The organism is Chengkuizengella marina (assembly GCF_009910845.1).
Lineage (GTDB): Bacteria > Bacillota > Bacilli > Paenibacillales > KCTC-33759 > Chengkuizengella > Chengkuizengella marina.
This window is the reverse complement of record NZ_SIJB01000023.1, coordinates 57,672-115,342: the sequence shown is the minus strand read 5'-3', so window position 1 is coordinate 115,342 and position 57,671 is coordinate 57,672. Positions and strand designations below refer to the sequence as shown.

General features: G+C 33.0%; 47 protein-coding genes and 1 riboswitch (2 of these 48 cut by a window edge). Of the genes, 19 read left to right on the top strand and 28 right to left on the bottom strand.

The window, feature by feature from the left end; all coding sequences use genetic code 11:
- Together ERL59_RS10050 and ERL59_RS10045 are read right to left on the bottom strand one after the other, a co-directional pair.
- Positions 1-120, bottom strand: partial view of a hypothetical protein gene (locus ERL59_RS10050; protein ID WP_160646076.1) — the beginning only. The gene continues 405 nt to the left of window position 1, outside the view; the window shows 120 of its 525 coding nt (coding positions 1-120); its start codon is at positions 118-120; the stop codon falls past the left edge of the window.
- Between the two features lie 181 nt (positions 121-301).
- A riboswitch (cobalamin riboswitch) is annotated at positions 302-502 on the bottom strand.
- 93 nt (positions 503-595) lie between these two features.
- A complete protein-coding gene (locus ERL59_RS10045) occupies positions 596-1,180 on the bottom strand; it encodes an NAD(P)H-dependent oxidoreductase (protein WP_160646075.1) in 585 nt (194 codons plus the stop codon).
- 123 nt (positions 1,181-1,303) lie between these two features.
- Between ERL59_RS10045 and ERL59_RS10040 the strand changes: the two genes are divergently transcribed.
- The 5 genes from ERL59_RS10040 to ERL59_RS10020 all read left to right on the top strand — a co-directional run bounded on the left by ERL59_RS10040 (position 1,304) and on the right by ERL59_RS10020 (position 7,787).
- Positions 1,304-1,735 carry a MarR family winged helix-turn-helix transcriptional regulator gene (locus tag ERL59_RS10040; protein ID WP_160646074.1) on the top strand — a complete coding sequence of 144 codons (432 nt, stop codon included), beginning with the start codon at positions 1,304-1,306 and terminating at the stop codon, positions 1,733-1,735.
- A gap of 132 nt (positions 1,736-1,867) precedes the next feature.
- Positions 1,868-2,260, top strand: coding sequence for a nucleotidyltransferase substrate binding protein (locus tag ERL59_RS10035; protein ID WP_160646073.1), 393 nt, complete (start codon positions 1,868-1,870; stop codon positions 2,258-2,260).
- Complete coding sequence (locus ERL59_RS10030; protein WP_160646072.1) at positions 2,257-2,562, top strand: nucleotidyltransferase domain-containing protein; 306 nt, start codon at positions 2,257-2,259, stop codon at positions 2,560-2,562. The genes ERL59_RS10035 and ERL59_RS10030 overlap by 4 nt, the downstream gene beginning before the upstream one ends.
- Positions 2,563-2,688: 126 nt before the next feature.
- On the top strand, positions 2,689-3,831 hold the full coding sequence (locus ERL59_RS10025; protein WP_160646071.1) for an MFS transporter: 1,143 nt from the start codon (positions 2,689-2,691) through the stop codon (positions 3,829-3,831).
- Positions 3,832-3,914: 83 nt separating this feature from the next.
- Positions 3,915-7,787, top strand: coding sequence for an amino acid adenylation domain-containing protein (locus ERL59_RS10020; RefSeq protein ID WP_328699931.1), 3,873 nt, complete (start codon positions 3,915-3,917; stop codon positions 7,785-7,787).
- A gap of 110 nt (positions 7,788-7,897) precedes the next feature.
- Here the strand turns inward: ERL59_RS10020 and ERL59_RS10015 are convergent, their stop codons facing one another.
- The gene (locus tag ERL59_RS10015) at positions 7,898-8,500 is read right to left on the bottom strand and encodes a hypothetical protein (RefSeq protein ID WP_160646069.1); all 603 of its coding nucleotides are present in this window, start codon (positions 8,498-8,500) and stop codon (positions 7,898-7,900) included.
- 25 nt (positions 8,501-8,525) lie between these two features.
- Positions 8,526-9,029, bottom strand: coding sequence for a matrixin family metalloprotease (locus ERL59_RS10010; RefSeq protein WP_160646068.1), 504 nt, complete (start codon positions 9,027-9,029; stop codon positions 8,526-8,528).
- 496 nt (positions 9,030-9,525) lie between these two features.
- Here ERL59_RS10010 and hutU point away from each other — a divergent pair, with 496 nt between their 5' ends.
- The 5 genes from hutU to hutH all read left to right on the top strand — a co-directional run bounded on the left by hutU (position 9,526) and on the right by hutH (position 15,810).
- Entirely contained in the window at positions 9,526-11,193 is a 1,668-nt protein-coding gene (gene hutU / locus ERL59_RS10005) for a urocanate hydratase (RefSeq protein ID WP_160646067.1), read from the top strand.
- A gap of 57 nt (positions 11,194-11,250) precedes the next feature.
- On the top strand, positions 11,251-12,468 hold the full coding sequence (gene hutI, locus ERL59_RS10000; RefSeq protein ID WP_235929855.1) for an imidazolonepropionase: 1,218 nt from the start codon (positions 11,251-11,253) through the stop codon (positions 12,466-12,468).
- Entirely contained in the window at positions 12,461-13,444 is a 984-nt protein-coding gene (gene hutG, locus ERL59_RS09995) for a formimidoylglutamase (RefSeq protein WP_328699930.1), read from the top strand. The genes hutI and hutG overlap by 8 nt, the downstream gene beginning before the upstream one ends.
- Before the next feature lie 130 nt (positions 13,445-13,574).
- The gene (gene hutP, locus ERL59_RS09990) at positions 13,575-14,003 is read left to right on the top strand and encodes a hut operon transcriptional regulator HutP (RefSeq protein WP_160646064.1); all 429 of its coding nucleotides are present in this window, start codon (positions 13,575-13,577) and stop codon (positions 14,001-14,003) included.
- A gap of 256 nt (positions 14,004-14,259) precedes the next feature.
- Positions 14,260-15,810: a histidine ammonia-lyase gene (gene hutH / locus ERL59_RS09985; protein WP_160646063.1), complete on the top strand. Its 1,551-nt coding sequence runs from the start codon at positions 14,260-14,262 to the stop codon at positions 15,808-15,810.
- Between the two features lie 467 nt (positions 15,811-16,277).
- Here the strand turns inward: hutH and ERL59_RS09980 are convergent, their stop codons facing one another.
- The 6 genes from ERL59_RS09980 to ERL59_RS09955 all read right to left on the bottom strand — a co-directional run bounded on the left by ERL59_RS09980 (position 16,278) and on the right by ERL59_RS09955 (position 23,317).
- Positions 16,278-17,024 carry a CAP domain-containing protein gene (locus tag ERL59_RS09980; RefSeq protein WP_160646062.1) on the bottom strand — a complete coding sequence of 249 codons (747 nt, stop codon included), beginning with the start codon at positions 17,022-17,024 and terminating at the stop codon, positions 16,278-16,280.
- Between the two features lie 427 nt (positions 17,025-17,451).
- Positions 17,452-18,261, bottom strand: a complete 810-nt coding sequence (locus ERL59_RS09975; RefSeq protein WP_160646061.1) for a hypothetical protein — start codon at positions 18,259-18,261, stop codon at positions 17,452-17,454.
- A gap of 471 nt (positions 18,262-18,732) precedes the next feature.
- Positions 18,733-19,749 carry a hypothetical protein gene (locus ERL59_RS09970; protein ID WP_160646060.1) on the bottom strand — a complete coding sequence of 339 codons (1,017 nt, stop codon included), beginning with the start codon at positions 19,747-19,749 and terminating at the stop codon, positions 18,733-18,735.
- Positions 19,750-20,143: 394 nt separating this feature from the next.
- Positions 20,144-21,310: an anti-sigma factor family protein gene (locus ERL59_RS09965; RefSeq protein ID WP_160646059.1), complete on the bottom strand. Its 1,167-nt coding sequence runs from the start codon at positions 21,308-21,310 to the stop codon at positions 20,144-20,146.
- Positions 21,307-21,813: a sigma-70 family RNA polymerase sigma factor gene (locus ERL59_RS09960; RefSeq protein ID WP_328699929.1), complete on the bottom strand. Its 507-nt coding sequence runs from the start codon at positions 21,811-21,813 to the stop codon at positions 21,307-21,309. The genes ERL59_RS09965 and ERL59_RS09960 overlap by 4 nt, the downstream gene beginning before the upstream one ends.
- A 448-nt stretch (positions 21,814-22,261) precedes the next feature.
- On the bottom strand, positions 22,262-23,317 hold the full coding sequence (locus ERL59_RS09955) for a M14 family metallopeptidase (protein ID WP_160646057.1): 1,056 nt from the start codon (positions 23,315-23,317) through the stop codon (positions 22,262-22,264).
- Positions 23,318-23,543: 226 nt separating this feature from the next.
- Between ERL59_RS09955 and ERL59_RS09950 the strand changes: the two genes are divergently transcribed.
- On the top strand, positions 23,544-24,305 hold the full coding sequence (locus ERL59_RS09950) for a cysteine hydrolase (protein ID WP_235929849.1): 762 nt from the start codon (positions 23,544-23,546) through the stop codon (positions 24,303-24,305).
- 12 nt (positions 24,306-24,317) lie between these two features.
- On the opposite strand, the gene ERL59_RS09945 is transcribed toward ERL59_RS09950, so the two are convergent.
- The 3 genes from ERL59_RS09945 to ERL59_RS09935 form a co-directional block, all read right to left on the bottom strand.
- A complete protein-coding gene (locus ERL59_RS09945; RefSeq protein WP_160646056.1) occupies positions 24,318-24,878 on the bottom strand; it encodes a hypothetical protein in 561 nt (186 codons plus the stop codon).
- A gap of 333 nt (positions 24,879-25,211) precedes the next feature.
- The gene (locus ERL59_RS09940) at positions 25,212-26,678 is read right to left on the bottom strand and encodes a protein adenylyltransferase SelO (RefSeq protein ID WP_160646055.1); all 1,467 of its coding nucleotides are present in this window, start codon (positions 26,676-26,678) and stop codon (positions 25,212-25,214) included.
- A gap of 125 nt (positions 26,679-26,803) precedes the next feature.
- Positions 26,804-28,705 carry an ABC-F family ATP-binding cassette domain-containing protein gene (locus ERL59_RS09935; RefSeq protein ID WP_160646054.1) on the bottom strand — a complete coding sequence of 634 codons (1,902 nt, stop codon included), beginning with the start codon at positions 28,703-28,705 and terminating at the stop codon, positions 26,804-26,806.
- A gap of 208 nt (positions 28,706-28,913) precedes the next feature.
- Here ERL59_RS09935 and ERL59_RS09930 point away from each other — a divergent pair, with 208 nt between their 5' ends.
- Complete coding sequence (locus ERL59_RS09930; protein ID WP_160646053.1) at positions 28,914-29,849, top strand: alpha/beta hydrolase; 936 nt, start codon at positions 28,914-28,916, stop codon at positions 29,847-29,849.
- Between the two features lie 57 nt (positions 29,850-29,906).
- On the opposite strand, the gene ERL59_RS09925 is transcribed toward ERL59_RS09930, so the two are convergent.
- Entirely contained in the window at positions 29,907-31,178 is a 1,272-nt protein-coding gene (locus ERL59_RS09925; RefSeq protein WP_160646052.1) for an MDR family MFS transporter, read from the bottom strand.
- Between the two features lie 127 nt (positions 31,179-31,305).
- Here ERL59_RS09925 and ERL59_RS09920 point away from each other — a divergent pair, with 127 nt between their 5' ends.
- Complete coding sequence (locus ERL59_RS09920; protein WP_160646051.1) at positions 31,306-33,036, top strand: ABC transporter substrate-binding protein; 1,731 nt, start codon at positions 31,306-31,308, stop codon at positions 33,034-33,036.
- A 5-nt stretch (positions 33,037-33,041) separates the two neighbouring features.
- Here ERL59_RS09920 and ERL59_RS09915 read toward each other — a convergent pair whose 3' ends face one another.
- From ERL59_RS09915 to pdxR, 4 genes are all read right to left on the bottom strand, one after another.
- The gene (locus ERL59_RS09915) at positions 33,042-33,410 is read right to left on the bottom strand and encodes a VOC family protein (protein ID WP_160646050.1); all 369 of its coding nucleotides are present in this window, start codon (positions 33,408-33,410) and stop codon (positions 33,042-33,044) included.
- A gap of 191 nt (positions 33,411-33,601) precedes the next feature.
- Positions 33,602-34,465, bottom strand: coding sequence for a DegV family protein (locus ERL59_RS09910; RefSeq protein ID WP_160646049.1), 864 nt, complete (start codon positions 34,463-34,465; stop codon positions 33,602-33,604).
- A 114-nt stretch (positions 34,466-34,579) separates the two neighbouring features.
- A complete protein-coding gene (locus ERL59_RS09905) occupies positions 34,580-35,443 on the bottom strand; it encodes a DegV family protein (protein WP_160646048.1) in 864 nt (287 codons plus the stop codon).
- A gap of 239 nt (positions 35,444-35,682) precedes the next feature.
- Entirely contained in the window at positions 35,683-37,158 is a 1,476-nt protein-coding gene (pdxR, locus tag ERL59_RS09900) for a MocR-like pyridoxine biosynthesis transcription factor PdxR (protein ID WP_160646047.1), read from the bottom strand.
- A 125-nt stretch (positions 37,159-37,283) separates the two neighbouring features.
- Between pdxR and ERL59_RS09895 the strand changes: the two genes are divergently transcribed.
- The 3 genes from ERL59_RS09895 (at position 37,284) to ERL59_RS09885 (ending at position 40,247) form a co-directional block, all read left to right on the top strand.
- Positions 37,284-38,222, top strand: a complete 939-nt coding sequence (locus ERL59_RS09895; RefSeq protein WP_160646046.1) for a DMT family transporter — start codon at positions 37,284-37,286, stop codon at positions 38,220-38,222.
- A 149-nt stretch (positions 38,223-38,371) separates the two neighbouring features.
- Positions 38,372-39,235, top strand: a complete 864-nt coding sequence (locus ERL59_RS09890; RefSeq protein ID WP_160646045.1) for a DMT family transporter — start codon at positions 38,372-38,374, stop codon at positions 39,233-39,235.
- Positions 39,236-39,302: 67 nt separating this feature from the next.
- Positions 39,303-40,247, top strand: a complete 945-nt coding sequence (locus ERL59_RS09885) for a DMT family transporter (protein WP_160646044.1) — start codon at positions 39,303-39,305, stop codon at positions 40,245-40,247.
- A 119-nt stretch (positions 40,248-40,366) separates the two neighbouring features.
- On the opposite strand, the gene ERL59_RS09880 is transcribed toward ERL59_RS09885, so the two are convergent.
- Positions 40,367-40,768 carry a VOC family protein gene (locus tag ERL59_RS09880; RefSeq protein ID WP_160646043.1) on the bottom strand — a complete coding sequence of 134 codons (402 nt, stop codon included), beginning with the start codon at positions 40,766-40,768 and terminating at the stop codon, positions 40,367-40,369.
- A gap of 475 nt (positions 40,769-41,243) precedes the next feature.
- Positions 41,244-42,491 carry a tetratricopeptide repeat protein gene (locus ERL59_RS09875; protein WP_160646042.1) on the bottom strand — a complete coding sequence of 416 codons (1,248 nt, stop codon included), beginning with the start codon at positions 42,489-42,491 and terminating at the stop codon, positions 41,244-41,246.
- A 188-nt stretch (positions 42,492-42,679) separates the two neighbouring features.
- Between ERL59_RS09875 and ERL59_RS09870 the strand changes: the two genes are divergently transcribed.
- A complete protein-coding gene (locus ERL59_RS09870) occupies positions 42,680-44,029 on the top strand; it encodes a helix-turn-helix transcriptional regulator (RefSeq protein ID WP_160646041.1) in 1,350 nt (449 codons plus the stop codon).
- Positions 44,030-44,054: 25 nt separating this feature from the next.
- Here ERL59_RS09870 and ERL59_RS21070 read toward each other — a convergent pair whose 3' ends face one another.
- Positions 44,055-45,053 carry a 3-oxoacyl-ACP synthase III family protein gene (locus tag ERL59_RS21070; protein ID WP_160646040.1) on the bottom strand — a complete coding sequence of 333 codons (999 nt, stop codon included), beginning with the start codon at positions 45,051-45,053 and terminating at the stop codon, positions 44,055-44,057.
- A gap of 179 nt (positions 45,054-45,232) precedes the next feature.
- A complete protein-coding gene (locus tag ERL59_RS09860) occupies positions 45,233-45,880 on the bottom strand; it encodes an oxidoreductase (RefSeq protein ID WP_160646150.1) in 648 nt (215 codons plus the stop codon).
- A 213-nt stretch (positions 45,881-46,093) separates the two neighbouring features.
- On the opposite strand from ERL59_RS09860, the gene ERL59_RS09855 reads away from it, so the two are divergent.
- A complete protein-coding gene (locus tag ERL59_RS09855; protein WP_160646039.1) occupies positions 46,094-47,185 on the top strand; it encodes an acyltransferase family protein in 1,092 nt (363 codons plus the stop codon).
- Between the two features lie 384 nt (positions 47,186-47,569).
- On the opposite strand, the gene ERL59_RS09850 is transcribed toward ERL59_RS09855, so the two are convergent.
- Positions 47,570-49,693, bottom strand: a complete 2,124-nt coding sequence (locus ERL59_RS09850) for a glycoside hydrolase family 64 protein (RefSeq protein WP_160646038.1) — start codon at positions 49,691-49,693, stop codon at positions 47,570-47,572.
- Between the two features lie 1,008 nt (positions 49,694-50,701).
- Between ERL59_RS09850 and ERL59_RS09845 the strand changes: the two genes are divergently transcribed.
- On the top strand, positions 50,702-52,378 hold the full coding sequence (locus ERL59_RS09845) for a glutamine--tRNA ligase/YqeY domain fusion protein (protein ID WP_160646149.1): 1,677 nt from the start codon (positions 50,702-50,704) through the stop codon (positions 52,376-52,378).
- A gap of 78 nt (positions 52,379-52,456) precedes the next feature.
- Here ERL59_RS09845 and ERL59_RS09840 read toward each other — a convergent pair whose 3' ends face one another.
- The 5 genes from ERL59_RS09840 to glaH all read right to left on the bottom strand — a co-directional run.
- Positions 52,457-54,412, bottom strand: a complete 1,956-nt coding sequence (locus ERL59_RS09840; protein WP_328699928.1) for an SLC13 family permease — start codon at positions 54,410-54,412, stop codon at positions 52,457-52,459.
- A gap of 117 nt (positions 54,413-54,529) precedes the next feature.
- Complete coding sequence (locus tag ERL59_RS21315; RefSeq protein ID WP_268894510.1) at positions 54,530-54,664, bottom strand: hypothetical protein; 135 nt, start codon at positions 54,662-54,664, stop codon at positions 54,530-54,532.
- 190 nt (positions 54,665-54,854) lie between these two features.
- Positions 54,855-55,511: a glycosyltransferase gene (locus ERL59_RS09830; protein WP_235929847.1), complete on the bottom strand. Its 657-nt coding sequence runs from the start codon at positions 55,509-55,511 to the stop codon at positions 54,855-54,857.
- A 196-nt stretch (positions 55,512-55,707) separates the two neighbouring features.
- Positions 55,708-56,925 carry an L-2-hydroxyglutarate oxidase gene (gene lhgO / locus ERL59_RS09825; RefSeq protein WP_160646037.1) on the bottom strand — a complete coding sequence of 406 codons (1,218 nt, stop codon included), beginning with the start codon at positions 56,923-56,925 and terminating at the stop codon, positions 55,708-55,710.
- Between the two features lie 17 nt (positions 56,926-56,942).
- Positions 56,943-57,671 carry the 3' portion of a glutarate dioxygenase GlaH gene (glaH, locus tag ERL59_RS09820; RefSeq protein ID WP_160646036.1) on the bottom strand. It continues 201 nt past the right edge of the window, so 729 of the gene's 930 nt are visible here — the last part of the coding sequence; its start codon lies off the right edge, out of view — the gene reads right to left on this strand; its stop codon occupies positions 56,943-56,945.

Below are 57,671 nucleotides of genomic sequence, written 5' to 3'. Positions count from 1 at the left end.
TCCACCTTTCTCATTGTTCACTTTGATCTTTACAGCTTCCTCACCCATGGTCAAGGTCGTTGGCATAAGCATTAGAAATGTTAGTAACACACCTATGCTAAGTAAAAACTTTTTTTGCATCTTGCTCCCTCCACTTAATATTTAGTTTTTTTGTTCCAGGGTCCCCGGAAAGTACTAGGTACTCACTCCTTTGATTCTTCATCACTTTTTGGGGTATAAAAAAAACACTTCCTACAGAAGTGCAGAAAAGTGCAAATAAACATCTTAAAATTTATTCACTTTCCCTATCCTCGTAGGTACACTTGTGATACAAAAAAAGGCAGGTCTCCTGACTCATGGATCAAACGTAATTCAACTGAAATTCAGTTTGTATAAACCTTCCCATTTAAAAACAGTGGTTTATACTATACTCCCCAATTACAGTGGCGGGACCGTGACGGATTCAAACCGTCTTCCCTTTTAAGAAACGTATTAACGTTTCACCTTTTTTTACAATATTCACTTGTTAAACAACCTATTATTGATTATAATCCAAGTTCTGGATTTGTTCCATTATTATTTATAAAAAATGTTAAAAGGACCATGCGCTAATTACTTAAACATGTACTTTCCGAAAATATCGATAGACTTTATTTAGCTTTACGGCTTGTTTCCCATTTGGACTTTCCATATTACCAAATTCAAAAAATTTCACTTTTTTGATCCCTACAAAATTCAGCAAAGCTTTTTTCATTAAAACTTTATGAGTATTATTTAAGAAAATCAACGGGTAATTAGCAGGTCCCTTCATCGTTGAAACACAGACCGCAGATTTTCCTTTCAATAGTCCTTGCGGAATAAAGCCACCATCTTTATAGGCAAAATTTGCTGCAAACAATTGATCTATATAACCTAAAAGCATAGCAGGAGGTCTTCCCCACCAGATTGGATATACAAAAACAATTTGATCTGCCCAAACAATTTGTTCTCTGTACTTTTTCAAGTTTGGATCAAGATGCATATCCCTTCTTCGTTTCTCTTCATTAAATACAAGCAATGGATTAAATCTTTCTTGGTATAAATCTAATACCTGAACTTCCTTAATATTTGAGTTTTCAACTATTCCCTCAAGCACTTTTTGTAAAAATGCATAGGATAAACTGTTGTGATTTGGATGTGTAAAAATGACTAATGTTTTCAAATTAAGCTCACCTCATTTAGTTGTCTTTTGATAATTAAAATATATATCAAAAAAATTTTGTTGTCAAATGATAATTGTATTTTGATATATATTTTGATATTGTAAATCCATGAGGTGAGAACGATGGACAATAAAACTCTTTTTAATAAACTGATCACATTTACAAGCTCTGTACTTCGAGTGACGAACGACCTCACTAAAGACGTTAGACCTGACATCATTACACAAGTCCAATATGAGATTCTAGATTTTATCGCTGTGGCAAAGCAGCCAATTACGCTTAGTGAAATTAGCGATTGTATACGCATTTCAATGCCAAATGCGAGTCGAGAGATCCGAAAGTTAGGTGAGCTTCATTTAGTTGAAAAAAAATCTGATGTTGAAGATCGAAGAAAACAGTTCATTTACCTTACTAAAGATGGGGAAACAATGATGAAAAAAGTTTATCAACAGATAGAGTTTAATTTTAAAAATCGAATGGAAAATGCTTCTGCAGAGGATTTAAAAGAGATTGAACGTGCTGTAGACATACTTCAAACCAAATTGTATTTTTGAGTAATTAAATTAAGAAATTATATTTAACTACTCTCTTTTTGAAAGGCAATTTCCAAATTGACCCCTAAATGGATCAATGCTTATAATAAATATAAGATTAAACTAAATGTGTTTATGAGGAGGCTCCTAAGGATGCAAGATATTCGTTGGAAGCAGCGCTTTGATAACTATCGAAAAGCAGTAATACAACTTACAGAATTTATTGATAAAGGAACATTGAACAAATTTGAAGTACAAGGACTAGTACAATGTTTCGAATATACTTTCGAACTTGGTTGGAAGACAATCAAAGATTATCTAGAACTTGAAGGGTTTGATGTAAAAACTCCTCGTAAAGCCATTCAAACTGCCTTCCAATCTCAGTTAATTACAGATGGTCATACTTGGATCGATATGTTGGATAAGAGGAATTTAATGGCCCACACATACAATGAAAAATATGCAGATGAAGCAGAACGATTAATTAAAGAAAAATACTACAACGCTTTAATAGAATTAGAAAAGAAACTTGAGGAAGAACTATGAAATATGGACTTGTCGAACTAGACTTAGAAACGATTGTAAATACAATTTCTACTTTTGAAGAAATTGAAAAAGCTATCCTATTTGGTTCTCGTGCAAAAGGAAACCATAAACCAGGTTCAGATATTGATATTGCTATCTATGGTAAAAAAATGGATATACACATCGTAACCAAACTTCATACTTTATTGGAAGAACAAAGTCATATGCCATATTTTTTTGATGTAATTGATGGTACTCATCTTAACCACAATGACCTTAAAGATCACATAAATAGAGTTGGTAAAGTAATATATTCAAAATGATTTAGGAGGTTTATAAAATGCATGATATATGACTAATATGAATCGTTTGAACTTATAGACAAAGAGCACCACCTTTAAATATGAGTATCTAATTAGATATTTATCATTTAAAGGAGTGTTAAATCGTTGGACAATCATAAGAATAAAAATCTATCTTATTTATTACTTTCTATTTTTATAGTTAGTATTTCAATTTCTTTTTTCCAAGTTACATATAAAAACTATATTGTTGAAGACTTCTTTGTTACAACCTTTCAATTTGCAATCATCGATGCAATAAAAGAAATCCCAGGATTAATCGCTATATCATTCATTTTAATCGCCATCAGATTTAGAGAACGAAATGTACTCATCTTCTCCATTTTTTTAATAGGATTAGGGTTACTATTATATTCTTTAGCCTCTGGTTTCTGGGGATTAATAATATACACATTCATTTTTAGTACGGGTACGCACCTGTTTTTTATTTATAGAGATTATCTGATCACAGATTTAACGACAGAAGTTAATCGATCCACAATCTTTGGATATGTTGCAAGTTTGGGTGCCGGCGCTGGTTTATTGGGAATGTTATTGGTTTGGATATTAAATCAAAAATTTGAGACAAATGTTATTCTCTTTATTGGACTTCCTATCGCTTTGATTTCTATTGTTTTTTTCAAAAAATTAAATATGAACAAAAATAAGAGAACAAGAAACAACAATCTGTATTTGAGAAAGGTATATTTTCCTTATTATCTTCTAACCACTTTATCAGCTACACGTGAGATGATATTTATTACTTTTGCTACTCTTTTGCTCATTATTAAATTTGAAACATCCCTTTCAACCATGGTACTGTTATATAGTTTACACGGTATCATAGCCGTATTCACTCGACCGTATATTGGAAAAGTGATAAAGAAGATAGGGATTGGTCATGCTCTATCTCTAAATTACATCATTGTAACCTTCATATTTCTAGGTTATGCTTACATTGAACATATTTGGTTTATATACATTTTGTTTGTATTAGATGATGTTTTTGTAGGTTTTGACGATATCGGTATTTCTACTTATGTTGGGAAATTAGTCCCTAGAGAAGAATTAAGTACGACTCTAGCAGTCGGAAGTACCTTATCACATGTGATCGCTGTAACGATTCCTATAGTAGGGTCCTTTATTTGGTTGGTACTAGGAAGTACTTTACCATTTTTATTAGGGTGTCTAGTCACTATGTTTGCTGCTATCGCTTCTTTTAGAATGAATACACTAAATAAAATCTATTAATTTTTAATAAAGAGGTATTGAAAATCATATTCACTTAATTATAGTATGAACAAATAACTAAAGATCATTTTGAAGTTCCTGTTATGATTATTCATAAAGAATCTGCAAAAGGCAACCTTACTTCTAAGGTTGTCTTTTTTCTGGGCGCTTTTTATAAATTAGTTTGCACCAGAACCTACAATAGCCTTCACAATCTACGTTTAGCAGTTTCTAATCTAATTCCTGATTGCGCTTACACATTCTTGTATAGTAAAATATGGCATAGATTTGAAAAGTTTAGAAAGGAGGATGGCATGGGCACAACTAGAGATTACTGGGAGCAGGAGTTAGCTGACATACCATCACATTTTGAATTAATCATAGATAGTAAAAAGAGCCTCAATAATTGGGTTTCAATCGTATCGTCTAAATCAAGAATTTTAGAGGAAAAAGAGAAATTAATATACAATTATTGTGATAAATTAGATTTAAACATTAATGAAGTCTTCTTGTCAGCTTATTATATACTATTATATCGAATGTCAGATGAAAAAGACATCGTAGTAGGAGTAAATGGGAAAAGCAATTTATTACCCGTAAGAATAAAGATCAATAGTAACCTTAATTTCCATCAATTTATAATCGGAGTAGCTAGTAAACTAAAACAAGTCAAAGATAGTGAGAGTATATACTCAGTTAAACACTTGCGGGATTTTAATATACACTCTTCATTTAATGTAGATGAGACTATGTTTTGCACCAAAATGGATTGGTCTGTTTCAATTGGTAAATATATTATGGTAAATATGAATTACAATGAAAGTTTTGTAAATAGTAGATCTATGTACAAACTAGTTAGGCATTATGAAAAATTATTAGTAGAATTGTTAAGTCATCCTACTACTGCAATTGGAGATATAGAAATCTTACTAGAAGAGGATAAGCAGACATACGAGGAAATGAATAATACGGAAACAGATATAGACAATTTCAAGACCATTATTGATATGTTTAATCATACTGTGAGAAATTATCCACTCGACATAGCCCTTTCTGCAGATGGTATCCAATACTCGTATAGAGAATTAGATATACAAATAAATAAAGTAGCTAATACTCTCATTAAGCGAAGTATTCGAAAGGGAGATTTTGTCTCTATTTTGATGGGAAGAAGTGTTGAGACCGTAATCAGTCTCATGGCAGTCATGAGGATCGGAGCGATTTATGTTCCTTTAGACCCAAAACATCCTAAAGACAGAAATCTATATATCATATCAGACTCTAACTCTAATTATGTGATTACAACTTATGAATACGCCACTTTAGTTAGGAATATGTTTAAGAACGGTACGCAACAGGTACTGTATTATGAAGACTGCGCCAACACTAATCCTACAGCCATTGAATACATAGGAAACCCGAATGATGTAGCCTATGTGATCTATACATCTGGTTCTACAGGTAAACCGAAAGGTACGTTGATTAGACACAAGGGATTAATGAACCTTTGTCCATCTATTAGAGATACTTTTGATATAACATCATCGGATATACTTTTACAATTTGCAAGTTTTAGCTTTGATGCTTCCATATATGAAATGTTTGGTGCATTCTACTGCGGAGCACATTTGCATTTAATAAACGATGAGGAACGTATATCTATTGAGGCATTTGCTAATATCGTAGATAGAATGAGTATTACCTGTATTCCTTTAATACCTACTATTTTCTTTAACCAACTAGCTACCCATCTATCTGATTCTGGTGTAGCCAAATTTAAATCAGTTCGCACTATTAGTACTGGGGGAGAAGCATTAACTAGCGAAATAGCGAAATCATTTATGAATAAATTCGGTCCAGATATAAGGATCGTAAATCTGTATGGACCAACAGAATGTACAGCAGTAACTTCCTCTTTTGAAGTTAGAAAGGATACTATTAGGGGGTTATCAATAGTTCCAATAGGTAGACCATATAAGAATTACGAGATGTATATTGTTAATGAACATAGTCAGCCCTGCCCATTATACGTTCCTGGGGAAATTTTAATTAAATCTGTGGGTGTGGCAAATGGTTACCTAAATCAACCTGAAAAAACAAAAGAGGCATTTATAATTGATCCTTTTGATCCCTTGTCCGATAAACGATTTTATAGAACCGGGGATATTGGCCGGTTGCTTCCTGGAGGTAATATCGAGTATATATCTAGGAAGGATTCACAAATCAAAATTAGAGGTTTTAGAGTAGAAATAGGAGAAATAGAAGATAGTATATCTAGACATGAAAAGGTACAAGATATAGCTGTGATCGCCAAGTCCAATGGGAACAAAGGAAAAATATTGGTAGCCTATTATACTACTACAAATAAAATACCTATATTGGTTTCCAAATTAAAGGAATTCTTGTCTAATTCAATTCCGCAGTATATGATTCCTCATCATATTTGTTATCTAGAAGAAATACCCATATCGCCAACTGGAAAAATAGATAGGAAGGTATTAAATTCGATCGATTTTCATGATTATTTAGAAGATAATAAAGATATGGTTGCTCCAACCACAAACATTGAAAAGAAGGTATGGGGTGCTTGGAGAAATATTCTCGATATTGAAGATATTAGTATCACGGATCATTTTTTCGAAATAGGTGGAGATTCACTTTCTATTATGCAGATCTTAGTCATATTGAAACCTGATTATCCTAACATCAAGATAAGTGACTTTTATCAATATCCTACTATACAAAAATTATCAAAAAGAATAGAAGAGACTAGAAACGGGGAAATTCAACTAGATCAATATGATAAGGAAATAAGGCATTTGAAACCCTATCCAGAAACATTACGAGGGGAAAATATATCTCTAGAGGGAGTAACAACTCAAGATATCTTACTCACAGGAGCCACTGGTTATTTAGGCTCACATATACTGTACAATTTCCTAAAAAATACTAGAGCTAGATTATACTGCTTGTTAAGGGATGGAGATAAGGGTCGTTTGATCTCAGTATTGAATTCATACTTCGATGATATAACTAATCATGATATACAGAGAATTCAAATCATAAAGGGAGACCTATCTAAGCCCCAATTAGCACTAAATGAAATAGAATATGCTGATTTGCAGAAGATAATAAATAACGTGGTACATTGTGGTGCAGAAGTAAAACATCATGGGGATCGTGAGCATTTCAATAAAGCAAATGTAATGAGCACTGTCATGCTGTTAGATTTAATACAATTATCACCAAATATTCAATTTCATTATATCTCTACTTTAGGTATTCCTGAAGATCTAGCTTTGAGTGGTAGATATAAACTATTCCCATATGATCCTGCAATAGCACTAGAGAATGTCTACACAAATAGCAAATTACAATCAGAGTTACAAGTGAATATGCGAAGCAATAACATACCAAGTGCGATTTACCGTATGGGCAATTTGGTGGGTAACTCAATAAATGGGAAATTCCAGTTGAATATCAATAATAATGCATTTTATAGGATGTTAAAGGCAATGATGTTATTAAGTAAAGCACCAAAAGCCAAATGGTATGTTGATCTCACGCCCATAGATTATGCCAGTAAATATATTGTTAAATCTATAGAGAAGGGCGTATCAATTAATAAACTGCTCCACGTCTGCAATCCTATACAAATCACTTATAATCAGATGGTAGAATACTTAGTAGATTACGGTTACAATATTCAATTATTGGATAGAGAAGAGTATTCTAGATGGTTATTTAATGGAGAAGAAAAAGATCAACAAGGGCTTCAACTTGCTATGGCTCAATTAGAAGGTGATGGAGCAAAAGATTCTAATTATAAATTTATTAGCAGTGAGAGTAATATCGATTGTCACGAGCCAAATAGGGAGTTTTTCTACAAATTGATCGATTATGCAGTGTCAATAGGTTATTTTCCTAAAGTAAAAAAGAGTAAAAATGATGATAGGGCGTTAAATTTGAACACGTAGTAATATTTAGATATGATAAAACACCATAATGAAAGCAGCCAAGCTTTCTTGAAAAAGTCCTTGGCTGCTTGGTTTTGCCCTCGCACTAATAAATTGGTTCAATCCATATTTTACATTTCGTGTGAAGATTTAAATCTCTTTCTTTCACTTTTCATTTCGTTTTTAAAAGCTTCTTTATACTCTTTATATTCTTTTGATGAAACGATTTTACTTTTGCCCATTTCAGTTAAAGCTGAGCTTGAGTTAGGGCCAGATACTAAAAGAGAACCGTCTGGTTGAGCATAAGCTGCCAAGATATAGTACTTGCCAACTTGTAATAATTCATCATTTTCATACAATACAATGGATTCTTTATCCTGACTTATGCCTCCTGCTTTTAAGATGTCAAATTTCTTATTATTCTTTAACTTACCTTTTATATTATCAACAACTTGAATAGCGTATTTAGTATATGGATCACTAACTTCCTTAGGCCCATTCTCTGTCTCAATAGTTACTGGATGTTTGTATAAAGTTTCAACTTCGTCCGTAACTTCAGCAACAAATACATAATCAGCATCACCTACAATTTGAGTTAAATCGTTAACGTCTATACTAAAAGAACCTGTTAATTTAGTTACTGGTAAATCATTTATACTGGCTTCATTTGAGCTATAACATGCGCTTAAAATTAACGTTGGTATAAGTAGTAAAACGAATAAAATCTTTCTCATAAATCATTACACTTCCTTTCATATTTTAATATGTTAAGTAAGCATCATCATATGATCTCTTATCAGTAGAAGACAATTTTGTAATAGAAACTTTTCCTTGTCTCATAATATCTCTTTTACCAAAAGTATGAGCTAGACCTAAAGCGTGACCAAACTCATGTGTAGTCGTTTTGAGTCTTTCACCATTCGACATGTCAGTGTAATGATAATCATTAAATCTAATAATGCCATTAGAGCTAGTACTTGCAATTGTAGAACTAACTTGATTATAATCAGTTAAAAATACATCTTCTCTTTCTGAAGCCGTGTCAGGTCTAATAATTCCAGATTTATAACTTTCCCATAAATTCATAGCATCATTTATACTTGAAATATATTTACTATCGCTATTCCAATCTAAGTGTTTATTGTTATCAACCAAATCCCATCCTAAAAGTGCAGCTTGACTAGAAGTAGTAAATGATAAAGATAATAGAAGTGCAATGACGATAATGCCTGTCGTTTTCATCAACCTTTTTAATCTTACCATAACAAAATTTCCCTTCCTTCTAATTTAGATTTTAATTCTAAAAACAAATCACTTTTGATTTGGTAATTTATCAACCCTCCCATCTCTATTAAAATTTTAAAAAATGAAAGTCTGTAATTACATATTTACTTATTATAAATTTTACCATAAATTACTTTATAATGGATATATGTATTTATTAACTTATGAATATAAATCAATAGTTTAGCGTAAACATACATTTATGAACAAGCTAAACTTCTTAATCCAATATGAATGATAAAGATTTTTTTGAAAATAGTTGTGAAATACTGATGTCTTCTCTTTTATTGAAATATAAAAATAATTAAGATATCTAAAAATAATCTAAAATAGTTTAATTTTCTGGACTATTTTTGTGATTTAACCGCAATTTCCCCACATCAATCTGTAGATTAATCCTTCCCAGTTTTTTGGTTATTCTGTACGATAAATGTATAATGAAAACGCCAATAAGAAAATGAAAGGATGATATTTTATGTCAAAAACACATCAATCCATACGTGCTCCAAGAGGCAATCAGTTAAATACTAAAGGTTGGATTCAAGAAGCTGCACTTCGAATGTTAATGAATAATCTAGATCCTGAAGTCGCTGAAAAACCTGAAGAACTTGTAGTATACGGGGGTATAGGTAAAGCAGCGAGAAATTGGGAAAGTTATCATAAAATTGTTGAAACTTTACAAAAACTCGAAAACGATGAAACACTATTAGTTCAATCAGGAAAACCAGTAGCGGTATTCAAATCACATGAAAATGCACCTCGTGTATTAATCGCAAATTCCAACCTTGTACCCGCTTGGGCAAACTGGGAACATTTTCGAGAGCTCGATCAAAAAGGATTAATGATGTACGGACAAATGACAGCGGGAAGCTGGATTTATATTGGGACTCAAGGCATTTTACAAGGGACGTATGAAACGTTTGCAGAGGCTGCTAAACAACACTTCCAAAATTCATTAAAAGGCACTATTACAGTAACAGCTGGTTTAGGAGGTATGGGGGGTGCGCAGCCATTAGCAGTAACTATGAATGATGGTGTTGTCATAGCGATTGAAGTAGACAAAACTAGAATCCAACGTCGTATAGAAACAAAATATTGCGATGTCATGGTAGAGTCGTTAGACGAAGCAGTTGAACTAGCATTAGATGCAAAACAAAAAAAGAAACCTTTATCCATTGGTCTATTAGGCAACGCATCTGAGATCTTACCAGAAATGTTAGAACAGGGGTTCATCCCTGATTTAGTGACTGATCAAACATCATCTCACGATCCTTTAAACGGGTACTTACCAGAAGGAATGTCGCTTGAACAAGGAGAGAAACTTCGTCAAGAAGATCCTAATCATTATATCAAACTAGCTAAGTCTAGTATTAAAAAACACGTAGAAGCGATGGTACAACTACAAGAAAAAGGTGCTATCGTATTTGATTATGGCAACAATATTCGTCAAGTTGCATATGACGAAGGATTCGAAAATGCTTTTGCCTTTCCAGGGTTTGTACCTGCATTTATTCGTCCACAGTTTTGTGAAGGTAAAGGTCCTTTCCGTTGGGCTGCATTATCTGGTGATCCAGAAGATATTTATAAGCTTGATGAAGTGATTTTAAAAGAATTTAAAGAAAACGAACATTTATGTAAATGGATCAAAATGGCTCGAGAAAAAGTCGCCTTCCAAGGACTTCCTTCTCGCATTTGCTGGTTTGGTTATGGGGAAAGAGCAAAATTTGGAAAAATTATAAATGACATGGTTGCATCTGGTGAATTATCTGCACCTATCGTGATCGGTAGAGATCATTTGGATTGCGGTTCTGTTGCTTCACCTAATCGTGAAACGGAAGACATGAAAGACGGAAGTGATGCTGTCGCAGATTGGCCCATTTTAAATGCAATGATTAATGGTGTAAATGGAGCCAGCTGGGTATCTGTTCATCATGGCGGTGGTGTAGGCATGGGTTATTCTATTCATGCAGGTATGGTTATTGTGGCGGACGGAACGAAAGAAGCTGAGGCGAGATTAGAACGTGTACTTACCTCAGATCCTGGAATGGGGATTGCTAGACATGCAGACGCTGGTTATGACTTAGCCATCAAAACAGCAAAGGAAAAAGATGTTCATCTACCTATGTTACAAAAAGAGGAGTGAAAACCATTGATCAACAATGCAGATTTATTGCTCACAAATATTGGGCAATTATTAACGATGGATGATGGATTGAATAGAGCAAAAAGAGGGGAGGAAATGAACAAACTCCCCCTCATTGAAAATGGGGCTATTGCCATTACAGATGGAGAAATCTCCTTTATTGGAAGTAGTGACGAAGCCAAATCTATTTTAGCTAAAGAAGTGATCAACTGTGATGGAAAGTTAGTCACTCCTGGTTTAGTGGATCCACATACTCATCTCGTATTTGGCGGTTCACGTGAACATGAAATTTCATTAAAACAACAAGGGGTTTCCTATTTAGATATTTTAAAGCAAGGTGGAGGGATATTATCTACGGTAAGAGAAACCCGTAATGCCTCTGAGCAATCCCTTATAGATAAAGGGCTATTTCACCTAGATAGATTATTTTCCTACGGGATTACAACATTAGAAGCAAAAAGTGGTTACGGCTTAGATAAAGAAACAGAGTTAAAACAATTAAAAGTAATCAAAGAACTGCATAAACAACATGATATGGACCTTGTCCCAACCTTTTTAGGTGCACATGCAATTCCAGAGGAATACAAACAAAATCCTGATGCATTCTTACTAGAAATGTTGAATTTATTGCCGTTAATCAAAGAACAGCAATTAGCTGAATTTGTTGATATTTTTTGTGAAACAGGCGTATTTACAGTAGAACAATCAAAACAATTTTTACTAAAAGCGAAGGATGCAGGCTTTCAAGTCAAAATCCATGCTGATGAAATAGATCCGCTTGGAGGTACGGAAATGGCCGTAGAAGTAGATGCCATCTCTGCTGAGCATTTAGTTGGAGCCTCTGATTATGGAATTGAAAAATTAGCTGCATCAAACACTATTGCTGTATTACTTCCAGGTACAACATTCTATTTAGGAAAAGAACAATTTGCACGCGCAAGGGATATGATTGATCAAGGAGGAGCTGTAACGATATCAACGGATTTCAATCCAGGTAGTTCTCCAACTGAAAACATTCAATTCATTATGAACCTTGCCATGTTAAAGCTAAAAATGACACCAGAAGAAATATGGAATGCAGTTACAACAAACGCCGCTTATGCGATTAACCGAGGAAACAAAGCAGGAAAACTTATAGTTGGACGTCAAGCAGATATTGTGCTTTGGGACGCAACAAATTATCATTATGTTCCATATCATTATGGTGTAAACCATGTCCAACGTGTATTTAAAAATGGAAAAATGGTATACGAAAGAAGGAATTTGTGTGACTGAACAATTTGAATATTTAAAAAAAGCAGGGAGCTCAAAATTTACGGATCGTCACATTAAAAAAGCAGCGGATTTATTAGAGCATTGGAATGGAAAACAAATTGAAGGGGCAGCACTCATTGGTGCTCCTCTTTCTAAACCGTCCATTAGTCATTCAGGTGCCTCTTTTACCCCCAATGTGATTCGCAATTTATTACAGTCTTACACAACCTATGCAATTGATGAAAATATTAATTTAAACAACACCATTGTGGATTGTGGGGATATTTATATGCATGTTACTGATCTTATCCAATCTCAAAACAGAATTAAAAAAACAATGGAAGAGTTGTGCACAACAAATCCACAAATGATACCGATTTTGCTAGGCGGAGATCATTCCGTTAGTTATCCAAGTATTGAAGGGTTTTCAAAAGTGAAAGGCAAAGTGGGAATCATTCAATTTGATGCACATCATGATTTAAGAAATCTTAAGGATGGTGGACCGTCGAATGGAACTCCATTTCGAAGTTTAATTGAATCAGGTGTAATCAAGGGAGACCAGTTAGTTCAAATAGGTATTCGTAATTTCTCTAATAGTCAGGTGTATCGTGAGTATGCAGAAAAACAAGGGGTCACCATATACACGATGAAGGATGTTCGAAACCAATCCATTCAAGCGATTATCAATGACAGTATTGAACAATTGAAAAATAAAGTAGATATCATATACATTTCTGTGGATATGGATGTATTAGATCAAACTTTTGCTCCAGGTTGTCCAGCCATTGGACCAGGAGGCATGGACAGCTATACCCTGCTAGAAGCCATTCAATTGCTTGGTGAAGAAAATCTTGTTCAAGGTATGGATATCGTTGAAATTGATCCTACTTTAGATTTTCGAGATATGACTAGTCGTGTTGCTGTACATGTCATTCTTTCTTTTTTACTAAGTAAATCCAACAAAAATAAAAAACACATAAATCAATTCACAAAGTAAACACTACTTAAAAGTAGTTAAAAACCTAACTTATAAAAATAAATTTGACACCATCATAATCAAACTCATACAATAATAATAGTGAATAGTCATTAGAGAAAAAAATCAATAAACTGAAAGTTGAGATAAGATGTCTTTACAATCAGACCATCGAATTGGTAAACATGCTATGCTACTGCTACTCTCAGAGGATGAATGCAACATGCCTGATTGTTGGAAAAGCTGCAAAGGAAAAGTAGGAACAATGGACTCACAAAAAATTATTGCAGCTATAGAAACTGCCGCGAAAAACAATGGCATCGTTGATGGTGATATTTATCGAGAAACACATGCTTTATATCATGCAATTATTGAAGCTTTACATGGGATCACTCGAGGTCAATTATCAATCGGATCAGTGCTCAGAACTGTAGGATTACGGTTTTCCATCGTTAGAGGAAACCCTTATGAAAAACAACAAGAGGGAGAATGGATTGCTGTAGCATTATATGGTACTATAGGGGCTCCGATTAAGGGACTCGAGCATGAAACAATGGGATTAGGAATTAATCATATCTAATTTACCCACAAAAGTGAAGTAAAACTTCGAAAGATAATTCCTAATACTTTTGCGGGGCCCGGAACATAATAAAACCCCAAAAAGTGAAGCATGTATAAAAATACAATCGTTTGCCCATAGATGTGTACAGTGATTAGGGGGCTATATTTTTGAAATCAGATTGATTTCATGATATAGCCCTTTTTTCATTCTCCTTTACTTGAGTAAAGCGAAATGAAAAAAACCTGAGATCTAAAATAGTGAGGAGGAGATCGTTTTGATTACACTAACAGGAAATTCATTAACAATCAAAGAAATGAAAAAAGTTTTATATACAAATGATAAAGTAATGGCTTCAGATAAAAGTATGGAAAAGGTAAAAGAAAGTCGTAAAGCAGTAGAAAAGATCGTGAAAGAAGAAAGAGTTGTTTATGGAATTACTACTGGATTTGGTAAATTTAGTGATGTCCTTATCCAAAAAGAGGATGTTGAAAAACTACAGCTAAATTTAATTCGTTCTCACGCATGTGGTGTAGGTGAACCTTTTCCAGAAAAAGTGAGTCGAATGATGATTTTATTACGTGCAAACGCCTTATTAAAAGGATTTTCTGGTGTTCGTCCAGTTGTCATTGAGAGATTGATACAACTCGTTAATGCACAGATTCATCCTGTCATTCCTCAGCAAGGTTCATTGGGAGCAAGTGGTGACCTAGCCCCACTTTCACACCTCGCGCTTGCATTGGTTGGAGAAGGTGAGGTCTTTTATAATGGAAAACAAATGGAAGCCTTGAGTGCATTAAACTATGAAAATATTGCCCCCATCACATTATCAGCAAAAGAAGGTTTAGCTCTTATAAATGGTACACAAGCGATGACCGCCATGGGTATACTTGCCTATATAGAAGCTGAAGATTTAGCTCTACAGGCTGATCAAATCGCTGCATTAACCTTTGAAGCTTTGCAAGGTGTCATAGATGCCATGGATGAAGATATACATGTTGCACGTGGTTATAACGAACAAGTTGAAGTGGCAAAACGTATTAGAAAATACCTAACAGGTAGTCAATTAGTTACTAAACAAGGTGAGTTGCGGGTACAAGATGCTTACTCACTTCGCTGCATTCCACAAGTTCATGGTGCAACTTGGCAAACCCTAAACTATGTAAAAGAAAAACTTGAGATTGAAATGAATGCAGTAACCGATAATCCACTTATTTTTGACGATGGAGAAAAGGTTCTATCAGGAGGTAATTTCCACGGGCAACCGATTGCATTTGCCATGGACTTTTTAGGGATTGCCATGGCTGAAATTGCAAACATCTCAGAAAGAAGAATTGAACGTCTTGTCAATCCACAATTAAATGATTTGCCTCCATTTTTAAGCCCTGAACCTGGACTGCAATCTGGAGCGATGATCATGCAATATTGTGCAGCTTCACTTGTCTCTGAAAACAAAACCCTTGCACATCCGGCAAGTGTGGATTCTATTCCATCTTCAGCGAATCAAGAAGATCATGTTAGTATGGGAACCATTGGATCAAGACATGCATATCAAATTATTCAAAATGTAAGGAAAGTCATGGCTATCGAAGCTATTTGTGCTATGCAAGCTTGTGAGTTAAGAGGAAAACAAAAGATGGCTAACTATACGCGTTCCATTTTAGAAAAAGGAAGAAAAATGACTCCTCCAATCTTGCAAGACAGAGCATTTTCAAAAGATATTGAAGAAGTAGCTAAGTGGTTAGCTAATGATATGAATACTATTATCGATCAAGATGACAATAAATCTGATCCTAAATTAAAAATAAATGCACTAAACTTATCTTAGATAGTACTTTTAAAGCAAATCATAAATAATCTCAACAAAATTTTTTATCTTGTTCCTCATAGGGCTGTTCATACAGCCCTTAAAATCTGTTCAGTATTGAATCTCCTCTAACCTTACTTAAAGTAGAGACTTCCTGAAGATACTGTCTAACATTTTGCACAAGGAGTTTAATGCGCTATACTCCTTGTTCGTTATATAAAATGTAACTTTTTTGTAACCCTTTATATATGTATAAAATGTATAATTTTTTATATACAGAAAATGATTACTCAGTTAAAGAGATAATATATTCTTAGAAAATTTGAATTTATGAATATAAAACCATTGCATGGGAAATTATATTTTTGTAAGGAAAAGTCAAAAAGGTCACCTTTCGGTGACCTAAAATTCACATCATGAGTCCGATTTCTATCCTTCGAAAAATCAGGCCCATGCCGTGATCATGCAATTAATATTTGTATTATTTTTTATTTACCAATGAACATTTGAGTCCAATAATTACCTTGTTCCACATAGCCAACACCAATATGAGTATAGCTAGAATTCATAATATTATCACGATGACCTTTACTATTCATCCAAGCAGTTACTACTTCTTGTGGTGTTTTTTGACCATAAGCGATGTTTTCTCCTGCAGATCTGTAAGATACTCCAAAGCTTTTCATCATATCAAATGGTGAACCATAAGTTGGGCTGTTATGATCAAAGTATCTATTAGATTGCATGTCGGCAGACTTAATACGTGCAACTTCACTTAACTTCTCATCCACTTTTAATGCAGGCAATCCTTCTTTAGCACGTTCTGCATTTGTTAAATCTACTACTTCTTGTTCATACGCACTTAACTTAGAAGATTCTTCTTTAGTAGGTTCCTTCTCAGTTGTTGATTCATTGTTGCTAGGCGGTGGTGTTGGTTTTGCCGGTTGCGCTGGTGTTGGATTGTTTGGTTTAGAAACAACTTGTGGCTTTTTTACAACCTTAGTATTTTTTCCTAGGTCAATCTGTTCTAACAATTTATTGATATCAATTTGATATTGACTACCTACTTGAGCAAGTAAGCTCTCTACCATTTTATTGATATCTTCTTGATTGAACTGATAACTCACCTTATAAGTTTTAACTTGAACCTGACTAGCATCTGCAGAATTGATTCCTAATGAAGAAACAAATAGTGCTGTTGCAGCTGCAATAGATAGAAACATTCCTTTTTTCATGATGATAAATTCCCCCTGGTTTTGGTTTGTTTTTTTCTCTTGCACCTATACTATAACATAGGTTTTTGAGGGTATTAGAGGAGGAATCTTCCATCATCGAAATTAGTCAGTTATACTATATTCTATATATTCTTAGCAAACGTTAATATATCAATGGTTAGCAAGCTATCAAATTATTATCTAATGCAAGCGATTTCCAACCAAAATCATATAATATATGAAACTATTGGTAGAAATTCAGGGTTGACATACTTAAATATAAAGAAAATCTTAATTTTTTTTTAATATTTTATTAAAGTTATTTTAATGTTATTTTAATGTTTTAACATGATTTTTTGAATAAATAAACCAATAAATAATATAGAGATAACTAATAGAAAACAGAAAGCATTACTTCAATATCATACTTGGTTTAGATTAAGATATACTATTTACTAATCCACCATTTTTCTTCCTCTATCAACCAATTAGGGTCGAAAATCATATTCTTGCTATCTTCGACCAATCTTATCGTTTCATCATACTTCATTACTTCTTCTTTTATTGATTGAAATGATTTCCCTTGCGTATTAATTCCAAATTGTCCTGCTCTATAACCAATGAGATCTTGACCTTCACTATATATTGGATAATTAAACACTTCTCTCCATACTTCTAGAAAAGTCTTTTCTGTTGTGTCAATATTATGTTGATGTATTTCTTTATATAAATCTTCCCATGGATCGAAATAGACAACAGAATAGAACTTTTTAGCCGCTTTCATCAACTCTTTTTTCTCTCCCGTTGGATTCTCTACAACAAATAGCATTTCAATTAGATGTGCTAATGAATATTTCTTATAAATATCTAAAGCCACTTCCACAGAACGATTTGTTTCTTTATCGGTTAAGATAAGCCTGCCTTCGTTTGAATCTTTAAATAAAATATGATTCACTATAGGATGACCAAATGTAAAGTCCTTATACTGTATTTGATTGAACTCAGCTTGAGATTTTGCTTTCTTCATAAAACCTTGTTTATTAGATCCATAGGAAGCTAATACGATATTACTATTCGTTACGCTGTTATGTTGTTGATCCTGAATAGTGTAACTCTCATTGTTTGTAGTAATTTGCGGCTTAGTCAGCTCAATTGCAAAAATACGTTCCAAATCACCTGTTATTTTTATAATAAAGAGGCACCCTATTATTAAAAGTGTTGCAACCATTAGTATCATTATATATTTATTGGTTTTCATCATTTGACACTCCCTTTCATATTTTCCTTCTACTATTTAGAAACCGCAACATTCACTAATATGACATTCAATAAAAATTTTTATTAAATTGGTGAAAGCAAGCTCTATCTAAGATCAAAATTAATTTATAAAACAAAACTAAAGAAATTTAAATTCTTAAGAAAGTAAAGAAACTGAAGAAAAATATTGCATTTTTTCTCCAGTCTCATGGTAGCTATTTTATTTTCGCTTGTTATTTCTTCAAAAATGGTTCTTCAATGAACCTGTCAGTTCCTTTTACTTTGGTGTTATTTGAATGAGTAACATGAAACAAAGCCCTATCTGAGCTCTCAGAGAGAGGTTGTCACTTTTAATAGAGGTAGTTTTTATTGAAACAGTGAAACTTATAAATTCTTAAGTTATAAAAAAGAAGCTGCCAGAAAGTCAGCTTTCGCTTACTTCCTAGACAGCCCTTTTCACAAAATCGATAATTTATGGACGATCTGCATAGTATTCCTCTTCTGTTTGCCCAGTTTCTTCCATATGTTTCTTCCTCAATTCTTCCTGTACCATATCAGTTACTTCATCACTTGTTTTGCCTTCAATGTCCATTCCCATCTCAATTGCCTTTTCCATGCTATAATTTATAGTTGAAATACTGCCAATATCATGTCCTTTAGTATCTACACCTAATTCTTTTGCTTTGGATAATGTTTTATCTCCCTCTATTAAAATTAGATCAAAAAACATATTTAATATTTGAGTAGAAACTTTATCTACATTTGCAAACCACCCATCTTGAGCAGGTATACGTATACTTGGATTCTCATACATTTCATAAACCATTGTTTTAATCTCTTCATCCGTTTTATCTGTTAAATCAATACCAGCTTCTTGATATGCTTTTGCATCAAGTTGATAAGCTAATTTCAATTGTTCTATACTTTCTTCAATTGAATTTTGAATAAAAACTTCCCTCTCTTGATCTACCTTAGCTTTTACCTCTTCATCGCTTAGATCTGAGATATCCATTCCCATCGTTTCTGCTTCATATTTTAATTGAGTCAATTCGTGCATCGGTCTAATCTCTTCTAAAATCTCCTTGTTTGTTTTCCCTTCTGGATTCACTCCTGCCATAAGTGCATCAACTTCTAAAATAGATGCATTAGGATCAGTAGAGTGAACACCCATGCCTTTGTACTGTTTTATAATTTCTCTGAACTCATCATAAGTTACCATATCTCCATTAACATCATAGGACTCTCCATCTTTAAATTGAATGATGATATTTCCTGCTATGTCATGAATCACTTTTCTATCTAAATCAAAAGTTATTCCATATTGTTTAAAAGTATCTAGTGGGACATCTACCTTTTTAACTTGTTCTTGTCCTATAACTCCTACTTCTGGTGGTTGAATGGGTTCATTTGAAGTATTTGCATAGGAAAATGCTCCCCCTATGATTAATGCTGATAATGCTGTTGCTGCTACGATTTTTTTACCTTTCATATCTTCTTTCTCTCCTTTTGTTTTTTCTGTTTTTTGTATGTTCACCTTATAGAAACCAATCGATCATTTTTTGTGACACCACATAAAAAAACTTTTTTAAAAAGTCCAGTTCAATTTATTTTTGAATAAGAAAAAATCTCCTATGAGAGATGCCTAGAAGATTTATTCATTACAAGTATCAGGTCAACTTCTCAAGCGAGACAACCATATCATAACTGATTCTCTTATGAATGATAAGTGGAAATATAAGTAACACAACCCACAAAAGTGAAGCTAAGCTTCGTAGTATTGATCAAGATGGAAAGTAATGCTTGCTTATAATATTAAAATGACTAGGGAGATTTTAAGTCCCTAGTCATTTTGAAAAACAATTCATCGTTCTAATTTCTAATTTTTATTCTTTTGTTTGGTACACTAAATCTGATATTTCAGAAATAATCAAACCATTAATATCAAGACCTAGTTCTTTTGCTTCAGTTAACATATTATCCGCATGTAAAACATCATATCCAAAAAACATTGCAGCAACCTTTTGGGCTGGTGTAGTTACATTCATTTGATCTTCTAAATCATCTTGATTAAAGTATGGTATATCTATACTCCCATTCATAAGAAGTTCATACATTTCTATTTTTATTTGTTCATCTGTTTTATTTGTTAAATCTAACCCTATATTTTGGTAAATTTCGGGATCAAGTTGGTAAGCTTCTTTCAAGTTTTTAATCCCATTTTGAATCGTTTCACTCACAGCACCTTCTAATTTCACACTAAAATCATTCCTTAACTCTGACTCGGTTTCTCCTTCTATCTCCATACCAATGCGTTCAGCTTCAAATTTAATCAATGAGATCATTTTGTCTTTTTCAACAGCCTTACAAATCTCTGCTTCAGATTTACCATTGATATCTATCCCTCTAATCAGCGCATCGTCATACAATGTAAAGTCATTCTCATTGTATGGAATATCGATACCACTATAACTTGCAATAATTTGTTTATATTCTTCTACAGTGATTGGATTATCATACGCATCATAAATTTGGTCTTCTTTAAAATAAACAACAAGATTACCTGCTACATCTCGTATCACCTTTGATTCCATATCATACTCAAGAGTATAATCCAATAAATTCTCTTGTATATATGAGAAAAAGCCTTTTGCTCCTGAATTAATTTGAGGAATAGCTAACACACTTGTTGCTATAACAATGAAAGAAGCAACCATCACCCATTTTTTATAAAAAGTCATCGATTTTCTTTTCTTATTCGCAACATTCTTTTCTATAGGAACAATCTTCTCCTGTTTTTTTATTTGTGATTGCTCAGCTAATTTCTCTTCAAAATGTTTCCATGCTACTTCAATATCTTCTTTTTCAAATTTAATTTGAGGTGAGTTCTTCTCGATATTGTCCTTCATCCATTCATTAAAAGAATGTAGTTCTTCTAATTCATGCTTACATCGATTACAAGTGCTTAAATGTAATTCAAATTGTTTACGTTGAACGCCATTTAATTCGTTGTCTAAATAGGACTGTAAAAATTGCTCGTTGTAACACTTCATAATTCTCCCCCCCTTGCCTGCTCATATAAATCACTAAACTTATTTCTTGCTCTTGAGAGCAGCTTCCCTACAGAAGTCTGGGTAATTCCTAGAGTATGAGCAACCTCTTTATAGCTAAAACCAGAGTATTTCATTAATAATAAATTTCTCTCTCGATCATCCATCGTTTCAAGAATAGCTTGTACATTGGAGACTTCATCCTTATGCAGAAATTGATCTTCAGAGGAAGCAATTGATTCCTGTATACTCGTTGATTCTTTTTTGATTCGTTCCGATTCCCTCTTCTCCGAGCGAATATGATTGTATGATGCATAGGTTGCTGATTTTCTTAACCATGCAGATATGTTTTCTATCTCGTTCCATTTGGTATTATATAGTTGCATAAACACATCCTGAGCAAGGTCCTCAGCGATTGCTCTATCACATAAAATTTGATTAATTTTATTTACAACCAGAGAATAGTTAGCTTTAAAAATTTGCTTAAACTGTTGTTCCTTTGTCACTACTCCCACCTTTTCTATAGTTGAATTAAAAATCAATTAATAATTATTCCTTTCAATAAAGGATCTCCTGGACTATAACTATTTAATCAGTCATCATAAAGAAACCGTCATAAAATGATTTGTGACAATAAATTAAAAAGAAACTATTTCCAATAAACAATTTACCTGATGTAACACCAGAACAAAGGGGATTTGCTGAAGACGTGTTATTTGTAAACGAACAATTCCCGGCAGGTTATAGAGCATTGATTAAAAAAAGATGTATAAAAGGAAAGAAAACACGTTATAAACTTAAAAGAGATCACAAAATTATAATAAATAAAAATTTAAAAGGTTGTGTACATGCAAAAGTAAAAAAATACTGAGATAAAAAATGAACCAAAAAGCGGAGACTATTATAGTCTCCGCTTTTACTTATCTTCACTCACATCCATTTTTTAATAATACATTAATGCTCATCTTCAAACTCTTCTCCTTTAGATCCACTCTCAGGAAGTGTATCCCAGAAGGAAGTATCCACAGTTTCAATGGAGCCATCTACAAATGATTCAAGTACCGCTTTCATTGCCGTCACACCTTGTTGAATGAGATACCCATTACTTTTTTGACCTAAAACATATGGTTCATAATAATGATCTGCCATCCCTCTCATTTCAAAGAGTAGTGTTGCAATCCCATATTCCAAAGCAAGACCATTACGGCTGATGGTAGGTGCGGTTCCCCCACGATACTTAGATAATAAACCATATCCTTTTGCATCAACTGCATTATACACAATGGCTCCTAATTGCTTAGAACGTTCTCTCACATCAGGATCTACCCCTTCATTCGTAGGATAAAGAATGGAGCCAGATACATATTCATCTGTATCCCCTAGTGTTGTTTGTGTACCTTGATGATGGAAATCAATCATATAGTCTGGTTCGTACTTTTGAATCACATTTTCGTGAAGCGCTTTGGTCTCAGGTTGATTACGATTTACATGATCTCGATTTAAGTCAAATCCATCTGCGTTATATCGTGTATGTGTTCCTGATACGTAATCCTCTAATGAAAAATTCACATCTCCTTCTGCACCATCCACATTTAAGCGTGGGGCAATTAAAACGTTTATATTCTCTAGAATTTCTTTTACTCCCTTACTGTTATTTGTTAAATATTTAATGATTTCAAGTGCCGATTCTGTTGTAAGTGCTTCATTTCCATGCTGTTGTGTCAGGAATAGAACTGTTGGATTATCTTCATCCTCTCCAAACTTAGCTAAATATAAATCCCTTCCTTTTATGGATTGTCCGTATACTTCAAGGGTCATCTCATCAGACCTTTTCTCCACTTTTTCAAGGAAATTTACCATTTCATCATAAGAGTGAAGACGTTCATTTTTGATTGTTTCATTTCCATTATAATTAGGACCTTCTCCTACTGCTTGTGCTAATTGACCTGTTCCAAAAAATGAACCTATTAATACTAAACATAACATCAAAATCATACTATTCTTTATCATTACAATCCCTCCTAAAATATGAGCTTTGTTGTTTGCTAAATCTAGTTGGAATAATTAACCTAATTCTATGAAGGTAGATCACTTTCCTTTTAATTAATAGAAATTCTACTAAATTTTATTATATTTTATGAAAATTAGATATTTGATGATTGGGACGAAAGAATTAAGAATAATGTATACTTTCTTCTTAATTAATAAACTCTATGTATATAGGAGGGAATCTTATATGGAAAATGTAAAAAAAACTATTATACTATTCTATTGCTTATTACTCTTTATGAGTATTGTTAATGTACCTACATTTGCAGAAGAAGGTGCATTAACAAGTACATTTATGGAGATTAATCTTGATCATACTGCGCTCGTAATTACTGATCCACAAAATGACTTTCTAAGTCATGATGGTGTTGCCTGGGATTTAGTCAAAGAAAGTGTCAAAGCAAATCATACCATTGAAAACATGGAGAAACTACTGAAGAGTGCAAAACAAAATAACATCCAAACTTTTATTTCACCACATTATTATTTTCCTTATGATCAAAACTGGATCTTTGAAGGACCAGTAGAAAAATTAATGCATGATACAAAGATGTATTTACGAAAAGGACCTTTATCGATGGAAGGATTCATTGGTTCAGGTGCAGATTTCCTTGATCAATTTAAACCGTACATAAATAATGAAAAGTCTATCATTGTAAGTCCTCATAAAATCTATGGTCCTGAATCGAATGATTTAGTTTTACAATTAAGAAAACATGGCATATCTAAGGTAATATTAGCAGGAATGTCAGCGAACCTGTGTGTTGAGTCACATCTACGTGAGCTTATTGAAAACGGATTTGAAGTAGCCGTCGTTTACGATGCTACAGCAGGGGCTACTATAGATGGAATGGATGGTTACCAATCGGCTTTAGTTAACTATAAAATGATAGCGAATGATGTGTGGAGTACTGATGAAACTCTAGAAAAAATAAAAAAGATAAAGTAATCAGATCATTAATTACGTTAGTTTTTTATTAATATTATGAAATATATATCCTAGATATAGGATAACAAATGAAAAGAATAAAACTGTAAAACCAGTTTTTCCGATTGTAAAAAAACTTGAGCTTTTGATTGTAAATGCATTCACATCTGGATACCTCAATAACATATAAGCAACGAACACATTTTCAAGATAATCAAAAACCGCTGCAATTAAGGGAATAATTAGAGCTATACTCATTTTTTTATGAATTCGGGTCATACATACGATTAAAAACGCACCTGAACACCCTAGTAATCCTGGGAAAATTAAATCTAGAGGAATTTGTTGTAGCAAATATATGCTTCTTCCCTCTTCATCTAAAGCCTCTAATAATTTCATTGCGTAGTCAACATCATATCCAAAAAGCATAAGATCAAATATTTTCATTCCATCTGCTATTTTTGAAACTTTTGGAATGGTCACCTTGAGCATGATAAAATAAATCACTAGTGATGCGGTGAGAAGTAGAATCACTTTTGACCATGATGCGTATTTTATAAACCAATGAATCAGACTTACTTTTTTTTTATCCACGTTTAGCCCCCTTTTTATTAACTTGTGATAACATATAACTTTATTGCATTTTTATGTCAATAAAAAATTTTCTTATTAATAAAAATACAAAAATCTTTATTGTAGTAGAAAACTCCCATTTTATGGTAAACCAAAAAGAATCCATTTTGAAATAAATTGATCGTAAGTGACTCTATCTTGAGATTTTTATTAATTAGGTATTTTTCATCTTGTAGACAGGAAGAGACTTATTAAGACTTGTTTGGTATTTCTGGTGAAAATAACCACAGGTAGTACCAGCGAACGTGATACCACCTTTCAAAACGGCAATTGAAAAAACCAAATTCTTCTATGTCATGTACCGCAAAAGGTGCGGTAAGGAAGGGTTGATGGTTCTGGCAGTGTGCTGTAATCAACCTGTTCTGAGGAGTGTGCATAGGGACTTGATAGAACATGAAGAAGCTGCTCCATCACGCTGTAATCTCCTTGTTTCACTGCTGCTTCTAATGCAGCTTCAATTCGGTGGTTACGAGGAATTAGCGCAGGATTGCTGTTCCGCATCAACTGATGCGAGGATGCTCTCACTTCTTGCTGTCTGCTTAGCCTCTCCTGCCACATCTCATACCACTTAGAAAATTCTGAACTCGTAAAAAGGTCCATATTCTCCAGCGTATCAAAAGTTAATGCTCGGAAGGTATTGGTATAATCCGCACGATACTTTTGCATTATACTCAGAAGATCTTTAACAAGGGATTCATCTTGTATCTCTTCATTAAATATCCCCAGCTTTGCTCTCATTCCTGAGAGCCAGTTATTGTGATACAACTCAGTAAAATCTGATATTGCATCCTGAGCCAGTTTGATAGCCTCTTCATGATTGACATGTAGCAGCGGCAAAAGAGTTTCAGCAAATCGTGCAAGATTCCATCCGCCAATATAAGGCTGATTTCTATAGGCATAGCGACCTTGAGTATCAATGGAACTGAAAACTGTTGCCGGGTCATAATAATCCATAAAGGCGCAAGGTCCATAATCGATAGTTTCCCCGCTAATGGTCATATTATCTGTATTCATTACCCCGTGGATAAAACCAACCAATTGCCACTTGGCAATCAGCTCAGCCTGACGCTTAATCACTTCCTGAAGCAGTGAAAGGTATCGACTTTCATCATTTTCAATGTCTGGAAAATGCCTTTGTAAGGTATAATCAGCAAGGACCCGTAGTTCCTCAACCGTGCCCCATTTTGCAACGTATTGAAAGGTACCAACGCGCAAATGACTGGCAGCCACACGGGACAGGATTGCACCGTGCAAATCGGTTTCTCGGATTACCGACTCACCGGTAGTCACCACAGCTAGACTACGGGTTGTAGGAATACCGAGGGCATACATTGCTTCGCTGATGATATATTCACGTAACATCGGTCCAAGTGCTGCTCTACCATCACCCCCACGGGAGTATGGGGTTCTACCTGAACCCTTGAGCTGAATATCAAACCGCTCACCTAGGGGAGTGATTTGCTCTCCAAGCAGCATTGCCCGTCCATCCCCTAACATATTAAAATGACCGAATTGATGTCCAGCGTAAGCTTGAGCAAGAGGTAAACCACCTTCGGGAATCTGGTTGCCAGCAAGCATCGCTATTCCTTCGTCACTTTGTAACGCCTGAACGTTCAACCCCAAATAAGCTGCCAACGGTTCATTAAGAATGATTAACTTCGGTGAACGTACTGGATTTGGATTAAGGTTGGAATAAAATAATTTAGGCAAGTGAGCATAACCGTTATCTAAGTCCCATCCTATTTCTATTTTCTTTGTCATCTTTACTCCTTTTCTTCTTTTGTTTTTATGTAATTTTTAGTTATTTACTTTCCTTATTAACACAAGTCAGCACTTTTAGTTTCTACTTGTGTCAAATTATTATCCCCTTCCTCATAAAGAAGGTGTTAATTCTGTTCTATTTCTTCTATGATTAAAGACAACTCTTCCCACCGCGCCATTGTTTGCTCAAGTATTTCTTCCGTTTTTTGCTGTTCTTCATATAAATGACTAACTTTTTCCGAATCACTACCCGCTTCAACGATTTCTGTTTCAATTTCGGAAATTCTCTGCTCTATCTCAGTAATTTTATCCTCGATTTCATCCCACTCTATCTGTTCTTTATAGGACAACTTCTTGCGCCGCACTTTTGTGTTGATTTGTTTGGAGACATCTTCTTGGTTTTGTTTTTCAAGTGCTTGTTTTTCTCTTTCAGTACTTTTCATTTCCATATATTCTGTGTAATTTCCTTGAAAACGTGTTATGACTCCGTTCCCTTCAAAACAAATGAGATGATCCACTACTCGATCCAAGAAGTATCGATCATGAGAGACACTAATGACTACGCCAGCAAATACTTCTAAATAATCCTCTAATATAGTTAACGTTTGAATGTCTAAATCATTCGTAGGCTCATCCAGCAATAAAACATTCGGTTCTAACATTAATATAGATAATAAATATAATCGACGACGTTCTCCTCCAGACAATTTTCGTATATACGTCCATTGAATACTTCTAGGAAATAAAAAACGCTCTAGCATCTGTTCTGCTGTAATCGTCGAACCGTCTGCTGTTTTTACAATCTCCGCCTTTTGTTTAATATATTCAACTACTCTTAAGTTCCCATCAAGTTCCTCATTATTTTGAGTATAGTAACCGATTCTTACCGTTTCACCAACTTCGATGCTCCCTCTTTCCGGTCTGATTTTGCCAGCCAATATATTTAATAAAGTAGATTTCCCACTTCCATTAGGTCCAATAATGCCCAAGCGTTCATCGGGTACAACTAAATAACTGAAATGTTCGATTAGTATCTTTTCATCTATCGTTTTAGACAATTCTTCAATCTCAAATACTTTTTTCCCGAGTCTATTCGATCCGATTGATATATCTAAACTATCTTCTTTCATTATTGTTTTTTTATTTTGAAGTTCATTTACTCTTTGTATACGTGCTTTTTGTTTTGTGGTTCTAGCTTTAGCTCCTCGGCGTAACCAAGCTAGTTCTTTTCTTAATAGGTTTTTACGTTTGCTATCATCAATGATTGCTTGCTCTTCTCTTTCTGCTTTTTTCTCTAAAAAGGTTTCATAGTTACCTTCATACACATAAAGTTTTCCGTTATCTAGCTCAAACATCCCATTTGTCACTCTATTTAAAAAGTAACGATCATGTGTAACAAGGATGAACGAGCTTTGATATTTTGACAAATACCCTTCTAACCACTCAATCGTTTCATTGTCTAAATGGTTTGTAGGTTCATCTAAAATGAGTAAATCTGCAGGTTGAATAAGCGCCTTCGCAATGGCGACTTTTTTACGTTGTCCACCCGATAAATTTTTGACCTGTTCAGTATAGTTAGTAATTCCTAATCTAGTTAACACGGTTTTTGCCGTAGTATTCGCTTCCCATGCATCCACTAGATCCATCTTTTGCTGTTTTTTAAAAAGCGCTTCCTGTTTTTTCTGATTGTTCGGATCCTGTTCAAGATCCATTAATGCAAGCTCATATTCTCTTAATGTAACCATAACGGAGGAATTTCCATAATAAATTTGCTCTAACACGGATAAATCTTCTTCAAACTGAGGATCTTGAGGAAGATATTCAATATGGAACTGATTTGCATGAATAATGTCCCCTTTTTCAACTGAATCAAGTCCAGCAATCACTCTTAATAAGGTGGATTTGCCCGTTCCATTGACACCAATTAAACCTATTTTTTGTTTTTCAGATATTGTAAAAGAAATATCATCAAATAAAATCTTTTCACCATATGTTTTTATTACATGTTCTACTGAAAGAATACTCATTACATTCACATTCCTTGTTCCAAATTAAAGATTTATACTAGCCTGTGTTTTTGTTCTTTTTTACTATCTCATATTTTGATTAAAAATTACACAGCGCTCTTAAAAAATATTATGTTCAATAATGATGCAATAGATCTATAGCAAATATAATTTGTTATAATGAAGAAATCGAAATAAATACAGATCATAACAATAGGGAGACGAAATGATGAAAAAAAGCTTTAAAGAAAAGGAGAATGAATACAACAAGCTTTGGTATGCTAATCCAGCTAAGAAAGAAGAAGCTTTAAAAATGGTAGAACAATGCGTAAAAGATTATCCTGAAAATTTATACGTGATAAATCAGGACTTAGCTTCTTTATATAGTGAATTAAATCTACATGAAAAAGCGAATCAAGTTTTAAATGAAGCACTGGATCGAGGTATTTGGTACCCAAAAGAATTTTTCCAATCTGTGTGGGATCTCAAGGAGTATGGACAAACTGTATCAAGGTGGAGTGAAATAAGCTCCCAAGCAAAAGAAAATTCTAAGCCTAAATATGAAGTCATTTTACCAACAGAATATAACCCAAATAAAACGTATCCATTATTTATTGCACTTCATGGGTGGGGTGAAGACATTCCCATGTTTAGAGAGTTCTGGAATTCAAACCAAATAAAGAAAGAATATATTCTAGTTTACATACAGTCCTCTCAAATGGTAGGTTCTTTTCATTATTGTTGGACACATAATAAACAATCTCATGAGGAAATAGAGGAAACCATGAGTGAAATATTTTCAAAATATTTAATAAACTATGAGCAGATCATCGTAGGTGGCTTTTCAGAAGGAGCTGCTTTGTCTATGGATATTGCTTTAAATCATACCTATTTACCTGTAAAAGGTTTTATTGCTTTAAATCCGAACAAACCAAATATATTTACCACAGAAAATATCTTAAGGTCAAAACAAAGAGGAATGAGTGGAAGTATCATTACAGGAGATCAAGACCAGTGTTATAATGAGCAGATAGAAATGGTTTCTATGTTTGATGAAAATGGATTCAACTGTTTCTTTACTGTAAAAGAAAACTTTGGTCATTGGTTTCCAGAAAACTTGAGTGAAAAATTAGATGACTCATTAGAATATATTAATAAACAATGATAAAAACATGAAAAAATCCCCTTAGTATTACACTTAAGGGGATTTTTTATATGATCCTTATGAAGCTATTATTTGCTTGTTAACTATACTCACCTTCTGCTCTTTATCTACTCTCTTGTAAAGTTCTGCAAAAATAAAATAATAGATAGCTACTCCAACGAACCCAATACTTATAATAAAGATACTCATCACAAACGTTGATAAATATGCACTTATCGTTACAGAAATAGAAGTAATGATTTGAGCAAGATTAAGCGTCATATTATTTACTGCCATATAAGAGCTTCTTGCTTCTGCAGGCGGAATGGATGCCATATATGAATGCAGAACGGGTAACTTAACCACCTCTCCTAATGTGGCAACGGCAATAAAAACAAATAAAAGCCAAATGTGATTTGTAAAAGATACGACGCCATATCCTATAACAAAAAGGATAGAACCTAATAGAAGTACATTTTTATCTGAATATCGTTTGAACAAACTCGTTGTAAATAGAAGAAATAATACAACTAGAATTGTGTTCTCAGTAAGGAGAAAACCCACCATATTCACGCCATCTAATTTCCAGAACAAAAAAGTCTGAGTTGACATTTCCTTACTAAGTCTAATGCCAATGTAGTTGGGTAATTGAATTTCCATGGATAATATGAATACACCCGCGATCATAAATAGAATAAACAATTTATCTTTAAATACGAGACTATACGTTTTAACCATCTCTGTCACATGGGATGCAGCATTTTCTTTTTTTACAGGAAAGTAACTTTCTTCAATGAAAAATAACACTAAAATCACAACTACTAAAGCACCTACGGTGAGCCCGATTAATAACTCAAATAAATAATGTTCAAAAAATAGAGCACCTAGTATTGCACCAAACGCTATAGATAGATTATTTGCCCAATACGTAATGGAGTACATAACTCTTCTTTGTTCTGGTTTACTTACATCTATTAACATGGCTTGATTAGCAGGACCTGACAATCCCATAAATATTGTATTCAAAGTCATCATTAAAAATGTGGTAAAAACGGATTCAAACCAAGGTGAATTAGATAACATCATGACCAAAAAAGCTATAAAACGGCCTATTTCTGCATATAGGATCAACTTCTTCCTCCCATAATTATCGGAAAAATAACCTCCAAAAAAATTGATTACAATACCCATCAGTACATTTAAAAATAGTAAAATCCCTGCTGTTTTCACTCCATAATAACTAGATAAATAAATGGCCATAAAAGGAAAAATCATACTTCCTATAAATTTACTAATAAAGGTCTCTATAATCCTAATCTTAATATTAATATGAAAGTCTTTAAAACTCATCTTCACTCCTCCTCTTCTCTATGTGTTTGTAATGGTTATGGATCATTATGCATTACACAAAAGAGGTTAAAAAGGGTATAATTAAATCAATTGCAACCCCTTTATTTAAAGGAGGAATATATACGGAATGAAAGATTTAGACTATTTTCAAATGAGAGCCCTTTTTTATACTAGAGAAATTGACAATACCGCTTCATTTAAAATGAAAGAACTACAAGAGATATGGTTTTGCAACAAAAAAAACGCAAAAATAAAAGTAAGAAAATTTGAAACAGAAGGAAAATATGTTTATAAACCTGGAAAAGGCAGAGGGAACTCATCTCAACTTATTTTTACAAAACCTCTTCAAGAGGAGATAAAGATGATCATTAACGAAAACATTAAACGTGATCATTTAGAGGATGCTTTTCAATTGTTACAACTACCGATTCCAAAATCATGGGTGTTGGATTTAACAAAAGAAATACAAAAAAAGTTTGGTTATCAATCAAATCATTCAAAAGATGTACTTCGACTGATGATGTTAAAAAGAATTGTAACGTTAGATCCACTGCAATGTTCCATTAACTTTGAAGAGTATTTAATACGACATTTAGGAAGCACTCTCGTTACATTTGATCAAAAGACAGAGACCATCCAACCTCATTTAGCACATCATTGGAATGTGGAGGATGACAATAGAACTTGGACATTTCATTTGAGAAAAGGTGTTCATTTCCATCATCAACGAACATTAAATAGTGAAGATGTAAAGTATACATTTGAACGTACAAAAGAATCGCCTTTCTCTAAACAATGGTTGTTGGAGAACATCAAAAAGATTGAATGTTTATCCCCTTATACCGTACGATTTCATTTATCACAAGCGAATCCGTTATTTTTACGTTATGTAAGTGCAACTTCACTTTCTATTCTACCTAAGGATGAACCATTTGATGAATACAAATGGATTGGAACAGGACCATTCCAGTTAAAAAAACGTACAGAAAATGTGATTGTACTAGAAGCATTTGATTTATATTTTTTAGAACGCCCATTTATTGATGAAATTGAATTTTATCTTATTTCCAATGAGACAAAAGATGTTATGACTATACAAATTAGAGGGGAACAAGCAAAGGAAGCTTCCATTAACAAAGTAGATAGACTTAATGGGGTTCGATTTCTTGCTATTAATTTCAACAAACCTTCTATTGTTCACAATCATTCGTTTAGAGCTGCACTTTATCACTTATTGGATATGAATAAAATGTGGAATGATAACGGATACGACCATTTAGTAGAAGCATCAAGTTATTTCCCATGGAATTCAATACAAACTGAACCTAAAAAAAGAAGGCTTGTAAAATCATTAGTGGAACAATCAGGGTATCAAGGAGAGACACTCACCGTTTACACGAAACATATAGATACAGAAAAAGCAGAATGGTTTGTGAAGGAAGCTGCCACTGAAGGTATTCAATTACAATATAAAATATTTGAGATGGATGATTTTTATTCACCTTTATTGGCTCAAGAAGCAGATCTACTTTTTGCAAGTGAAGTTTCTTCTTATGATTATCATTTATCTTTCATAGAAGCACTTTATAACAAAACCAATTTATTTCAAAGATTTATAAGTAAAGCGCATTTAATTTATATTGAAGAATGTTTATCTAAAATGAAATATGAACCTGAACATCATAAACGAGAATATTGGATGAGTCAAATAGAACAATACTTAAGAGAGCAACATCTGATTCTCTATTTATACCACCCTCATATTTACAGAACCTTTAACCATACCATACAAGATACTGAGTTCGAGGCATTAGGGTATGATGATTTTAGGAAAGCATGGATTGATATGAGGGACTGAATCATTCAGCTCTTCTCCAAAAACTCTAATCGATTCCCAAAAGGATCATTTATGAAAAAGCGTTTCACCCCTTCTATCTCATAATCTTCTTTCACTTCTAATCCATGTTTTTTCAAATGTTCTCCTAGTTCTATAACGTGTTTCACTTCAATAGCAGGATGTGCTTTTTTAGCAGGTTGAAAATTTTCTTGAATTCCAATATGAACTTGATGAATACCACATTGGAACCATACTCCTCCTCTGATTTTTAACTTTTCTGGTTTGGGTTTTTCCTTCATTCCTAAGACATTACCATAAAATTGCCTTGCCTGATCCTCGCTGTCTTTTGGTGCAGCTAATTGCACGTGGTCAATGTGTAAAAACTGATATTTCATATTGATTTCACCACTCTTTGTTTTACTATATGAAACTTTATTTCATTTTATAAAATTATACCATTTATTTTAACGTGTTGTAAATCATTTCAAATGAGTTTGATCTTGTTATACAAGAAAAAACACCTTCCAAATTGTCGCTTTCTTTAACGACTTTAGAGGTGTTTTTCTAAATTTGAGAATAGCTAACACTATTTATTTAATTCTTCCTTCGTATAATAAGCAATTCCAATCGTTCCTGGTCCAACATGTAAACCAGCTACTGGACCGATAGGAGCTAGCCCTACAGCTTTATCAATTTTTTGTCCTATTTTATCTGCGATGGATTTGGCTTGTTTTTCACAATGAATATGATGAATGATAACGTCACCTAAACCATATTCTTTAATATTTTCATAAAACTCATTGACCATTTTTTCGATTGCTCTTTTTTTGGTTCTGGCATTGCTAAAAACACCAGTTTTACCAGCTTTTACTGTAAGAATAGGTTTAATTTGTAATACGGAACCTATCAATGCTTTTGCCGTACCTATTCTTCCCCCTCGTTTTAAATATTCCAATGTTTCTGGAACAAAAAGAATACGACTTCTTTTTAAATTTCTTTGAACTGCTTCTATGATTTCAGAAACCGTTTTTCCTGCTTTTGCTGCTCGAGCTGCTGCTAACGTTGCAAATCCCAACTGCATAATATTCACTCTTGAATCTATTAATTCAATTTTAGCTTTAGGATATTTTTCTAATATAATATGTTTAACCATTAACGCAGTTTCATACGTTCCGCTCATTTCTGAAGAAACAAATACACCTACGATCTCATGTCCATTTTTGATGTGATTTTCAAACACTTCATGAAATTCATCTACAGAGGGCTGAGAGGAACTCGGTAAATCATTTCTATTGGCTAATTTCTCATAAAATTTCTCTTGATCAATATCTAGTTCTCTTTCACATCGACCTTCATCTACAACATTTTGTGAAACAACCGAGATATCAAATTGATTCAATAAAAAATCAGGAATATAAGAAGTGCTATCCGTAATAATTTTAACTGTCATTTTTTGTCCACCTTCATATGTGAGTCTTTGCTAGTCCATTTATATCATTGTATTGCAACATTTGTCTATGGTAAAAATCATGACATTTCACAAAATCATTCTTTTATAATCATTTTATAGCAACAGTTCCTCTTGGGTGTAATAGGCAATTCCAATCGCACCAGGCCCTACATGTGTACCTATTACTGGACCAATTGAACAAATCTGCACCTTTTTACCAATGATTTCTTTAATTGTATTGGCTAACTCTTTAGCCTCTTCCTCGCATTGGATATGATGTACGATGACATCGCCTAAACCAAACGTTTTTATATTTTCAAAAAATACATCTGTCATTTTCGTAATTGCACGTTTTTTTGTTCTTATTCTGTCGATCACATTTGTTTTTCCATCAAACACAGTTAAAATGGGTTTGATTTTAAGAACCGAACTTAACAAAGCTTTGGCTGAACCTATTCTACCTCCTTTTTTCAAATACTCCAACGTTTCTGGGATAAATATAAATCGACTTCTTTCAATATTTTCTTTTACCGCTCTAACAACTTCTCTGATGCACTTACCTACAATCGCTTCTTTTGCTGCTGTTAATGCAGCAAAACCCAGTTGCATGCTGTTTGACCTAGAATCAATGATTTCTATGCTTGCTTTAGGATATTTCTCTAATATCATGTTACTTGCTAAAAGTGCAGTAGAATAAGTCCCACTCATTTCTGAGGAAATGAATATAGCTACAATATCATGATTTTGTTTTACTAAATTTTCAAAAACAGTGTATAAATCATTAACAGAAGGTTGAGAGGAGGTAGGCAGCTCCTTACTTTTGGATAACTTTTCATAAAAATACTCAACACTTACATCCAATTCTTTAAATGATTCATCTTGAAAGGATACACTTAAAGGTACTACTGTGATATCATACTGTTTTTGCAATTTTTCTGGTATATAGGACGTGCTATCTGTTACGACTCTTATAGCCATGTATTTCTCCACCTTAATTTACTTATTTCTTTGAAGTTACTTTGTTTTTATTTTTACTCATTGTAATCTATATTAACCCTAAAAATTTCCTTAAATTATATATTCATAAAGAAATTAATTTCAGACTACCATAGGTACCAATATATCATCCAGTTAGTTCTTGTTAAATAGGTCTTTAATCGTGATGTTTTCATCTTATCTTTTCTACCATTGTTAACATATTACTTATTTACTATTTTTTAAAACAAAGGTGTATCTTCTGTAAAAGGATCTAAACTTTCCATATGACTTTTAACAATTTCTTTAAAAATCTCCAAGGCTTCTTTATACGTTTTTAAAGATAAATTACCATAACTAATTCTTAAGTGATTTACCTCCGGTTCGTTCGGATAACACATGGCTGAAGGCAAGAATAAAAGCTCTTGTTTTAAACAATCTATGAGTAAATGTTCTGTATTCACATGCGTAGGGAATGTAATCCACATAACGGGCCCACCACACGGAACAGTCCATCTTAGCCCCTCAATATCTAAATGGTTTAATGTGTCAATTAATAAGTCTCTTCTTAACAGCAGTAAGTTGTTCATTTTTTTAAAATGCGCTTCAAAATTAAAAGACTGAATAAATCGAGCAATAATTCTTTGATTTAACAATGGTGAGCCAAGGTCAGAAACACTTTTAGCCGCTTTTAATTTATTTAAAATTTTCCCATCTGCTACTATACATCCTACTCTAAAACCGGGAGAAATCGGTTTGCTAAAACTTTTCAAATAAATAACATGGCCATCCTCATCTATCGATTTCATAGGTTTTGTTGAACCTTCGAATCTTAATTCCCCCCATGGATCATCTTCGATAATGATGACATGAAACGCCTGTGCAATTTCAACTAATCGCCTGCGTTTCTTTTCACTAAGAATGGTACCTGTTGGATTTTGAAACGTAGGGTTTGTATATATAAATTTCGGTGAAAACTGCTCACACATTTGTAAAAGAACGTTTAAATTCATACCATCTTCATTTGTTGGAATGGTTTTGATGGTGACACCACGGGATTTCAAAATATCTATTATACCAATATAGGTAGGTGCCTCAACAAATACGACATCCCCTTCCCCAAGAAAGGTTCTGGCAATAAGCTCTAACCCCTGTTGTGCACCACTAGTAATAACAATTTGTTCAGCAGAAACTTCTAATCCTTCATCCAACAAATATTCACTTACAACCTCTCTTAAAATTTGATCCCCAGGTCCAGGGCTATATGAAGATAAAATGGTAGGTTCATCTTGAATTACCAATGTACTTATTTCAGTTAAATGTTCTACAGGTAATAATTCATGTGCTAAATTGGCAAGAGATAAATTGTATTTATGCTGTCTAGAGAAAGATTTCATTTCTTTCCACGTTTGGGCTCTAGGTAAAAAGTCTTCAATCATGTTTTGCCAGTTGTAAGGATTCTCCTCTTCGATTCTCTTAACACTTCTTTTGGCATAACTTCCCTTTCCTTGTCTTCTTTCTATTAACTGTTTCTTTTCTAACATTTCATATGATTTTTGAACGGTAACTAAGCTAACCCCCAACTGTTCAGCCAGTTTTCTAACCGATGGGAGTTTTTCACCTTCTGATATTAACCCCGAAAGGATTCGGTCAGAAATAGATTGAAATATTTGCTCTGGAAGTGATTGATCCTTTTTTTTGGTTAATGAGATTTTCATTTATCTTCAACTCTTTTCTGATAACTGTTATAAAAGTTGTTTTACTGTTATATATATTATACCTTATTATTACCTCAATGTAGTAAATATTTCTTGCAAAAATAAACATCATTGGGGAGGGTCATATGGTTATTTTAAATTATTTAGTGATTTGTTTTATATTTGGTACAACATTTTTTGCTATTAAGGTAGGTATAGACGCTGGTGTAGAACCAGTTTTTTCTGCATCTTTGAGATTTATAATTGCAGGGCTGATGGTCACACTGTTTTTTAAAATACGTAAAGTGAAATTTCCTTCTATAACAGTTTTAAAACAGATCGTTATCATTGGGTTTTGTATTACCTTTGGGACTTTTTCAACTTTATATTGGGCCGAACAGTACATCCCTTCAGGACTAGCTGCTATTTTATCCGCTTTTGGACCTATCATGGTTTTATTATTCAATAAATATGATGAGAAATCAAAACTCTCTTCTATGCAAATTTTAGGTTTAGGAGCAAGCTTGGGAGGTGTAATATTTATTGCATCTCCAGGGGTAAAAGGTGATTTTGATATATTATGGATGATTGCTTCCATTGCAATTGTATTAAGTCAGTTTTTTTATAGTTTTGGGACGATCCGTTCAAAAAAAATAATGGCTGAGAAATCTGAAATCTCTCCGTTTTTATTAAATGGCCTTCAAATGTTATTTGGTGGAATCATGTTATTGATTTTTTCTTTATTGTTCGAAAAACCTACGTTAACATCATTAACAGACGTAACCGTTTCACTTTCTATTCTCTATTTAATTGTTTTTGGCTCGATCATGGGGCATGGTTTATTTTATTGGTTAGTAAGCAAAACAAATCCTGTTTTCCCATCTACATGGTTATATGTTTCTCCTATTATTGCCATGGTGCTAGGCATTGTATTTTTGAATGAGACTATCCAAACGTTATCTATTGTGGGATCGATCATGGTATTGGTTGGCGTATTTTTGACAAATCAGAACATATTAACTGAGTATTATGTGAAGGGCTCATTGTTTAGAGTAAACCAAGAAAGCAAAAGAAATTACCCATAGTTTATTTATCAACATTCATACTTCGATGATAGTCTAACTATAATCATGATAAGATACCTAATGATAAATGATGTTTATCCAAGTTACATCAGAATTGGGAGGATAGACCTAGACATTTAAATAAATAGACTGATCGAGGGGAAAATCATATGAATCGTTTTTATTACGGTATACTTGTTGTATTGGCTACTTCACTTATGGGATCTTCTTTTACGATAGGAAAAATGGGATTAACCTACATTTCACCATTCCTTCTAGTTGGATTGCGCTTTACAATTGCTGGTTCTATAATGATTTTATGGGTGAAAAAAAACAAACTTCCTACAACGATGAAGAATTGGGGCAAAATATTTACGATTGGACTTTTCCAAACTGCTGGCGTTATGGGTTGTATATTTCTTAGCCTAAGAACAATAACTGCAGGTGAATCATCCATATTAACATTTATTAACCCACTTCTTGTCGTAATTTTGGGAACAATATTTCTTAATCTGAAATATCGTCTTTACCAATGGATAGGAGTAATGATTGGATGTATAGGAGTGATAGTTACACTAGGATTCCACTTACAGTTAAAATCAGGAACAATATTTGGCTTAGGAGCAGGGCTTTCTTGGGCTATTGCAACGATTTTAGTAAAGAAATGGGGATCTCATTTTAATATATGGGCATTAACTGCATATCAAATGTTATTTGGAGGTTTGCTACTCTTGCTTTTAAGTATAACGATTGAAAATCCAATATTCATAATTAACATAGAATCTATTTTAATCGTACTGTACCTTGCCATTATGGGCTCGATTGTTCAATTTGCAACTTGGTACTACCTACTTAGTTTAGGTGACCCAGGGAAAACTAGTGCATTCCTTTTTCTAGCACCGTTTTTTGGCGTATTATCAGGATGGATGATACTAGAAGAAATTGTACAGTGGTATGTTTATTTGGGAGGTTTATTTATTTTTATAGGTATATTTTTAGTTAACTGGAACCCCAATGTGAATCCACAAAAGTAAAAAAAGAGCTTTGGCGTATAAAAATAAAAATCTTAAACTCAACAATACTAGAAAGTAGGAATAGAAAATGCCCCGCATACTCTTTATTGTACTTATATTACTCAGCATCATTTGGGGAGGATCATTTTACTTTATTAAAATATTACTTGAAGATTTTGGTCCTTGGACGATTGCTTTTTTAAGATCTTCTTTCGGTTTAGTTACCATTGTTCTGATTATGCTCATATTACGAAAACCTTTTGAACTTAGAAAGATGCCTTGGGTCCCTTTAACTATTATGGCTTTAATTAATACGGCTATCCCATGGACTTTTATTGCATTTAGTGAAACTAGATTATCTAGCAGTATGGCCTCTGTATTAAATGCAACAACTCCACTGTGGACCATTATAGTTGGTATAGTATTTTTTAGTGCAGCTACTAACCGTATGCAATGGTTAGGCATCGGAATGGGTTTAATCGGCCTAATTATTTTACTTGATATTAGTCCAGTTCATATTATTTCAGTAGATTTACTTGGATTTGTTTGTATGATCTTAGCTACTCTTTGTTATGCATTTGGATCTCAACTATCTAAACGTCTACTAAAAGGATTGTCCATGTATCAGATTACTTTTTGTACACTGCTTATAGGTGCACTTGGCAGTGGAAGTTTTGCTTTATCCCTAGAATACATATCGATATCCAACCTCATCTCTTGGACAAATATTGCAGTATTAATTGGGCTAGGTGTATTTGGTTCGGGTATCGCCTACATTTTATTTTATTATCTCGTTCAAAATGGAAGTGCTGAGTTTGCAACAATGGTAACTTATCTTGTGCCTGGTACTGCTATCATATGGGGATATACTCTTCTTAATGAACAGGTTAGTTGGAGTTTATTAGTAGGGCTTGTATTCGTTCTTGCTGGTGTATTTTTATCTAGTAGAAAACAGCCAGATAAGGTTGTTGATGATCCACTATTGAAAAATCAAAAATTAAAAAAACAAAAGGCTCAGACATCTAAATTGTGATATATCACTTACCAAACTGGAAGAAATAATTGAAAAAAGACTATATTTTCATTAGTGAATAATAAATAGTCATCTATATTTCAAAGTATAGTCTGATTTTTTTGTCTGGTCTATGTTTTTTATTCACCCATCTGAGTAGTAATTTGCCAACGCACACCATAAGAATCTTCTAAACGCCCAAACATGGACCCCCAGAACATTTTTTCAAATGGCATGACAACTTTCCCTCCATTAGAGAGATTATCAAATGCATTTCTTGCAGCTTCTTCTGTTTCAAATTCGAGTGTTAAATCCATTTGATTTCCACTCTGAATAGGTTCCTTCACAGAATCAGACATGAAAAAGTGAATACCTGCTGCCTGAAAAACTAGGTGCATTACTTTATCTTTTATTTCCTTTGCTGCTTCAGGTGCATCAGAATACGTCTGAACATTAATCATCTCACCTTGTAATGCTTGCACATAAAATTCCGCCTGTTTCTTTGCATCATTTGAAAAAATATACGGGTAAAGCCTTGCCATTGTACCCTCTCCTCTTTAAATATTTTTAAATATCATAAATAACTTGTTTTTCTAAATGATAGTACTTCAATATATATGCAATCACTAGATTCTTCACCAAATTTCAAAAGGTTATAAACATGTACATTGATACAAACAATATACATATTTACAACCTAATGGTGAATAATTGTTCAAATCATTATTGGAAACGCTTACTGTTTTCTTTCTACTTTATTTTCATTGTTTTAAGAGTGGAGTACTTTTTTAGAATAAAATAATGTGTGATTTTAAAAAGTTTTTTAAAGACTTGGTTTAAAGGGTAGGTTCATTTGTGGTAAATGTTCAATAACCATTTTCTTAAAGTAAAGGTTTATCAATTAAAATTTCTGGGTGATCTTCTACAAGAGTTGGAGATACTGACGTAGACATAGCAAAAAAGAATATTAACAAAAAACTTAGAACAAGTAAATTCTTCAAAATATAACACCTCCTATCACAATTTGCTTATTGTAATGATCTTTTTATAAAAATCACTAGATTTTTTATATTTTGCACAGTCATAGTAGTAATCCCCTAAGTTTGTGTAAATTTCAATTAACATATCTGGAGTATAATTTTTTTGAAAATATTGAATAGCCTCATTTTCTAAATATTCCCTTGAATGATCTTTATGAATATCATTCAAACTATCGATTGATCTTAATTTATGTTCTGTAAATTTCCATTTATTTTTTGTAGCATAATCCAAACCTTTATTTAACCAATGTTTAAATTGTTGATAATCATTTAAATTTAAATAAGCCTTTAATATGTACATAATTGTATTCCAATAGGATTCTGTATCTTCATTTTTATATTCTAATGCTCGTAAGTAGTATTCTAATGCTTTTTTATTTTCATTTCTTTTATAGTATAAATATCCAAAATTGTGATAAATATTCCCTAATCTTATCTTATCTTTTATTTTTTCTGCAAATCTTAATGAACTTTCCAAGTTTATCAATGCATCATCAAACTGATTTAACCTAATATAGTTAATAATTAGAATGATTCTAGTGTCAATCATGCGTTCATAATCTAGATCACGTTGATAATAATCCAAAGCTACTTTTGCATAATATATGGCATCTGAAATATGAAACAATCTACTATAAGTTAAAGACAAAGTATAATAAACATGAGGGTCTCTTTCCAATAATTTTATTTTTTTAGAAATTTGATGCGCTTTATTTAATAAGCTTAAAACATGGTTAAGATCATTTTTAATATAATAATAAACACCTTTAAAATGATAAAACATATATTGTTGATGATCAGACAACAATTTCTCAACATCATTTAGTTCATTAATTAGTTTTAGACATCGACTAAACTCCTGTTTATATAAACAATGTCTAATATCAACTAATTTATACTGATTAATAATAGTTGGGTTTGTGATATTAATGATATCCAATTTACATTGTTGATATGTTTCCTCTATTTGCTCTACATTTCTACTACGTATGGCTTCATACCATGCTTGAATTAAATCTAGTGTTTTACTTTCAAATTCTTCATCTTTCATTGTATACTGGATGCCTAACTTCTTAAAAAGTAAAGATATAATTTCATCACTGGCTTCCGTATTATGATTTTCAATCTTACTTAAATAAGGAATAGAACATACGCCAGCCGCAAGTTCTTTTTGGGTCATTCCTTTTTTAATTCTATTGTAATATATTCTTTCTCCTAATTTCAATACAAACCCTCCAATTCAGGGTTGGGAAATATACTGCTTTTTATTGATTTATTATACCACTTCAATTCAAATTTTCCCAATATGATATCACTTTAATTTATGTTAGGATATGTGGAAATTAGTATTTCACTTTAAACTGGTGAGTTCCATCTGTTTGATGTATCAAAATGAAATATTGAGGTGGGGAAATGGAAATTGGAGAAAAAATTAGACTAATCAGGAAAAATAAGAAACTTACTCAAGGAAAGTTAGTTGAAGGTATTGCGTCTGTAACATACATATGTCGAGTAGAAAATGGGAAGGTAACACCTTCACCTTCATTTCTAAAGCAAATTTCAAAAAAGTTAGGGTTAACTATTGAAGACCTAACCAACACATTAGATGATAATAGAAGTAAATTAGAACAAATCATCAAGTTTAACAAATATAATGTACAATCATTAAGTGAATCTGAATTAATCTATTTACACATGAATGCATTGGAAATGCACGCGCAAAATGACTTAGCAATTATTTATGGAATACTCGTTCATTATTATACATTGAACCACAAATTTGCTGAGGCTGAGAAATTAGTTGGACAATCTCTAAAAGTCATTAATAACAATAGCATTGATAAAACAAACTATAATCATTTCTTTTACTACAATAAATGCATTGGTAATTATTTTTACGCTAAGCAGTCATTTGAAGATGCAAAACATTACTATTCTTTAGCTGAAAGTTATATTGTAGACGAATCAAGTTTAGAAAGTGGTAACTTGTACTTTAATATGAGTCTAGTTTATCAACAAATTTTTGAGAAGGTTAGTATTAGCTTAATCTACACAAATAAAGCTTTAGCCATATACAAAAAAAATAATCATGAGGAAAATTTAATAAAAACGTTGATATTGTTAGCTCAACAATACCGTGACCTTAACCGCATAGAAGATGCACGCTCCCATCTAAAAAAAGCACAAAATTTATTATACTCACAGCAGGAACTGAATCATGTATTAAATGCAGAGATTCAATATAACATCGGTAAAATATATCAAAAAATTGAAAAAGATCAACATGCAACTCAATATTTTAAAAGTGCTATAGACATCTCACAACCCTTCATCCAACCTAAAAATCAGATCATGAAACACATAATTCCACATCGAAACATTTATGCTTATGCCTGTAAGAGTTTAGTAGAGGTTTTTTATAAACAAAAAAATTGGAAAAATGCTGACTTTTATTTATCTACAGCTTTCGATTTGGTATCCAACAACCATCTATCACACTTATATATAGAACTAAAGGCGATGAAAGCTAAAATATTAAAATATAGAGAAAATCATATATGTTATGAGAAAGAAATGAAAGAAGCCATTCAATACGCTTTAAACAATAAACATTATATACTTACAAAAACGCTTGCTACTGAATTGGGAAATTATTATTTCGAAAGTAAGTATTACAAAAAATCTGTGGATTACTACAGGATAGCTCAAAGTCACAATCAAAGCTTCCTTGATTCATCTGTTGAATTCTCAACAGTACTATAACTCCTATTTGTATGAAGTGAATGATTTATACTTGCAACAAGGTGCAAACCCAATGCATACCTGATCCTATTCCTATGAGTGCCACATAATCTCCATTTTGTAATTCGCCAGTCTCTATATAATATTTTAACCCTATTAGTTGATCAGACGCGCCCATGTGGCTAAATTGAGAGGCCAAATTTGCATTTGTTTGATCTACAGGCATGTTAAATTCAATTGCAAAATCATTCATTTCATTTTCATTATCATGTAAATAAATGACTTTTTTGAGGTCTGAAAGTTCAATGCCTGCCTTTTGACACGCATACTTAACTACCAACTTATTTCTAATATGAACTAATTTATAAAAATCCATTAATTGCTCATGAACTTCTGAAAGAGAAGAAGCAGGATGATCTGTATGATTATTCTCAACAAAGGAGGTAACTGCAACTCTCCATTCATTTCGTAATATAGGTGCATACATTCCATCAGATGCAGTCTCTGTAGTAATCCATTTACAATGATGATGATCTCTCTTTAATACGGCAGCTACAGCCCCATCTGAATGAAGATAGGCATTGTAGGTAGCACGATTTTTATGATCATCACAAAATCGATTTGCAGTTACAATAAGAACATTTTTATACTCTGGATGTATAGCAAATTTACCTGCAATCGCATCAAATGCCATTAAACCTGAAGTACATGCTTGATTGAATACTTGAACTTCTGCCTTATTAGCACCTAATTTATGTTGCAACTCACATGCAGGATCCCAAAGCGTATGCTCAGGAACTTCGCTTATTGCTAAAGCAATATAATCAATATCCTCTGCATTCATTCCTGAATTTTCTAATGCTTCTTTAGAAGCTTGGAATGCTAAATCTGATTGGCTAACTTCAGGTGGCGCAACATAAAAATATTTGTATCCCCAACTTTTAATTTTATCAATGTTTGTAGTATACTTTGAAATTTCATCCTCAACTTTGTATGCTTCACCTAAAGCTTGACCAAATCCTAATATACCGTAAGCACTAGACACCTTAATCCCTCCTAATACATACACTCTATACAAGTATCCAATACATAAACAATCCACATTGAATTCAAATCTATATACTTATATTTTATAGGGTAAGTTATGTAAAATTACAGAAGTAAAATTTTTTTAATTTTGAGTGTCTTAAAGTAAGAATTACAACAGAAATTTTCTAAAAACCTTTAAATTTCATCTGATAAATAAATGAATACACCCTTTTTACTACTTTTTGCAGCATTAAGCATTCCTTGAGCTACGGTTGTTGCATGTATTGCTTTATATTTTTTTAAAGGACCAATAAAAATAAAAAAGAGCGCATTAAATAAAGTTTCTGCTGTTTTTTCACCAAGTCTAAATTCTTTTCGATCCCCTAATAACAATGAAGGTCTGAAAATATGGAGTGTTTCAAAACCAATATTTTGTAACTCTTTCTCTAATTTTCCTTTAATACGTGAATAAAACGTTGAAGAGTTAAGATTTGCTTGCATAGCACTTATGACAAGGAACTGTTTCGCCCCCATCTTTTTAGCCAGATTTGCTATTTGAAGTGGGTACTCCACATCAATCCTAGTCATCACATCTTGTGTTTTTGCCTTTTTTATCGTTGTTCCCAAACAACAAAAAACATCATCCACTTTAAAAATTTCTTCATCTTTATTTAATTGTTCAAAGTCAACAATGACTTGTTTCAATTTTGGGTGTTTAATGTGAAGTGATTTACGTACAATTGCTGTTACACTATGATATTCATTGCTTTCAAGAAGAAGAGTAAGCAATTCACTTCCAACTAAACCACTCGCACCTGCTATAAGTGCTGATCTTTGCAAAATCCCCAACTCCCTTCATGGAATAATTAAACTAAAAGAAAATTATATATAAATCATCAATAAATATTTATATATTTATGTATAACATAATTTGATAGATATTTGGCAATATTTGAAGCTAGTTTCTTTTTCACTTATTTAATATGATAGTTTTATAGTTATCAAACTTTATGGTAAATCCATGTTAAATTATGAATGACATCTAAGAGGTTGATTATGATAAAAGAATGGAATTTATTAAGAGTTATTGCTTGTTTAAGCATTGTTTTTTTACACAGTACAACTCAAACTGGTAATCTAATTGGATTTCCAAATAGTCAATACTACGAACTATTAAGAATCCTTTTATGTTATGCTACCCCAACATTTATTATCTTATCAGAAATGATCTTAGCTAATCGATATTCTAATCAATTACCTAATCAATTTTGGCAAAAACGATTGAAGTGGATTTACGTCCCTTTTTTAGTATTTGCAGTCATTGATGCCATCATTGTAAAGCAACTATATTCAAATATCGATTTACAGAAAAAAATGCTAAGTAATGTATTTTTAGGAAGTTATGAAGGGTATTTCATTTTAATTATTCTTCAATTTTATGTGTTACATTACTTTGTAATTCGTTTTAACATTCCAATGCGAGTTCTCGTCCCAATAAGTATGGTGGTAATGGGTTTCCATTTGTATTTATTAAATACGAATATACCATTCGTTCAAGAATATAAAACAGAATTAAAATTACCGTTTACCGCATGGTTTGGTTATTTTACAATTGCTTTTTTAATGGGTAGATATTATAAAATCATTTCCAAAAAGTTATTTAAATATAGATGGTATACAATTTTAGGATTAATAGGTTCAATATTTATTGTTTATTTTAGTTACAAATCAGGCATAGTCGGTGTCAATTCAAGAAGAATGGACTTATTTCCACTAACAATTTCAATTAGTTTAACTATTATGGCATGGGGACAAGCAGTTCCAAATCTTAGAATAATAAATCTAATAAGCAAGTATTCTTTAGGTATTTATTTAGTGCATTGGCAGGTACAGCGTTATATTGCTCCTTATACAGTAGAATGGTTTAATCAAACTATTACTCAAGTTTTTGGACTATTTCTCATAACTTTACTTATTACTATAACTATAATTTATTTAATTTCACTACTGCCATTTGGATCTTATATCGTAGGAAAAACCACTAATCCTAAGGAAGAAAAGAAACTGGAATTACATTTACCTTGGTCAATAAAGAAAACACATAATATAAATACGAATACTGATATTAAATTTGTTAAAAAGTATTAGGAATACACATTATATCATTTATATATTCTTTTTTTTGAAATAAATGGATTAATGAACACCATTTTTCGGATCCCATATCCCTTCTATTTTCCTTATTTCTAAAATTTGACCCGTAAGGTACAAACCCAATTCTTTTTTTCATGGCTACTAACCATCTGCTCAAGTAAAACAGCTTGTAAATCCATAATTTCTCTCTCCTTTAATGTAATAATGAGTAGTAATTTATAATTTCTATCATCATTTTTTATTTCCTTTATTAAGATCCTTTTTTTCCAATATTCATTTAACAGGGTATTCCTTATATTAAAAAGCTTGTAAGGAATTTATTTTCCTTACAAGCTTTATTCATAATTATAATGATCTCTACTTGTTAATAGCTATGAATTACCAACCTACATTAATGAATAATACATCTGGATCATGATGTTCTAATAAAGTACTATAATTTCTAACATCATCGTAAGCAAATCCATAAGCTAATCCATCAATGCTATAGTCATGCCAAAATTTTGCGTAAAAATTAGCTGTATTATTTTGATAAAAGAAATCAGAATTACCCCAATTTGCAGGATCATACATCATACCTCTATTCAACGCTGCACAAACTTGAGCTTCTACTACTTTTTCATCAGGACTACCTGTATCCATTGGTCCTGAACACTCAAATACTTGAAGTGTTGTTGGTTTATTTCTAATGAATAAATCATAGGGTCCACCGTTTTTAGAAAAAACAAAATCATCTCCTACTACATGACCACTGAATGTACCTGCTTCGGCAGTAAATGTTAATTCGTTTGTTCTATAGAAGTCCCACACTTCATTTACGTAGTTATCAAAATAATTAGCGTAAATTCCCTCTGGTTTAAATTCACCTTTACCAGGAGCAACAATTCTGTAAGGCTCTTCAACTAAAGTTTGAAATTCTGTTGGCATTTCATTTTTAAATGCGGTAAATATTTGGTCACGAGTATAGGTCTCACCAACAATTCTATCATAACCATCAGAAGCAACTAATCTAGTAGTGATCGGAAAACTGAATTGGTCAACTCTTGTTGTGTTTCCATGATATCCCCACTGGTCAATAGTAAATTCAATCCACTCAAAATAAATGTCTTGGTTCGGATCTGTTGGATTATTTAAATCTGGTCCAGCGAATCCTACTCTACCATCGGCAGCTATGTTTAGTTTGATATACATTGGACTTCCCATACTAATAAACATTCTACCAGAATCAATTTCAGGCATAGAAACCCAATCTGTTTCACTCATTTTATTAAAATAATTAGCATAATTCTCACCATTTTTCGTTAAATGACCAGGTGCATCATTGTCACTAACTGAACTAGCAATTAAATTTCCGTTAGCATCAACATAACTAAGCTGTCCTGTCTCTTTGTTATATCCATAGATTGCCCAATAAATTTCATCATCTGAATATTGACCATTTGTTCCATTTTGCAATTGGAAAGTCATTACTCCGCTACCTACTGGAAAGTCTGGAACATCTCCAGGGTCCGTTGGATCAGTAGGTTCCGTTGGGTCCGTTGGATCCGTTGGATCCGTTGGGTCCGTTGGGTCTGTCGGGTCTGTCGGATCCGTTGGTGAAATGCCTGTATATTTTAAAATCATATCATCAATACGAACAATCTTAGCAGTTCCCACACCTTCAAATCGAATAAATTTAACGTTAGTAAGGTTTGCATTAAAATCTGCTAATGGAATTTGTATTGTACTATAGTTTGCTGTCAGATTTCCATAATTAGATAAAGATAGAGAATGATTAGAATCATCATTTAATACTAAATTTATATATTGCTCTTCTCCACCTGAACCACCTTTTAATACTAACTCTAAAGTATCATAATCAGAAATGTCCCTATTAATAAATTGGTCAAAAGATTCAGGTGTGTTCCCTCCATTAAAGAAGAAATACAGATTTGTATTGCCTTCTAGGTTGTAAGTGCCACCATTTCTTACTATTGCTTGTTCTAAGTCATTTTGATTCGCGTTCCATTGTATCCATTCATTGAAATCATCCACAATAAGAGGTGGAGCATCCGGATTGGGTTCTGGATTTGGAGTCGGCTCTGGTTCTGGTGTAGGTTCCGGCTCAGGAGTCGGTTCTGGAGTCGGTTCTGGAGTCGGTTCTGGCTCAACTACTTCACCATGTGTACCAGTAAACCAAGTTGTATTATAAGCAGGTGTTCCATTATTGTAAGTAAAAGAGTAACTAACAACATCCCCCGCTTGTAAATTGTTTAAACTATGTGTAAAAGTACTCCCGCTTTGATTCATTCTAACATTTTGTTGTCCGCCTGAATTTACTTTGTAATGAACATCAACCCAGCTTGTATTCACATTAGATGTAAAAGAAATTTGGGATGAACTTGCACTTAATGTTTTAAACTCAACTATATAATCATCTACAGCTGAAACGACATTGCCAGTAAATAATGATGACAACACTAACGATAACATAATTGTTATCGATACCATTTTTTTAACCATAAATTTCTCCTCCAAAGTATTTTTTTGAAATATTTTTTTACGATAGAAATAATTTTTTTAGTTTAAAAGGATTTTTAATATTTTTGTGGAATTAATTTAAATATAACCATAATCATTTTTATAACTAATTCGAAAAGTAATACATCGAATTTCCTAGCCCTACATAATTATAATAATTAAACATAAACTATCATTTTATCATCATAAACTACATTTATGACCTACCTGTTTTGAGCGATAATCATTCAGGGACATTGCAGTACATAAAAAAACGCATAGAACAACCATCAGATTGTAATAGAAGTCTAGTTTAATAAATTTGATATATGTATTGTTCAATCATAGGATTAAGTAAAACTAGTCAATAAAATAGAAAAATTAAATTCTTTTAATTAAAGTAATTTTGAAAGCGTTTTCTTAATTAAATTTGTAACTAAGCTTTATTTAAAATTGTGACCAACAACTAATAATACCTCTAATCCTCCTTTCTTTTTGTTTAGTCTCCCAACTTCCCATTCCCACCATTTTCATTCAATCATTGGAATCTTGAATGTATATATATAACCATAACATATGAAGTATATGAATTCTATAGTAAAAATGATGCATAAAAATGTAAGATTTTGGTTGGGAAGCTAGTCAAAAAGATATAAAATTGGGAAATGCATTTGAGTTTTTCCTTAAACCCGCCTCTTCTACTGCCCTTTTTCTCAAGTTCATCTATTGAAATACTGTGTTCATTTTCTAATGTATATATAATCTCCAACTATCTGCTAATCATTTAGTTCATCTTTATTCGTAATTGTATCAAGTTATTCAAGTAAACTAAAAGACAATAGTTCATGATACAATATATTATGATTTGCTTACATTTTTTTGGATGAAGATAAAAAAATACATCAACTTATCATACATAACAAGGATGTTGGAAAAAACTTAATATATATGTTATAAATAAGATTAAATTTTAAGTGAACATGATCTTTAAAATAAGGAAGGTTGGAAATGATGGAAAATAACACATCTAATATTATTAGACCCATTATTCAAAAAGATTTAGAAACAGGTAAACGTAACTATGTGATCACTCGTTTTCCCCCTGAACCGAATGGTTATTTACATATTGGACACGCTATGTCAATCATAACTAACTTTGATCTAGCAGATGAATTTAATGGGAAAACAAACTTACGATTTGATGATACGAACCCTTTAAAAGAGGATGTGGAATTCGTTCAATCCATCAAAGAAGATGTACAATGGCTTGGTTTTGATTGGGATGGGTTATTTTTTGCTTCAGATTATTTTGAAGAAATGTACAATCGAGCAATAATATTAATTAAAAAAGGGTTGGCTTATGTAGATGAACTTTCGGCGGATGAAATTCGTGAATATCGAGGTACTTTAACTGAACCAGGTAAAAACAGTCCTTATCGTGACAGGACTATAGAGGAGAATCTTGATTTATTCAATCGAATGCGCAAAGGCGAGTTTGAGAATGGACAAAAAGTATTAAGAGCTAAAATAGATATGAGTTCATCTAATATTAATATGAGAGACCCTGTATTATATCGAATTGCACACACAACACACCATAATACTGGAGATAAGTGGTGTATTTATCCAATGTATGCTTTTGCTCATCCAATAGAGGATGCCATAGAAGATGTGACACATTCCATCTGTACACTTGAGTTTGAAGATCAAAGACCTCTATATAATTGGATTATTGAACAAACGGAAATGGAAAGCACTCCTCAACAAATTGAATTTGGACGTCTAAATTTAACAAACACGGTGATGAGTAAACGTAAACTAAAACAATTAGTAGATGAAGAGTTTGTGGATGGATGGGACGATCCACGTATGCCAACTATCTCAGCTCTTAGAAGAAGAGGTTTTACCGCAGAAGCCATTCGCACCTTTATACGTGAATTAGGTGTAACTAGAGGAGATGGGGCCGTTGATTCTAGAATGCTTGACCATTATGTCAGAGAAGATTTAAAACTAAAATCACCCCGAACAATGGGAGTTCTACGTCCTTTAAAAGTCATAATTACAAATTATCCAGAAGGACAAGTTGAGATGTTAGATGCGGAAATTAACCCTGAAAATCCTGAGATGGGCATAAGGAAAATCCCTTTTTCTAGAGAAATTTATGTTGAGCAAGAAGATTTTATGGAAAATCCACCAAAAAAATATTTCCGTCTTTTCCCTGGAAATGAAGTTCGTTTGAAGCATGCGTATTTCATTAAATGTGAAAAAGTGATAAAAAATGAGAATGGAGAAGTGATTGAAATTCATTGCACCTATGATCCTGAAACAAAAAGTGGTTCGGGATTTACTGGACGTAAAGTAAAAGGAACACTGCATTGGGTAGATGCAAATCATGCCATTCCAGCAGAATTCCGTTTATATGAGCCATTGATATTAGATGAAGAAGAACAGCAAGTGGAAGATAATGAAGAAGATAACGAAGAAGAAAAAACTTTCTTAGATCGTGTAAATCCGAATTCACTGCAAATTCTAAATGGATATATTGAACCCAATATGAAAGAGGTTAAACCACAAGATAAATTTCAATTCTTTCGACACGGTTATTTTAATGTAGATCCAAAACACAGTACAAAAGAACATATTGTATTTAATTTGATCGTTTCCTTGAAAAGCTCATTTAAACTTTAATTAAATACAAATCCCATCTATTGCATGAAAGAACCTCTAAAATATTCTAGAGGTTCTTTAGTGATTGCTTGTGTAATTTTAAAATGGAAACAGCAGAGGGATCATAATCAGCATCACAATACCAAGAACCAGTTGTAATGGAACACCGACTTTCACATAGTCAGAAAAAGAGTAGCCTCCTGCTGTCATCACTAAAGCATTTGTAGGTGAAGCAACTGGTGTAGCAAATGCCATGCTGGCAGATATTGCAACGGCCATTAAAAAAGGATATGGGCTGACTCCTATATTCATGCCTGTAGTAATTGCTATTGGAGCAAATATAACTGCTGTAGCGGTATTACTTATAAATTGACTTAATAACATAGTAATAACATAGAACCCAATTAGCAGAGGATACGTTCCTAGTTCACCTATTGTAGATAACAACCCATCAGATATGTATTTAATGCCTCCCGTTTTTTCTAAAGCTGTAGCCATGGGTAACATCGCAGCTATCAAAACAACTGCTTCCCAATTTACTTGCTGATATGCTTCTGAAATAGATTTAATACAACCCGTTATAATCATTAAAAAAGCTGAAATCATAACAGCGACTACAGTAGGTACAACTTCAAATATCATCATGCAAAGCATCAAGAGCATAATGATTGCCGCAATCGGTGCCTTCCCTTTGGAATAGGCAGCTTTTGCTTCAGTCGAAACATCTGCTCCACTAATTACGTCTAACTTCTCATTTGCTAATAATTCAATATCATCCCAATCCCCATGAATCAAAAGAGCGTCCCCTAAATTCAACTTAACATCCTTAATATTAGTAACAATGAATTTTCCTTTTTTATTAATTGCCACTACGTTGCAATGATATTTTTCTCTAAAATGCAGTTCAGAAATGGTTTTATTTTGAAACTTAGAATGAGGAGGAATAAAGAGTTCCAATAGTCCGAACTTTTTAGACACGAGGTCTTCATGTAAAATTTTATTATCTTTGTTTGCTTGTTCAAGTTCATAATTAGAAATAAATTGATGAACTACCTGTTCCTCTCCAAATAAAAGTAAACAATCATTTTCTTGTAAAATGGTATTAGAGCAAGGTGCTAGCCGCTTCTGTCCCAACCCTATAAGTCGTTCATTGATTCTACGATGAACTTCTATCACCGTAATTTTATACTTTTCAGATAGTTTGAGATCAGCTAAATTTTGACCCACAATATTAGAAGAACTAGTAATACGGACATAATGAAGCTTATCCTGCAATTCATAAAAACTTATCAGTTCATTGGAGGATAAAGTGGATTTTGAATTTTGTCGAGTTTGGCGGTTCGGTAACAACTTTTTCCTTGTTAACAAAAGAAAAAGCCCTCCAACAATTAATGCCATTAATCCAATAGGTGTAAAATCAAAAAATGATAATGGTTCATAGTTATATTCTAACAATACTTCACTAATGACAATATTTGGTGGTGTTCCAATCAAAGTCATCATCCCGCCTAAACTGCTTGCAAAAGCAAGTGGAATTAAAAACTGAGATGGATTTGCTTTCATTTCCATACAAATACTTAAAACAACGGGTAGCAAAACAGCAACTGTACCTGTATTACTTAAAAAACCACTAAAACCACCCACAACAACAATAATAATAATAAAAAGCTTCCACTGGCTGTCCCCAGCCAATCTAAGTAACTGTTTGCCAATTTGCTTTGCTAATCCTGTATTAAATATACCCGCTCCAACAATAAACAAACTAGCGATCATAATAACAATAGAGTTAGAGAAACCAGCCAAAATTTCATTTGTAGTTAGGATACCTGTAATAAATAACAACAAAAGCGAACCTACCGCTACAATATCCGCTCTTATTTTACCACTTATAAAAAATAGGGTAGCGATGATTAATATAATAAAGGTTAAAAGCATTTCCACTGACATATCTACACCCCACTCAATAATCGGATCGATTCTATTTTTACAATCAAATGAAATTAAATTAAGTACATTATACCACCAGGTTTTAAAATAAAGTGTAACAATGATCACAGGAGTATAACTGCTTACTTAACGATTAAAAATGTTGTTATGTACCCATTACAATATTTTTCCTTAAAGGTTTTTTATTTATACTTGTTGTCTCACCTTCATCAGTTAAAACCTGCTCTACCAACTAAAGTCTAATACTTTCCCAGTTTCAGTCACTGTTTTTATATGACTAACAATCATCCACCAATACTGCTCCGCATTTTTATATGCAAGGGGATTGGCTGTCCACTGATCATTCACTTTAATACTCAAATCGATCTACTTCTTTAAAAGTGGATTTTATCACACCTCCAAAAATATTTTTACTCGTCCCTTATGATGATACTAACGTATTCCAAACTTGTTCTAGATGATTGTAAAATCACCAGACGAATATGCTTGTTGATACAGCATAAAAAAACGGCCTCTAGATTTGAACTAGAAGCCTCACAATGCATTATATTTATTTAAACTGATCTGGAAACTGTTTAATGATCCCTTCTGAAAGAGTATCGGCCAGTTTTATAATATGATCTTCACCCTCGTCAAACGCAGCAATATCCGCTTCCCAATCCTTTTTCAACCTAGCAACCGCTTCATCCCTGGTTAATTCCAAATGCAAGTAGAGTAAATCCTGTAATTCTTCTTTTGACCAGTTCGGGTTTGCCTTACTTAAAAAGCTGGCAATATCATCGGCGTTTTTAAACCATTCTGTATTTTGTTTTTCATATTCAACTTCATCTTCACTTTTTGCAGCATCAATAATTTTACCAGCGATCAAAATATGATCAGTCAGCAGTTTAGACAGTTGTTCACCTGCTTGTTCCCCATAGTAAGGTTTAATTGCGTTACCGATGTCCACTTGATTTTGCAATAATCTCTCTAATGCTTTTTCTGTATCATCTAAGCCAGCAAGTTTACTAATGATCACATTTCTTGTCCACCATGTATGGTCTATCCATAATCTTCTAAGTTCAAATTTTAAATCTACAATGGATTGACTATAACAATCCTGTTGAACATTTTCAGTTCCTTCAGCACCAGCATGTAAAGGTACTGATAAGATAGAGCAAAAAATGATAACCGCTATTATTTTGGTAGTCATATTTCCTTGGACCATTTGTCTTTTTCACTTCCTTTTATATCATTGTTGAATTTATTTTCTTATTTATTTTGGATCACTTCAGTTTTTTCATACTATATTTTATAAAAAACTAAAAACGCTTAGATAACCTATCCTACCTAAACGTTTTTTCTTATTAATCAAGGAGTTAAAAATAAATAACAGAAAACTTAAATTTACAATAATATAAAATTTATGACCCTTTTATAAACATCTGATTTGATTCTACTTCTGGCACTTGTTCAGCAATTTCTCTCCCAATTGGAAAACAAGCTGTAGCAGCTGGAGAAGGTGCATTACACACATGAATACTTCTTTTTCCACTAACTATATAAAAATCGTCCACCAACTTGCCACTGGATTGTAATGCTTGTGCTCTTACTCCAGAAGGGGCGGGCTCCAAATCACCTTCCTGAATAGATGGAATAAGTTCTTGTAAACTTTTCACAAAAGCTTTTTTACTATACGAGCGCCACATTTCTTTCGCACCCTCCTGCCAATACTTTGCTGCCAGCTTCCAGAACCCTTTAAAACTCAAGACTTCTGAGAAATCTTTCAAATCGAAATCTGTTTTTCGATAACCTTCTCTTTTTAAACTAAGCACCGCATTGGGTCCCGCTTCTACTCCTCCATTCACCATTCGAGTAAAATGAACGCCTAGAAATGGAAAATCAGGATTGGGTACGGGATAAATTAAATTTTTTACTAGGTAATGTTTGTCAGGTTTTAATTCATAATATTCTCCTCGAAAAGGAACAATTTGCAAGTCTGGTTTTAAACCTGTCATTTTTGTAAGTCTATCACTATGAAGACCCCCACAATTTACAACAAAACTTGTATTAAACTCCTTCACTTTTGTGATAATTTCTACCTTTTGCTCATGTTCTAAAATGTTTTTTACTTCTGTATTTAACAACATTTCCGCACCATGGTTTTTAAGCAATAAAACTAATGTTTCACATACTTGTTTATAATCTACGATCCCTGCTTGTGGTACTTTGATTGCCTGTAAGCCCTCAACATAAGGTTCTTCTTCTTTTAATTGATCAGATCCAATCATGCAAATGTCGAGTCCATTGGCAATTCCACGATCATATAAGTATTTCAAAAGTGATAGCTCTGTCTCCTTCGTTGCCACAATCACTTTCCCACAAGGATCATAGTTAATATCATATTTTTCACAAAAATCTTTCATTTGTTGGCTGCCTGCTTTTGCAAACTTTGCCTTTAAGCTCCCAGGCTGATAATAAATACCTGAATGGATAACTCCACTATTATTCCCCGTTTGATGTTTTGCCCATTGATTTTCTTTTTCTATGACTCTTAATCTAGCATGAGGAAATCGCTTGCTCAAAGCATATGCAGTAGATAACCCGACAATCCCTCCGCCTATGATCGTAATATCGTCCATATTTCCTCCTAAAATTTCTATACTAATGCAAAATAACCTCTTATTCTCATTAATTCACGATGTAATTTTGGATTTTTTTCAAAGGCTGCCCTACCATGAAGCCAAAATGTATTATTGACCATCACCAAATCACCTACTGGAAGTGGCAAAGCCACAGTTGCTGCACTGTTTTCCATAGACTGAGAGAAATCTTTTAAATATGCAGCTTGTTCCAACGTAGCAGGATAAGCAAATTGATCAATAAAACAGACACACGGTTTTCCATTTTGCTCATAAAAAGTTTGGTTGTAAACTGATTTATTCACATTTTTGCTGGATGGAGCTTTGTATTCTATTCGGCTTGTAGCTATTGGATGTGTAGAAAACTTCTCTAAGTCTTCCCAATCGTCTAAATGCAATAAACGTGATTCTCCGCCTACTGCATTTTCTTCAGCAAACTTCATCATCAATAACCAATCTGTAGATTCTTCAAAGAATGTCCCGTCTGTGTGAAGAGTAAAAAGTCTATAAGCTTGTCGTAAATATGAATCACTATTGTCAGTATCTTTAACGGTAAAACGAGCATAGTACTTACCTGACATATCATCAAAGTTAACTCCACCTAACAAATGCGTAAGTGCTGTTGCAAATAAAACATACTGTTCATGTTCCAGTGTTTGCTGCTGCATGCCCATCGTAAAGCCACCTGATTTACGATCATGTAAAATTCCACGAATCGTTTTAGAAAAAGATTCTCCTAACACACT

Excerpts from the sequence above, each read along its gene's own strand:
- ERL59_RS10040 (WP_160646074.1), top strand. The coding sequence starts at position 1,304 with ATGGACAATAAAACTCTTTTTAATAAACTGATCACATTTACAAGCTCT.
- ERL59_RS10035 (WP_160646073.1), top strand. The coding sequence starts at position 1,868 with ATGCAAGATATTCGTTGGAAGCAGCGCTTTGATAACTATCGAAAAGCA.
- ERL59_RS10030 (WP_160646072.1), top strand. The coding sequence starts at position 2,257 with ATGAAATATGGACTTGTCGAACTAGACTTAGAAACGATTGTAAATACA.
- ERL59_RS10020 (WP_328699931.1), top strand. The coding sequence starts at position 3,915 with ATGATTATTCATAAAGAATCTGCAAAAGGCAACCTTACTTCTAAGGTT.
- ERL59_RS10015 (WP_160646069.1), bottom strand. The coding sequence starts at position 8,500 with ATGAGAAAGATTTTATTCGTTTTACTACTTATACCAACGTTAATTTTA.
- ERL59_RS10010 (WP_160646068.1), bottom strand. The coding sequence starts at position 9,029 with ATGGTAAGATTAAAAAGGTTGATGAAAACGACAGGCATTATCGTCATT.
- hutU (WP_160646067.1), top strand. The coding sequence starts at position 9,526 with ATGTCAAAAACACATCAATCCATACGTGCTCCAAGAGGCAATCAGTTA.
- hutI (WP_235929855.1), top strand. The coding sequence starts at position 11,251 with ATGGATGATGGATTGAATAGAGCAAAAAGAGGGGAGGAAATGAACAAA.
- hutP (WP_160646064.1), top strand. The coding sequence starts at position 13,575 with ATGTCTTTACAATCAGACCATCGAATTGGTAAACATGCTATGCTACTG.
- ERL59_RS09980 (WP_160646062.1), bottom strand. The coding sequence starts at position 17,024 with ATGAAAAAAGGAATGTTTCTATCTATTGCAGCTGCAACAGCACTATTT.
- ERL59_RS09975 (WP_160646061.1), bottom strand. The coding sequence starts at position 18,261 with ATGAAAACCAATAAATATATAATGATACTAATGGTTGCAACACTTTTA.
- ERL59_RS09970 (WP_160646060.1), bottom strand. The coding sequence starts at position 19,749 with ATGAAAGGTAAAAAAATCGTAGCAGCAACAGCATTATCAGCATTAATC.
- ERL59_RS09965 (WP_160646059.1), bottom strand. The coding sequence starts at position 21,310 with ATGAAGTGTTACAACGAGCAATTTTTACAGTCCTATTTAGACAACGAA.
- ERL59_RS09955 (WP_160646057.1), bottom strand. The coding sequence starts at position 23,317 with ATGATAAAGAATAGTATGATTTTGATGTTATGTTTAGTATTAATAGGT.
- ERL59_RS09950 (WP_235929849.1), top strand. The coding sequence starts at position 23,544 with ATGGAAAATGTAAAAAAAACTATTATACTATTCTATTGCTTATTACTC.
- ERL59_RS09940 (WP_160646055.1), bottom strand. The coding sequence starts at position 26,678 with ATGACAAAGAAAATAGAAATAGGATGGGACTTAGATAACGGTTATGCT.
- ERL59_RS09935 (WP_160646054.1), bottom strand. The coding sequence starts at position 28,705 with ATGAGTATTCTTTCAGTAGAACATGTAATAAAAACATATGGTGAAAAG.
- ERL59_RS09930 (WP_160646053.1), top strand. The coding sequence starts at position 28,914 with ATGAAAAAAAGCTTTAAAGAAAAGGAGAATGAATACAACAAGCTTTGG.
- ERL59_RS09925 (WP_160646052.1), bottom strand. The coding sequence starts at position 31,178 with ATGAGTTTTAAAGACTTTCATATTAATATTAAGATTAGGATTATAGAG.
- ERL59_RS09920 (WP_160646051.1), top strand. The coding sequence starts at position 31,306 with ATGAAAGATTTAGACTATTTTCAAATGAGAGCCCTTTTTTATACTAGA.
- ERL59_RS09915 (WP_160646050.1), bottom strand. The coding sequence starts at position 33,410 with ATGAAATATCAGTTTTTACACATTGACCACGTGCAATTAGCTGCACCA.
- ERL59_RS09910 (WP_160646049.1), bottom strand. The coding sequence starts at position 34,465 with ATGACAGTTAAAATTATTACGGATAGCACTTCTTATATTCCTGATTTT.
- ERL59_RS09905 (WP_160646048.1), bottom strand. The coding sequence starts at position 35,443 with ATGGCTATAAGAGTCGTAACAGATAGCACGTCCTATATACCAGAAAAA.
- pdxR (WP_160646047.1), bottom strand. The coding sequence starts at position 37,158 with ATGAAAATCTCATTAACCAAAAAAAAGGATCAATCACTTCCAGAGCAA.
- ERL59_RS09895 (WP_160646046.1), top strand. The coding sequence starts at position 37,284 with ATGGTTATTTTAAATTATTTAGTGATTTGTTTTATATTTGGTACAACA.
- ERL59_RS09890 (WP_160646045.1), top strand. The coding sequence starts at position 38,372 with ATGAATCGTTTTTATTACGGTATACTTGTTGTATTGGCTACTTCACTT.
- ERL59_RS09885 (WP_160646044.1), top strand. The coding sequence starts at position 39,303 with ATGCCCCGCATACTCTTTATTGTACTTATATTACTCAGCATCATTTGG.
- ERL59_RS09880 (WP_160646043.1), bottom strand. The coding sequence starts at position 40,768 with ATGGCAAGGCTTTACCCGTATATTTTTTCAAATGATGCAAAGAAACAG.
- ERL59_RS09870 (WP_160646041.1), top strand. The coding sequence starts at position 42,680 with ATGGAAATTGGAGAAAAAATTAGACTAATCAGGAAAAATAAGAAACTT.
- ERL59_RS09855 (WP_160646039.1), top strand. The coding sequence starts at position 46,094 with ATGATAAAAGAATGGAATTTATTAAGAGTTATTGCTTGTTTAAGCATT.
- ERL59_RS09850 (WP_160646038.1), bottom strand. The coding sequence starts at position 49,693 with ATGGTTAAAAAAATGGTATCGATAACAATTATGTTATCGTTAGTGTTG.
- ERL59_RS09845 (WP_160646149.1), top strand. The coding sequence starts at position 50,702 with ATGGAAAATAACACATCTAATATTATTAGACCCATTATTCAAAAAGAT.
- ERL59_RS09830 (WP_235929847.1), bottom strand. The coding sequence starts at position 55,511 with ATGGTCCAAGGAAATATGACTACCAAAATAATAGCGGTTATCATTTTT.
- lhgO (WP_160646037.1), bottom strand. The coding sequence starts at position 56,925 with ATGGACGATATTACGATCATAGGCGGAGGGATTGTCGGGTTATCTACT.